This window comes from Mesorhizobium opportunistum WSM2075 (assembly GCF_000176035.2).
Lineage (GTDB): Bacteria > Pseudomonadota > Alphaproteobacteria > Rhizobiales > Rhizobiaceae > Mesorhizobium > Mesorhizobium opportunistum.
This window is the reverse complement of record NC_015675.1, coordinates 1,578,873-1,635,403: the sequence shown is the minus strand read 5'-3', so window position 1 is coordinate 1,635,403 and position 56,531 is coordinate 1,578,873. Positions and strand designations below refer to the sequence as shown.

Sequence of the window (56,531 nt, the reverse complement as noted above, 5' to 3'; positions counted from 1 at the left end):
GCGCGCGCAGCAGATGCTGATCGACCATTTCGGCATCGAGAAGCTATTCTGCGTGCTCGGCGGCTCGATGGGCGGCATGCAGGTGCTGGAATGGGCATCGAGCTATCCCGAGCGCGTCTTCTCGGCGCTGCCGATCGCCACTGGCGCGCGGCATTCCTCGCAGAACATCGCCTTCCATGAGGTCGGCCGGCAAGCCGTCATGGCCGACCCGGACTGGCATGGCGGCAAATATTTCGAGCACGGCAAGCGTCCGGAAAAGGGCCTGGCGGTGGCGCGCATGGCCGCCCACATCACCTATCTGTCGGAAGCCGCCCTGCACCGGAAATTCGGCCGCAACCTGCAGGATCGCGAAGCACTGACCTTCGGCTTCGACGCAGACTTCCAGATCGAGAGCTATCTGCGACACCAGGGCATGACCTTCGTCGACCGCTTCGACGCCAATTCCTATCTCTACATGACGCGGTCGATGGACTATTTCGACCTCGCCGCCGACCATGGCGGCCGGTTGGCGGACGCCTTTGCCGGCACCAAGACCCGGTTCTGCCTGGTGTCCTTCACCAGCGACTGGCTGTTTCCGACCGAGGAGAGCCGCTCGATCGTGCATGCGCTCAACGCGGCCGGCGCCTCGGTATCCTTCGTCGAGATCGAGACCGATCGCGGCCACGACGCCTTCCTGCTCGACGAACCGGAACTGTTCGCCGCCATCAACGGCTTCATCGGCTCGGCGGCAAGGGCGAGAGGGCTCAGCGCATGACCCCGAAAAGTTGCAGACTTTTCGGATCGGGATCATGCGCCAGGCAAGGGGCGACATCATGAGCGTCAACGGCAACCAGCGCGTCGACCTCGAGGTCGTCGCCAACCTGATCCCGCCGCAGTCGCGGGTGCTCGACGTCGGTTCGGGCGACGGTTCGCTGCTCGAATTGCTGCAGGACACCAAGCAGGTCGACGGCCGCGGTCTTGAGTTGTCGCAGCGTGGCGTCAACGAATGCGTGGCGCGCGGCCTCTCGGTCATCCAGGGCGATGCCGACAAGGATCTCGAATTCTATCCCGACAAGGGTTTTGACTTCGTCGTCCTGTCGCAGACCTTGCAGGCCACCCGCAACCCGAAGCTAGTGCTCGACGAATTGCTCCGGATCGGCAACCGGGCGATTGTGTCCTTCCCCAATTTCGGCCATTGGCGGGTGCGGCTGTCGCTGTTCGTCAAGGGCCGCATGCCGGTGACCTCGGACCTGCCCTATTCCTGGTACGACACGCCCAACATCCACTTCTGCACCATCCGCGACTTCGTCAATCTGTGCGAAGAGCTCGGCGCGACGGTGGAAAAGGCAACCGCGCTCGACGCCAACGGTCAGAAGATCGGCCTGTCGATGCCCTGGTGGTTCTGGAACTTCTTCGGCCAGCAGGCGGTGTTCCTGCTGAAACGATAAGGCACCACGCATCTAGTCCAGGACGTCGGTGGCCTTGTGCGGATGTTCGACACCGTCGACGAAGACGACGTCGGATTGCGAATTGTCGGTCCGCAGGGCGAGGATCGCCTGATAGGCCGGCGAGTTATACCAGCCGCGCACATGCTCCCTGTCGGGGAATTCGATGACGATGAGGTGACCCTGCCAGTCGTTCTCTATCACCTCGACATCGCTGCCATGGACCAGGAACCGGCCGCCGAAGGGCTCCAGCGTGGCATCGATCTTGTGCAGATATTCGACAATCTGCGGACCCATTGTAGCTTGGCGCATATGGGCAACGGCGTAGGCGGTCATGATCTTACTCCCTTCGGATCGAAGCCGATCAGCAGGCCTCGCTAGAGCATGATGCCGAAAGGTGTGAAGCGGCCTTCGGATCATGCTCCGTCTCTAGGACAATCTGCCCAAGCTCCGGCGGCGATGCGATTACGTCTGACGTAAAGGAATGCATGCAATTCCGCTCCGGGTTTGGCCATCTTCGCAAGATTGATTCCCGGGAGGACTGATTCGCGGAAGACTGATTCACGGGAAGACTGGAGGGCGACGGTGTTGCATTTGAACCGCGCGCCGCACCAATTCGTCGTCTCGCGCGCGATTGTACCGTTGCACGACGCGTGACAGGAGCGGCTGTTTTTTATAGCTTCCGCCAAACACGACCGAGGAGTCACGGAGGGGGGAGTCCGATCCATTCGACCATCCTGAAGATCGATAGACCGGACAGGAAGCGCACATTTGCGCGGGAAGCGGCTGACGCGCCATGACCGCGAAAACGGAGCGCTCTCCCCTCATCACGGTCATCACGCCGACCCACAATCGACGCGACAAAGTGTTGCGCGCCGTCGAAAGCGTGCTTTCCCAGAGCATGCCTAGGCTTGAGCATATCGTCGTCGACGACGGCTCCACCGATGGTACGGAGGCGGCGCTGGCCCGTATTCGCGATCCGCGGCTGATCTATGTCGGCGCGAAATGGCGGGGCGCCAACGCCGCCAGGAATGCTGGCATCGAGCGGGCGCGGGCGCCGGTGGTGACCTTCCTTGATTCGGACGACGTCTACTTGCCGCATCGGGTCGAACGGACCTTGAAATGGTTTGATGACAATCCGGCGCTTCAGGTGCTGCTCTCTTCATACGTTTCCCTGAAGGGAAACCGAGCCACCAACAGCGTCAACCGGACTGCTTTTCTGAGCCCATCAATGCTGGAGCGAGCGGTGGTGGCACAGACGGCCTTCGTCGCCGGCTCTGCGATAACGGCCCGTCGCGACGCCTTGCTGGCGATCGGCGGCTACGACAGCGACATCACCCGGATGCAGGATCGGGAATTGTTGCTGCGCCTGGCAAGACGCTTCGGCGCGCAATTGTCCAGGGATATCGACTGGACGAAGCACAGTTCGCAGAATTCGATTTCTGGCCGCAAGGCGGGTTACGTCGAAGCCTATGCGGACCTGATGGGCAAACATCCGCATATCGCACGCTGCTACCCTCACGTCCCGCCCTTCATGATCACGCGGCAGATCATCGCCGATCTTCTCAAAGGCCGGATACCCGAGGCCTTCGCAGGCTACATGGCTAACCGCTCGTCGGAAGCGCTTGGCTATTCATTGCCGGAACTGATCAATGGCTACGTCCATGGCCGGCGTTGGCGTCGCGATCTCTACGATGAAGTTCGCGACTAATTTGCTGCGGCGCCGGCGCGGCCGACGATCTACCGGTCGAGTTCCGGGAAATACGGATCAGACAGGAACCGCCTGTCCCGCTCGCCTTGCAGGCAGTCGATCGGTGCATCCGTCTCGATGGGGGTGACCTTGGCCTTGTCCTGAATGCCGCTCACTTCGAGGATCAGCTTGCGCCGGATCGCCGTCGAGAACTCCGCGGACGCATAAATCGGCAGCACGAAGGAACCAGGCCCGCCGGTCACGCACTGCGCATAATACTGGTCGAGATGGCTGAAGGTCGGCGACGGCTTGATCAGGATCGGCAGACCGTTGATGATTATGCCCTTGGCAATGGCCGCGTCGCGCGTGGCGGTGACCGGCGGCCCGATATTGTTGGGACCGTCGCCCGATATGTCGATGACGCTGCGTTCGCCGGCGAAATCCATCCTGTCGAACAGCCCGGCGCCGAAGGCGAGCGCGGTCGAAATCGAGGTGCCGCGAAAACTCCGGAACGGGCGCGCCGCGACCTTGTCGGCAAAGCGGTTGGCGCTCTCGGCGCTGTCGATGACCTGCCAGTTGATGACCGCGTCATCGCGCACCGTGCCGGCCCATTCGAAATAAGCAATCGCGATCCGGCCTGTATTGCCGGAACGGACAGCCTGGATGAAGTCGGGATGCCGCAGCGCTTCGACATAGCCGGCGCGTTGCAGGGCGAACTCCGTCTCGTCCATCGATAAGGAGATGTCGACCGCCAGCACCAGCTCGACGTCGACGGCCAATGCCTCCGGTGGCGAGCCGACGGGAGTTGCCTGGGTGCAGGCAAGGCAAGCAAGCAGGCGCAGCGCATCAAGCATGGCCAATGCCAGGTTGTTTCTGCAGGAAATCTTCCATTGCGATCACGGCAAAATAAGGTTTTGCCCCCGCAACCGGAGAAAACGCCTATTTTTTGCGATGAGCCGCTACCGGCGGCGGTTCGATCGCGCCGGCCCTGACATGGACAGGCTTCAGCGCCGGCGCGTCGGGATCCTTGACGATCGTCAAGCCGCGCGGAAAGAATTGGTTGTTGTGCTGGCCGCGCCCGATGTTGATGATCGCGGTTCCCTTCAGGTGCTTTTCCAGCATTGCCAGCACACGCCGCAGCGACGGGCCGTCGAATGCGTCCATCGCTTCGTCGATGATCACCCATTTCGGCTGCCGCAAGGCGAGCCTGGCCACGCCCAGCAAGCGCTGTTCGTCATCGCCCAGCTCATGGTCCCAGCGCCCGACACGGTCGAGCGACCCCGACAGCCGTTCAAGACCGACCTCGGCCAATACAGCCGAAATCTCGGCATCACTCGCCGGCGCATGCCCGTTTGCGTGGTTGAGCACCTCGCGCAACGTGCCGGCCGGCAAGTACGGGACACGCGGCACGAAGATGAGGGTTTCTCCAGCCGGCAGGCCGATCTTTCCGCTGCCCCAGGGCCAAAGCCCGGCAATGGCGCGGAAGAACAGCGTCTTGCCGGCACCTGGTTCGCCGGTGATCATGACGCGCTCGCCGGGGCGGATTTCGACATGCTGGTCGGAGAGTTTGGTGCAGCCTTCCGGCGAGGCCACTTGGAGCTTCTCGAACGTCAGGCTGCCATTGGCATTTTGATCGAAGGCGATACGCTTTTCGGTGTCGTGCAGCACATCGGTTTCATAGAGCGCGATGCGGAAGTCGGCGACGCGCATCAGCGTGGCGCGCCAGTCGGCGATGCTGCCGATGTTGTTGATGAACCATCGCAACGAAGAATGGACCTGGTTGAAGGCACCGACCGCCATCATCAGCCCGCCAAAGCTGATATCGCCCGAGAAATAGACCGGTGAGGCAACCAGGATCGGCGCCACCACCGTGATCCAGCCATAGGTGTCGGTCACCCAGGACAGGTTGATCTGGGCGGTATAGATGCGCCGCATGGCGCCCAGCACCGTGCCGAGGTCGAGTTCGAGCCGTCGCTTGGCATCGGCTTCGCCATGGTAAAGCGCGATGGCATCGACATTCTCGTTGACGCGCACCATCGAGGACCGCAGCTCCGCCTCTCGTGTGTAGCGGTCGCTGTTGAGGCGGATCAGCGGCCGTCCGACCAGCCAGCTCAGCCAGGAAGCCGTGCCGGCATAGAGGAAGGCCGCCCAGACCATGTAGCCCGGTATGGCCAGCGACCAGCCGTTGACGTGGAAGACGAAGCCCGACGACAATTGCCACAGCACACCGACGAAGGACACCAGCAGGATCAGCGACTGTAAGAGACCGACGCCGAGATCGGTCGACAGGTCCGAGAGATGCGCGGCATCCTGCTGCATGCGCTGGTCGGGATTGACGCCGATGGCGCCGGCATTGGCGAGCCTGAAGGCACGCGTCGGCCGCATCCACTGGTCGATCAGGTCCAGCGTCAGCGCCTCGCGCAGCTTCAGCCGGATCATCTGATTGAGCCAGGTCTGACCAATATTGAGCACCAGAAGCCCGCCGGCGATCATCGCAAAGACGACGAGCTGATGCACGAAGGCCGCCATGTCGCGGCGCGCGAGCGCGTCGTAGAAGGGTTGGTTCCAGCGATTGAGCAGGACCTGGCCGATCGATGTCGCGATGATGACGGCCATGATGCCGACAGACGTCCACAGCAACCATTTGCGAACCGGCGACCCCACCAGTGCCAGCCTGATCGTCGCCACCTGGTCGCGCAGGCTGCTGGCTTCGACGGCAACGAGCTGGACCGTGGCGTCCTTTTCCGGTTGATCAGCCATATCGGAGGTCCCTAACGTTCAGAAGCGGTGCTGAAACCGGATGAAGAGAACAAGCGGCATTCGCCATATCGATCTGGCTGCGAATTCACCACGACAGATAGGTTGGGAAATGCCGCACGGTGCAAATTTCCGCCATGATCACGAAGGTTTCACCTGGCGGGCCGACGCATTGCCCTCGGCCCGGCGGCCGAGCCGCGTCGCGCCATGCGGCGACAGCACCGGCACGAAGACGCGGCGAGACGCGCGCTGCGCCACCGGCACGCCTTGATAGAGCCGTTTCTGCGCCTCGACGACGATGACGCCGGAAAAGATCGGCCATAGCCGCCGGCCGGCGCGCTCCAGCACATTGTGGAAGCGCATCATGAAGCGCCGCCGTGACGGCGGGAAGAACAGCGCATCCGACCAGGCCGCCGGCGTGAAATTCGCCTCGCGCAATAGTTCCGTGAGCTGCCCGCGCGAGAAGGGTCGCCCATTGCCGAACGGCGTATGCTCGAAACGCGCCCAGACGCCGCGCCGGTTCGGCACGACGATGACGACGCGCCCGGCGGGCGACAGCACCCGCCAGATCTCGTTCAGCGTCTCGCGCGGATTCTCGACATGTTCGAGCGAATGGACGAGCAGCATGCGGTCGATGCAGGAATCGACCAGCGGCAGTTCCTCGTCGAAAACCAGGGCTGTCGCGGTCGGCCCCGTGGTCGGCCAGACGACGGCGCCCTGCGTCGCCGGCATGAAGGCAAAGACCCGCTCGGCGTCGGAGCCGAATCGCTCCAGCCAGGGTAATGTGTAGCCGAGGCCGACCAGCCGCTCATTCGGGACAGTGGCCCATATCGACGACAGCGCCATGGTGATCGAGTGCTCGGCGAACCGGCCGAGCGTTGTCGAATAGAAGGAGCGAAGATCGACGATGTCGGAATGCATGTCAGGGATGTAGCCGTGATATCGGCCGGATTCAACAAAGGCCCGAGGCGACCGACACATCCCCCGAGTGATACCCGTCATCTCCGGGAGTGACACTTGTCATCTCCGGGAGTGACACCCGTCATCTCCGGGAGCGACAGTTGTCATCCCCGGGATGACATCCGCGCGCCGGCGCCCTATGTCTGCGGCGACAGATGGAGAGATGCAATGCCGGTCGAAATCGAACAGTTCATGTGCCGCAGCGACAATTTCGGCGTGCTGGTGCATGACCCCGAAAGCGGCCAGACCGCGATCATCGATGCGCCCGAGGAAGCGCCGATCCTGGCCGCGGTCAAGCGCACCGGCTGGACGCCGACGATGATCCTGACCACGCACCACCACATGGATCACGTCGAGGCCAATCTGGCGTTGAAGGAACGCTTCAAGCTGCGCATCGTCGGCCCGGAAGCGGAAAAGGCCAAGATCCCCGGCATCGACGAAACCGTCGAAGAGAGCTCGGTCCTGCATCTCGGCGAGGAACGCATCGAGGTGATCGCGACCCCCGGCCACACCGCCGGCCATGTCTCCTATCACCTGCCGGCATCGAAAGTTGCGTTCACCGCCGACACCCTGTTCGCTCTGGGCTGCGGTCGGCTGTTCGAGTGCAAGCCGCCGGTGATGTATGGCTCGCTGAAGAAGCTTGCGGCACTTCCCGCCGCCACGGTCATCTACTGCGGCCACGAATACACCCTCGCCAACGCGCGTTTCGCGCTGACCGTCGACCCGACCAACTCGGCATTGAGGGAGCGCGCCGCCAGGATCGAGGCGCTGCGGGCCGACAACAAGCCGACGCTGCCGACGACGATCGGCGAGGAACTGTCGACCAATCCTTTCCTGCGCTGGCACGATCCGGCAATCCGCAAGCATCTCGGCATGGAAAAGGCCGGCGATGCCGAGGTGTTCGCCGAGATCCGCAAGCGCAAGGACAACTTCTGAGCGCCGCGCTAGCATGACCAGCTCCGCGGAAATCATCGCAACGCTCGGCCTGAAACCGCATCCGGAAGGCGGCTGGTACGCCGAGACCTTTCGCGACGACGCCGGCGGCGCGCGCGGCCATTCGACCGCCATCTATTTCCTGCTGGAACAGCACCAGGTCTCGGCTTGGCACCGGGTCAAGGACGCCGCCGAGGTCTGGCATTTCTACGCCGGCGCGCCGCTGGCATTGTCGATGTGGGAAGAAGGCAGTGCCGTTATCGAGCAGGTGCTCGGCATCGAACTCACGGCGGGCGAACGGCCGCAGGTCGTCGTGTCGGCGGGCTGCTGGCAATCGGCGCGCAGCCTGGGCGAATGGACGCTGGTCGGCTGCACCGTGGCGCCGGGGTTCGATTTCGCCGCCTTCGAACTGGCCGCGCCGGGCTGGCAGCCTACCCCAGCAGGAAGCCCAGCGTGATCGCGACCTGAGCTGCGTAGTACAGCACCCACACCGCCAAGCGCATCCAGGCGCGATGCGGCGAGATGGCAGCGACCAGGAATTTTTCCGTGGCGAGCAAAGCGTCCGACGCCATGAACAGCACGGCGCCGCCGATTACCCAGGCGCTGCTCGTCGTCAGCGCCGACAGGCCCATCGCCAGGATCGCCACGACATAGATAGCGATCGGAATGCGCAGGCCTGGGCCGACCCGGCGCCATAACGCCGCCAGCATGACGATCACGAATACCGCCATCGCCAGCGCGATCGCGCCGCGCCAGGATTCGGCGCCGAGAACACCCAATCCGCCGCCACTGCGCAGGAACAGCGCGACATAGACGATGTGGGCGATGAGAAAGCTCGTCAGCCCGCCCAGAAACGCCTTCTCTCCCTCGCGCGACAGGAAGGCGTCGCCGACCGCGCTGAGCGCAAGGGCGGCCACCAGTAGCGGCGGGCCGCCTTGCAGCGCCGAAAGCACGGCGAGCATCGCCACGGCGAGCGTCTTTGCCGCCGAACGGGCGAGCGATGGTGGCATGCCGAGCGTGAAGGCGTAGATGACCGCGGCCACCAGCGAAAAGATCAGCGTTGCATTGGCGTTAGCGTCGATGCCGCCGGCAAACGGCATCGTCATGCCCGGGCTCCGGTTTTGGATGCCCCGGCTCCGGTTTCGGATGCCCGGGCTCCGGTTTCGGATGCCCCGGCCTCGCTTTGGGCTGCTGCCGGCTTGCGCAGGAACAGCGATTTTGCCGCCAGTGCGGCCCCGCCGGTGATGAGCACGCAAGCGGCGAGGATGCGCAGCGACGGTTCGGCGACACCCGCCGCGATCAGCACCAGCGTCGACAGCAGCGGCGCCGCATAGCTCGCGGCGCCCAGCACCTGGATGTTGCCGCGCTTGACGCCGATGTCCCAGGCGTAGAAGGCGGCGCCCACCGGCATCAGGCCAAGCCCGAGCACGGCGAGCCACTGGCCGGCGCCGTCAGGCAGCACCGTTTGTTCCAACAGGAGATGGCAGGCAAGCGACAGCAACGCCGTAGCCGCGCAGAACCAGGTGACGATCGAGGTCGGCACCGACGGAAAACGCCGCGACAGAAGCGAATAGGACGACCACAAGACGGCGCAGACGGCGGCCATGGCATAGCCGAAGGCGTAGCGCGCGTCGAAGGCCAGCCCGCCGCCCTTGGTGACGATCAGCACCGTGCCGGCAAAGCCAAGCAGCGCGCCGACGACATGGTTCCACGCCAGTTTTTCGCCCGGCATCAGCGCCGAACCGAGCACGATCAGCAGCGGCCACAGATAGGCGATCAGGCTCGCCTCGACGGCAGGCGCGTTACGCAGCGCGGTGAAGTAGAAGAAATGGTAGCCGAACAGGCCGGCAATGCCGATCAGCCAGACCTGCGGCGGTATTTTCTGGCTTTTATCCGCGGCCGGCATGAAAAGGCGCGCGACAAGCCCGACTCCGGTGCCGATCGAGAAGGTGATCGCCGACAACAGGAACGGCGGCACCTTTCCGGACGCGTCGGTGAGCAACGCCAAAAGCGCCCACATGGCGACCGCCGAAAAGCCGATCAGTGTTGCGCGCGCCATTCCGTCTCCAGTGGCGCGCCCCATTCTGTCGCCAGTGGCGGGCCTGGTCTATTGCACTGCTTCGAAACGCCCGGCGCTGATGGTCAAGGTGCCGATCTGCGTGCCGACCGTGGCATGGATCGGCGCATATACTCCGGTTTGGCCGAGCGGCGCAAACGTCACCATCATGCGGCTTTTGTTCTTGAGATAGTTGAGCGCCTTGCGGCCCTTGCGATAGCCCGCCACGGGCTCGAAGCCCATCCGGCAAGTGACGGTGTCGCCCTTGTAGCCCGGCACCGAGATCGTGCCTTTCGAATCGTAGGTCAGCGTCAGATCGGCGCGCATCTCGCCATCGTAGAACTTGACCTTGCGGCCGCAGACTTGGTCGAGGCTGTCGGCATGGATGACGGTCGCCGCCATCGGATCGAGCACCCCTGCCAGGTCGCCGGCGCCGATCGGCACCCAGGCCTTCGGGTCGCGCTTGCCCGGCGCCGGGACGACCTGCGTCGAGGTCACCGTGCCATTGGCGAAGCGGATGTCGATCGCCGACGCCTTCTTGCCCGAGGTATAGTCGGCGCGGAACGCCTGCGGCACCATCTTTTGGCCTGAAATCGTGCCCTTGGACGAGATCGTGCCCCGCGTATCGTCGAACAGTTTGGCCAGGCCAGCGGCCGAAACGCTGCCTTCGATTGCGTAGGCGCCATTCTCGTAGTGGCTCGCGAAGGTCGATCTCGCGATCGAGAGACCAAGGAACGACACGGTGTATTCGCCCTTGAAGGACTGCGGCGAGGCCGCCGATGCGGCGGAGGGCACGGCGATGGCAAGCACGGCAACAAATGCGCGAGACGAACGAGGCATGGCGGGATCGGATCCTTGATTTTCGGCCGGAGGCGGGCAACTCCGGTCTGGCATGTCCCTATGAGACCGCTTATAGGGTGAATTCCGGCCTTAATATGAAATGCCGGGCGCTTCCGTGGGGAAGCCGGAGCTTGACGCCCCGGTGAAATGCAACTATGGAACGCCAACTTTTTCCATAAGGCCGCCTGACCAGAACCGCGCGCCACCCGGCGTGGGCACAAAGGTTTGGCAGGTCCCGAGAGAACTGAAGGTTAGAACCATGTCCCGCACCTGCGAACTCACTGCCAAGGCAGTCCAGACCGGCAACAATGTGAGCCACGCCAACAACAAGACCAAGCGTCGCTTCCTGCCGAACCTCGTCAATGTGACGCTGATCTCGGAAGCGCTGAACCAGAACGTGCGCCTGCGCATCTCGGCCAACGCGCTGCGTTCGGTCGAACATCGCGGTGGTCTCGATGCCTTCCTGGCCAAGGCCGACGTCAAGGAACTGTCGCAGCGCGCGCGCCTGCTGAAGAAGCAGATCGCCAAGAAGCTGGCCGAGCAGGTCGCTGCCTGACATCGTTTAAAGGCGGGGGACTACCGCCCTGGCCAACATCTTGTTGGTCTCTGGCCAACACCTTGTTGGCCTCTGGGGCATCGGATAGAAGCCGCAAGGTTTGACAATCCGATGCTCGAATACGAGCGAGCATAGTGCTCCGCTGGTTCCATTACCCAGGATAAAAAAATGACTTCATTTTCGCGGTATTTGCCCTTCGTGGCCGCCATGGCGCTTGTCGTCGTGGCATCGAACATTCTCGTGCAGTTCCCGATGCAGGGCCAGATCGGCAGCCTGTCGCTGGCCGACCTTTTGACCTGGGGCGCTTTCACCTACCCCTTCTCCTTCCTGGTAACCGACCTCGCCAACCGCCGCTATGGACCCGCCGTGGCGCGCCGGATCGTCTTTGTCGGCTTCATGACGGCGGTGGTCTGCTCGATTCTCGTTTCGCCCTTCCTGTTCCGTCATGGCCTGATCGAATTCGAGACCGCCGCCGACCGGCTGGTACGCATCGCGGCGGCTTCCGGGGCGGCATTCCTCTCCGCGCAATTGCTCGACGTCACCGTGTTCAATCGTTTGCGCCGGCAGAGCTGGTGGCGGGCGCCTATCGTCGGCACGCTGGTCGGATCGGTGTTCGACACGATGGTCTTCTTTACCGTGGCATTTTCGGCCGCTTTCGCCTTCGCCGGCCCCAATGACGGTTTTGCGCTCGAAACGGCGCCGCTGATGGGTGTTTTCCATGTCGACGCCATGCGCTGGGTTTCCTGGGCGCTCGGCGACCTCTCGGTGAAGCTGATCATCGCCATTGTCGCGCTCATCCCCTACCGGCTGCTCGCCGCCCGCTGGAGCCAGCCGGCGATCGCGGCTTAAACCATGATCCCGAAAAGTGGCCTCCGGTTTTCCGGAAAGATCGTGGTCAGACAAAGCCCATGATCCCCTGGGTCCAGCTCGATTCGGCAAAGACCGGGGATGGCGCGCAGGAGCTTCGCCTCAAGCGGCGCGGTTCCGAATTCTCGATCATGCTCGGCACCAATGAGCTGATGAACAGCCGCCTCAGCGGCTCCGAGGAAGCGCTGGCCAGGCTCTCCTGCCGGAAGATTGCCAGCCATCGCCAACCGAGGGTCCTCATTGGCGGGCTTGGCATGGGTTTTACCCTGCGCGCCGCTCTCGCCGAATTGGGCGGTGACGCCGGCATCGTCGTCGCGGAACTGGTGCCGGCGGTGGTCGCCTGGGCACGTGGCCCGATGACGGAAGTGTTTGGCGGCTGTCTCGACGATTCCCGGGTCGAGGTCCGGGAGACCGATGTCGGAGATCTGATACGGTCGCAGCCGTCCCGCTGGGACGCCATCCTGCTCGATGTCGACAATGGCCCCGAAGGCATCGTCCACAAGGGCAACGATGCGCTCTACAGCCTGACAGGCCTCAAGGCCGCACGCACGGCGCTGAAGCCTGGCGGCGTGCTGGCGGTGTGGTCGCAAGGGCCGGACAGCGGCTTCACGCGGCGGCTGAAGCAGGCTGGCTTCGTCGTCGAAGAGGTCGCCACGCGCGCCAACGGCAAGCGCGGCGCGCGCCACGTCATCTGGATCGCCACCAACGACTCGCGATGAACAGTCGACCCCCACTCCGTCGCTGCTTCGCAGCGCCACCTCTCCCCCGATCGACGGGGTAGAGGAAGGGCGCGAGCTTATGCCGGGAGGCTCCCTTCCTCTCCCTCCGGAGGGGGGAGAGGTGGCGCTGCGAAGCAGCGACGGAGTGGGGGAAGGCATCCAACTCAAACGAACCCCCATTGAAAACTCTCAACGTCAGGTTCGCAGCTGGAGCAGATGCTCAATCCTGGTGGAGAATAAATTCCAGATAGAGGTTGCGCTGCAGGATCGAGTGGTTGTCGTCGGAGACCAGCGACACCATCAGCGCGCCGTCATCGCGGGGCCAGACGTCGAGTCCTTCCATATTGTCGATCTGGTAGCCCATGTCGGCTTCCAGCAGAACCGGCCCGTCGGCGACGGCGCCCTTCTCGACACTCTCGCCATAGATACGCCGCAGCCGCATCTTGAGGCCGCCTGCCATCGAGAAGCTGCGCTCCAGGAGCAGCAGGTCGCCATCCGGCAGGAACGCACCGTCGGTGATGTCGAAATCACCGTTGCGCTTGACGGTGAACACGCCCTTGTGCGGCCCTTCGATGATGGCGGCATAGATGTTGCCTGATTTGTCGAGGCTCTTCTCCGACACCACCACCAGGCCGCCCTCATGCTGGCCATTGGCATTGGCATGGGTGACGGTCTCGAAACCGCGATTCTGGCGCAACTCCCAGGCTGGAATGAGGAAATCCAGCTGCTTGAACGGCGCCTTCATGTCACTCGGGTCGATCTTGAACTGGGCGACGCGATGGTTGCGTTCGAAGCCGACGGTGGCGATGCCGTCCTTGACGTCGAGCCCTTCGGCGTCGACCATCCATTTCTCGTCGATCGGCTGGCCGTTTTCATCGACCATCTGCTGCATGCGGAAATTCTGGATACCGGCCGGCCGCTTATCGGCGTCACGAACCACCGTCCCGAAGAACCAGAAGCCGGTGTCGGCCACCCCGATGAAATCGCCGCCCGCCTTCACGAAACGGAAGGCCGACAACGCACCGAAATCGCGCGTCGGCGAGGTCATCTCCAGGCCGCCGACGAATTCGAGCGGCCCGAACTGCTTGTCGGCGCGACCGATATGAAACTGGGTGATCGGGCGGGCCGAGATCTCGACCGGCTCGACAGAGCTGGACCGGACCGGACCGGCCGGCGCCGAAGCCACGCCGGCGAACAAGGCGATGGCAGCGAAAAGCGTCCGTCGAAAACCGCCCCGCGAAAGGATCATCCGGCGCGCCGCATGCCGCCACGCCGCGTGTCGCGCGCGCTTTCCTCGGCAAACAGCGAGGCCAATTGCTCGGTCATGGCGCCGGCCAGTTCCTCGGCATCGACGATGGTGACGGCGCGCCGATAATAGCGCGTGACGTCATGGCCGATACCGATGGCCAAGAGTTCGACCGGCGAGCGCGTCTCGATCAGTTCGATGACGGCGCGCAGATGGCGTTCCAGATAGTTGCCCGGATTGACCGACAGCGTCGAATCGTCGACCGGCGCGCCGTCCGAGATCATCATCAGGATCTTGCGCTGCTCTGGCCGGGCGATCAGGCGGTTGTGTGCCCACAGCAGCGCCTCGCCATCGATGTTTTCCTTGAGCAGGCCTTCGCGCATCATCAGGCCGAGATTGCGCCGTGCCCGCCGCCACGGATGGTCGGCGGATTTGTAGATGATGTGGCGCAAATCGTTGAGGCGGCCGGGATTCGGCGGCTTGCCGTCCTTCAGCCACTTCTCACGCGCCTGCCCGCCCTTCCACGCCCGCGTGGTGAAGCCGAGGATCTCGACCGAGACGCCGCAGCGCTCCAGCGTGCGCGCCAGGATGTCGGCGCAGGTGGCGGCGACAGTGATCGGCCGGCCGCGCATCGAGCCGGAATTATCGAGCACCAGCGTCACCACCGTGTCGCGGAATTTGGTGTCACGCTCCTGCTTGAAGGACAGCGGCTGCATCGGGTCGATGACGACGCGCACCAGGCGCGCCGGGTCAAGGTAACCCTCTTCCAGGTCGAAATCCCAGGACCGGTTCTGCTGCGCCATCAGGCGGCGCTGCAGCCGGTTAGCGAGCCGCCCGACGACGCCGGACAGATTGGCAAGCTGCTTGTCGAGGAAGGCGCGCAGCCGGTCGAGCTCTTCTTCTTCGCAAAGCTCCTCGGCCCCGACCGTCTCGTCGAAAGCGGTGGTGAAGACCTTGTAGTCGATTTCCTTCGGCAGGTTGGTGAAGGGATTGTCGTTGCGGCGCGCCTCGCCGGGCGTCTCAGCATCGGCATCGTCATCGTCGGACAGATCGTCGGCGGTGGCGTCGGACGCTTCCGTCTCGGACGACTGCTCATCGTCGGCCGAAGCTTCGGCGTCCTCTGACTGCGACTGCTCGGAGCCGGAATCCTCTTCGCCGCCCTCCTCGCTCTGCTCCTCGCCTTGCGGCTGGTTGTCGTCATTGTCCTCGGAGTCTTCCGTCTCCTGGTCGTCGCCGAGTTCCTCGGCCATTTCCATGGAGGCGAGCATCTCGCGCACGACGCGGGCGAAGGCCTGCTGGTCCTCGAGCTTGGCCGACAAGCCTTCGAGATCGGCCTTGGCCTTTTCCTCGACCCAGGGGCGCCAGAGCTCGACCAGCCGCTCGCCGCTCTTCGGGATCGACCTTCCGGTCAGCTTCTCGCGCACCATCAGCGCCAGCGCTTCCTCGATCGGTGCGTCGGCCTTGTCCTTGACGTCGATGAGGTTGGCCTTGGCGTATTTGTCCTCCAGCATCGAGCCGATATTGTCGGCGACGCCTTGCATGGCGCGGCTGCCGATCGCCTCGACACGGGCCTGCTCGACCGCGTCATAGATGGCGCGGGCCGCCTTGCCTTCCGGCGCCAGCTTGGTGTGGATGCGCTGATCGTGGCAGGCGCGCTTCAGCGCCATGGAATCGCCGAGGCCGCGGGTAATCGCAATGTCGGTCTTCGATGCCTTCTTCGGCAGTTCGGGCAAGCGCGCGCGGCTGCCGGCGAGCGCCGGCCTATCCTTGGCGAAGCCGACTTCCATTTCCTTGTCGCCGGCAATGGCGCGCATGCAGACGGTAACGGCGCGCTTGAAGCTATCGGCTTCAGACCCCGTCTTCGACTTGTTGCGCGTGTTGTCGCCCGGACCCGCCATCGAGACTCTGCTTAGCCCAGCACCACGTTGGCCGCGCTCTCCGGCAGATCCTCGCCGAAGGCACGCTGGTAGAACTCGGCCACTACCGAGCGTTCCAGTTCGTCGCACTTGTTCAGGAAGGTCAGCCGGAACGCCATGCCTATATTGCCGAAGATCTCGGCATTCTCGGCCCAGGTGATGACGGTACGCGGGCTCATCACCGTCGACAGATCGCCGTTGATGAAGGCTGAGCGCGTCATGTCGGCGACGCGCACCATCTTGTTGACGATGTCCTTGCCCTTGCCGTCGCGATAGTGCTTGGCCTTGGCCAGCACGATGTTCACTTCATTGTCGTGCGGCAGATAGTTCAGCGTGGTGACGATCGACCAGCGGTCCATCTGCGCCTGGTTGATCTGCTGCGTGCCGTGATAGAGGCCGGTGGTGTCGCCGAGACCCACCGTGTTGGCGGTCGAGAACAGCCGGAACGCCGGATGCGGACGTATGACCCGGCTCTGGTCGAGCAGCGTCAGCCGGCCCGAGGATTCCAGGACGCGTTGGATGACGAACATCACGTCCGGACGCCCGGCGTCATACTCGTCGAAGCACAGCGCGACATTGTGCTGATAGGCCCAAGGCAGGATGCCGTCGCGGAATTCGGTGATCTGCAGCCCGTCCTTGACGACGATGGCGTCCTTGCCGACGAGATCGATACGGCTGACATGGCTGTCGAGGTTGACGCGCACGCAGGGCCAGTTGAGGCGGGCGGCGACCTGTTCGATATGGGTCGACTTGCCGGTGCCGTGATAGCCCGAGACCATGACGCGGCGGTTGTAGGCGAAGCCGGCAAGGATCGCCAAGGTGGTCGCCTTGTCGAACAGATAGTCCGGATCGATGTCCGGCACATGTTCGCTGGTTACCGAATAGGCCGGCACCACCATCTTGGAGTCGAAGCCGAATTTGTCCTTCACCGAGACCGTTGTGTCGGGCAGGTTGGCGATGTCGCGATCGACCTTGTTCATATCTCTCAACGTCTCCACGGGCGAAACGTCCCGTTTCGCCGGCAATCGATTTTGTTCGGGGGCGGTCTTAAAGCCTTTTCCACCCTTATGAAAGTTGGAAAACGACACAAACCATAGGGTCGCTCAGCACAGGCCCGCCTGTTTGAGCACGCGATAGGCCTGCAGCACATCGCGGAACCGGTCTTCCGAACCTCTGTCGCCACCATTCGCATCCGGATGGTGGCGCTTCACCAGTTCCTTATAGCGCGCCTTGATATCCTTGCCAGTCGCCTTTGTATCAAGGCCAAGCGTTTCCAGCGCCTTGGCCTCAAGCGGCTTGGCCTTGCGCTCGCGCGCCTCACGCGGATCCTTCGGCCCCTTGAACAGATCGAACGGGTCGCGCATGCGGTTGTAGTAGCCGGCGCGGCCGGAGCGCATCTGCGCCATATCGGGCGACGAACGTGTCGAGGCGCCGTTGACGCCCATCTTCCAGGTCGGCCGGTGGCCGGTCATCGCTTCCTTCTGGAAGCGTGCGACCTCGGTGTCCGGCACGCCGGAGAAGTAGTTGAAGCCCTTGTTGTACTCGCGCACATGGTCGAAGCAGAAGCGGAAATACTCGCCCTCCTTCATCCGCCCGACCGGCGCGCGATGGGTGCCCGCCTCCTTGCAGCCGTCCCACTGGCAAATCGGCGAATGCGACTTCAGCTCCGCGTCCTTGTCGGGGCGGACGCGAATCTTCTCGAAATATTTGGGGTACGGCTTCATCTGACCCATTTATGGGGCGTTCGCAGATGCGAAACAAGAATTGACATTTTCGCGATCATCGCCCTAACCGCTGAATCGCGGCATAAAGCAGGCGAATGGCGGATTTTGTTGCGCGGTAGCGGCCCCCGTATGAACCGGTTTTCGGTTTTCACGCTGGCGCGCCGGCCATATGTGGTGAACGGAGACGACTATGTCCATACAGGCGACCATGGAAGACAAGATCAACAAGGCATTTTCGCCGGAGCGGCTGGTGATCATCAACGAAAGCCATCTTCATGCCGGCCACCATCATCACGGCTCCGACCATCACGGCGTCTATGACGGCACCGGCGAGACGCATTTTCGCGTCCGTGTCGTCGCGTCCGCCTTTGCCGGCATGAACCGCATCGACCGCCACCGCGCCGTCAACGAACTGCTCGCCGACGAATTGAAGGCCGGCGTGCACGCGCTGGCGATCGAACCGGCGGCTCCCGGCGAAAAGACCCGCTGGTAGGCCAGCCAGCCCTGTCACGGGCGCTCAGAGCACCGCTTCGATCAGGAACGGCCCCCGCCGCGACAAGGCACTGTCCAGAAGCGCATCGAACCGTTCGCAGGTCTCGGCGCGCGCGGCCTCCACGCCCATGCCTTTTGCCAGCGAGACCCAGTCCAGCGGCGGATGGTCGAGGTCGAGCATGCGCCTGGCGTTCTCGCCGATCGCCCCGACGCCGACATTCTTCATCTCGCCATGCAGGATGGCGTAGGTGCGGTTGGAAAAGACGATCGTCACCACATCGAGATTTTCCCGGGCCTGGGTCCACAGCCCCTGCACCGTGTACATGCCGCTGCCGTCGGCCTCCAGATTGATCACCTTGCGGTCGGGACAGGCGACTGCCGCCCCGGTCGCCATCGGGATGCCGCCGCCGATCGATCCGCCCGTACCCATCATGTAGTCGTGCGGCGCCGCATATGCCGACAGCGCGAAAAAGCGCCGCGCCGAGGTGACCGCTTCGTCGCAGATGATCGCATTGTCCGGCAGCTTGCGCGCCACCGACAGCGCGATGGCATCTTCGGTCAACTTGCCATTCGGCGTTGCCTCGTCCGGGAAAGCGGCCGCGAACGCCGTCTGCTGCGATGGCTTGATGCCCAGTTCCTCGCGAAGCGCTTCCAGCGCCGCATGGAGATCGTCGCCATGGGCGGCGAGCGTCAGCACCTGACAGTCTTCGCGGACCAGCCGTCCGGGTTTTCCCGGATAGGCGAAGAAGGCGACCGGCTCCTTGCCGCCGACCAGCACCAGGACGTCGATGTCCCTGAGCAGCGCCGTCGCGGCATCGACCGGATAGGGAATACGGGTCGGCGCCACGCGCCCGCGTCCGCGCTGCATCCGCGCGGTCAGGACCTCGCTGAACAGACGGACACCGCCTGCGGTGGAAATCTGGCCGGCAATGTCGAGCGCATCGGCGCGCGCGGCGCGCCCGCGCACGATCATGCCGACCCGCCCCGGAGCGGCACGGATCGCCGCGGCGATCTTGCGTACGGCGTCCATGTCGGCGGCTCGCGTCGGCGCCAGCTTCACCTTGCCGACCGGGACCGCGCCGACTTCACCCCAGGCGGCATCCGCCGGCAGGATCAGCGTCGCGACGCCCGGCGGCGTCAGCGAGGCGCGAAAGGCGGCTTCGGCTGCCGGCGCGACATCCTCAGGACCTTTGACGCGGCCGACCCAGTTCGACATCGGCGCCGCGAGGCCCTCGATATCGCTGGTGAGTGGTGCGTCGAGCGGCAAATGATAGGAGGCATGGTCGCCGACGATGTTGATCATCGGGCTCAAGGCGCGCCGGGCGTTGTGCATGTTGGCCAGGCCATTGGCCAGACCAGGCCCCGTATGCAGCAAAGTCGCGGCGGGACGGTCGGTCATGCGCGCATAGCCGTCGGCGGCACCGGTCACCACGCCCTCGAAAAGGCCGAGCACGCAACGCATCCGCGGTTTGCGGTCAAGCGCGGCGACGAAATGCATTTCGGATGTGCCGGGATTGGCGAAACAGACCGTCACGTCATTGGCCAAAAGCACATCGCACAGGACATCGGCGCCATTCATGCAATTTTTCTCCCCATCACGAAGCCAATAGCACTCGCCGATGGCCGCACGGCAATATCCCGCCGCCGCTTTTGGTCTGATCCAGTGCCGCTGACGCCTGCGCTCCCCTTCAGCCGACCGTCGACTTCAGGAAAGCCAGCGCGGCCGCCGTCAGCGCGTCGCCGTCTTCGCCGAAATCGCGATTGATCGACATGTGCGTATAGGCGCTGCCGTCGAACAGCGTGACCTTGGTACCGGTGGCGCGCAAGCGCTCGGCAAAGGCTTTCGACTCCTCGCCGCGACCCTCGGCGCGGGAATAGGCGATGAAGGTCGGCGGATGCTTGCTGCCGTCGACATGGCTCGCCGGCGACAATGCCGCCCATTGCGATGGATCGGAAAACACCCGGGCATAGGCTCGCACCATACCGCCATTTTTCTCAAGCCTGGCGAGATCATAGGCCCTGGTATCGTCGAGAAGCAGCCCGGCGACGCCTGGCAGCCCGCCGCGCATTCCCGTCAGCGCGATCAGATGGCAGCCGGCCGAATGCCCCATGCCGACGATGCGCCTGGGATCACCGCCATGCCCGGCAATATTGGCCCTGACATAGGCATAGGCCTTTTCGACATCGCTGGCCTGGGTGGCGACATCCACCTGCGGCAGCATGCGATAGTCGATGGAAACGAAGCAGAACCCATTGGCGAGCAGGAAAGCCGGCTTTGCACCCACCTGGCTGCGTTTGCCGAACTGCCAGGCCCCGCCATGGACGAAAAACACCACCGGCAGGTTTTTCGCGCCATCGGGAGCATAGATGTCGAGTTTGGCCGGCCCATAGTCGAAGGTCGTTGGCGCGGGCTGGCGCAGGCGCCATGCCGCCGATGCTCCCAATGGCAACAGCGCCGTCACCGCGGCCAGAATCAGGCTTCGTCGATCGATCATCATGGTCTCCCGACCGTATCGGCCAAAGAGTGCCCGCAGGCGCCACGAGCGTCCAGTCAAGGATTGGTAATACCAGAGGTACGGCTTGGCGATCGACCATCGATCCAAACTACGAGAATGACATTCGATATCTTGGGACTCACCGCTGTCGACGAGGCCGGATCGACCGCCCTTCGTCGAACTCGCATCGGGCCGTAACTCTCGCCGTATCAGCCCGCTTCAAATGCACGGCTCCTTTTTGTTCAGTTCACGAAATCATATCTGCCCCTTGACGATCTCATCGCGCCATCACCACCTTCAGTATTGGATAAGCATTCCGGCCACACGGGGTGGCGTCCCAGGCTTCACTGCCAAATGCACATTCTCTCCTTCATGTGAAGGGAACCACAATGCGCTCCGGCAGTTGAATATGATGAGCTAGCTGACAGCCAGAACGGCTCTGAGGGCAAAGCATCATGCGTGAGAATCAGTCCGACGTCTTCGATCTGTTTTCGGAGATTTATGCGAACGCGGCCCAGGAAGAAATCAGCCTCCAGCAGTATCTCCTTGCTTGCCGAGAGGACAAGTCGATGTATGCCTCGGCGCCTGAACGGATGGTCGAGGCAATCGGCGAACCGAACCTGGTCGACACCAGCAAGGATGAACGGCTCGGCCGCATTTTTTCGAACCGCACCGTCAAGGTCTATCCATCCTTCTCCGAGTTCTACGGGATGGAGGACACGATCGAGCGCATCGCCGGATATTTCCGCTATGCCTCTCAGGGACTGGAGGAGCGCAAGCAGATCCTCTACCTCCTCGGCCCCGTCGGCGGCGGCAAATCCTCCCTTGCCGAACGGCTGAAGAAACTGATGGAGGAACGGCCGATCTACACGCTGAAGGCCGGCAGCCAGATCAGTCCGATTTTCGAATCGCCGCTTGGCCTTTTCCATCCCGACCGCATGGGAGACCTGCTGGAGGATAAATACGGGATAGCCCGGCGCCGTCTCAACGGACTTATCTCGCCCTGGGCGGCCAAGCGGCTCGACGAACTGTCGGGCGATATTTCCAAGTTCAGTGTCGTCAAGCTGATGCCGTCGCGGCTGCGCCAGATCGGCATTGCCAAGACAGAGCCCGGCGACGAGAACAACCAGGACGTCTCGGCCTTGGTCGGCAAGGTCGACATCAGGCAATTGGAAAATTTCAGCCAGTCCGATCCGGACGCCTATTCCTACAGCGGCGGCCTGAACCGGACCACGCAAGGCCTGCTCGAATTCGTCGAGATGTTCAAGGCGCCCATCAAGGTCCTGCACCCGCTGCTCACGGCGACCCAGGAAGGCAGCTACAATGGCACTGAGAATTTCGGCGCCTTCCCCTATCAGGGCATCATCATTGCCCATTCCAACGAATCGGAATGGCAGCAGTTCAAGAACAACAAAAACAACGAGGCCTTTCTGGACCGCATCCTCGTGGTCAAGGTGCCATATTGCCTGCGGATCACCGAAGAGAGGCATATTTACGAGAAATTGCTGCGCGAGAGCGAACTGGCCGGCAGCCCGTGCGCACCTGAAGTGCTGGACATTCTCAGCCGGTTCACCGTCTCGACTCGCCTTGCCGAGCACGACAATTCGCCGCTCTATACCAAGATGCGCGCCTATGACGGTGAAAACCTCAAGGAGGTCGATCCCAGGGCCAAGTCCGTTCAGGAGTATCGCGACGCAGCCGGCGTCGACGAGGGCATGACCGGCGTAAGCACGCGCTTCGCCTTCAAAATCCTGTCGCAGACGTTCAACTACGACACCAACGAGGTCGCGGCGGACCCGGTGCACCTGATGTACATCCTGGAAGAGGCGATCAAGCGCGAGCAGTTCCCGAAGGAAACGGAAGCCGCCTATCTCGAATTCATCAAGTCGGAGCTCGCGACCCGCTATGCCGAGTTCATCGGCCACGAAATCCAGAAGGCCTATCTGGAGTCATATAGCGAATATGGCCAGAACCTTTTCGACCGCTACATCGCCTATGCCGATGCCTGGATCGAGGATCAGGACTACAAGGACCCCGATACCGGCCAGATCCTCGACCGCGAGATCCTGGACAAGGAACTGTCGCAGGTCGAAAAGCCGGCCGGCATCGCCAATCCCAAGGATTTTCGCAACGAAGTGGTCAAATTCACATTGCGCGCCCGGGCGCGCAACCATGGCCGCAATCCGTCATGGACCAGCTATGAAAAGCTGCGTGAAGTGATCGAGAAGCGGATGTTCGGACAGGTTGAAGACCTTCTGCCCGTGATCAGTTTCGGCTCCAAACAGGACAGCGTGACGGAAAAACGCCACAATGAATTCGTGCAGCGCATGGTGCAACGTGGTTACACCGAGCGGCAGGTGCGCCGGCTTGTCGACTGGTACATGCGTGTGAACAAGGCGGGTTGAGGCAGGCCCGGATGCTTCCATGCCGATCTTTATCGACAGACGCCTGAATCCGAAGGACAAAAGCCTGGGCAACCGCCAGCGGTTTCTGAAGCGCGCGCGGGAGGAACTCAAGCGAAACATCCGCGACCAGGTCCGCGCCGGCCGCATCGCCGAGGTTGACCGGGAGCATGCCGTGCCCATGCCCCGGAAAGGCACCAGCGAGCCGGTCTTCAGCGATGCCAGGGACAGCGGCCGGCGCCAGCATATCTTGCCTGGCAACAGAACTTACATTTCAGGAGATCTGATCCCAAAGCCAGGTCTGGGAGGCGTGGGCTCTTCGTCTCCGGGAAATAGCGAATCCGAAGACGATTTTCGTTTCATGTTGTCACGCGAGGAGGTTCTCGATCTTTTCTTCGAGGATCTTGAACTGCCCGATCTGGTCAAGCTCAATCTCAAGCAGATATTGACGTTCAAGCCGAAGCGGGCGGGCTTCAGCGCCAGCGGCTCGCCGACCAACATCAATGTCGGCCGCACGATGCGCAACAGCCATGGTCGCCGCATTGCGCTCCGGCGTCCCAAACAGGCGCAATTGGATGAGATCGCCCGCCAGCTTGCACTGCTCGAAGCGCAACCCCCGAACGCGGCAAGGCGCGAACGCATCGCTGCCCTGCGCGAAGAACTCGATTTGATGGAGCGTCGTCGCCGGCGAATTTCCTATGTCGACCCGGTCGACATCCGCTTCAACCGCTTCGACCCCCAGCCGCAGCCCAATGCCAGCGCCGTCATGTTCTGCCTTATGGACGTTTCGGGATCGATGGGGGAGCGCGAAAAGGATCTGGCCAAACGCTTCTTCGTGCTGCTCCACCTATTCCTGACGCGGCGTTATGAGCGGACGGACATCGTTTTCATTCGTCACACCCACGAGGCCCAGGAGGTCGACGAGCAGACGTTCTTCTACCATACCCAGAGCGGCGGCACGGTCGTTTCCACGGCGCTCGAGGAAATGCACCGCACCATTGAACAGCGCTATCCGCCGACGGAATGGAACATCTATGCCGCCCAGGCCTCCGACGGCGACAATTTCGCCACCGATTCCGAACGCTGCATCGAGCTGCTCGGCGGCAAACTGATGCGGTTGTGCCAGTATTTCGCCTATGTGGAGATCATCGACGAGCGCGAAAGCCATATTTTTGGGTCGACCGAAAATGGCACCTCGCTTTGGCGCGCCTACAGCGCCATCGAGCAGAAATGGCCGAATTTCCAGATGCGGCGCATCGCATCCCCAGCGGATATCTACCCCGTCTTTCGCGAGCTCTTCGCCAGGCAGCCGGCAATGCGTGCGAGCGCGTGAGGTATGTCGGATGGCTAGCCAAGCCGGTAAATCCAGGTTGCTTTTCTCAGGGTCCGACTGGGACTTCAAGACACTGTCGCGAGCCTATGACGAGATCGAGGCAATCGCGATTGATCAGCTTCACCTCGACACCTACCCGGTGCAGATGGAGGTTATTTCCTCGCAGCAGATGCTCGACGCCTACTCCTCGGTCGGCATGCCGCTGATGTACCGGCATTGGTCGTTCGGTAAGCATTTCCTCTACAACGAGCTTCTCTACCGCAAAGGTGGGCGCGGGCTGGCTTATGAGCTGGTCATCAATTCCGATCCCTGCATCGTCTACCTGATGGAAGAAAACACCATGGCCCTGCAGGCCCTGGTGACGGCCCATGCGGCACTCGGACATAACCATTTCTTCAAGAACAATCACCTTTTCCGCCAGTGGACGGACGCAGGCGGGATTCTGAGCTATCTGGACTTCGCGAAAGGTTACATCGCCCGGTGCGAGGAGCGTTACGGTCTCGCCGCCGTGGAAGCGGTTCTCGATTCGGCTCACGCGCTGATGGAGCAAGGCGTGTTCCGATACCACCGGCCGCCGAAACTCTCGTCGGAACAGCAACGCGAAGGCCTTCGCGAACGTCTCGAATACGAGGAGCGCTCCTACAATGATCTGTGGCGGACTCTGCCTCCGGTGCAGGACGCCGACAAGGCCGAAGCCGGGGAAGAAGTCTTGGCTGAACGGAAAAAATCGCTGAGCCTGCCCGAGGAGAACCTGCTCTATTTCCTGGAAAAGAACAGCCTCGTCCTGGAACCTTGGCAACGCGAGATCCTCCGCATTGTCCGGGTCATCGCACAGTATTTTTACCCGCAGCGGCAAACCCAGGTCATGAATGAGGGGTGCGCCACTTTCGTCCATTATACCTTGATGAACATGTTGTTCGACCGTGGCCGGATCAATGAAGGCACCATGCTCGAAATCCTGCGCAACCACTCGAACGTGATCTTCCAGCCTTCCTTCGACGACCCGCGGTTTTCCGGCATCAACCCCTATGCCCTCGGCCTTGACATGATGCAGGACATCCAGCGCATCTCGACCGAGCCGACGGCGGAAGACCGCGACTGGTTTCCCGACATTGCCGGCCGCGGCGACTGGCTCGAAACCTTGCTCGACGCCTGGGCCAATCACCGGGACGAATCCTTCATTCGCCAATATCTCAGTCCGACCCTGATCCGGAAATGGCGGCTCTTCGTGCTGGCCGACGGCTCCGACCGACCGCACTACGAAGTCGCATCGATCCACGACGAGCGGGGCTACAGCAAGATACGGGCCGCGCTGGCCCAAAACTATGATTGGGGCGCAAACCGGCCCGATATCCAGATCGTGGACGTGGACTTGCTCGGCGACCGGCATTTGCGACTTCAGCACAAGGTGAAGGACGGCGTCCTGCTCGACAATGAGAGCCGCGACGCAACACTTCGCCACATCCGAAGCCTTTGGGGCTATGAGGTCAGCCTGGCGTCGGTCGATGCGGAAACAGACGCAACGCTCAGCGAACGCTGGACCAAGGATTGCTGAGCGCCGGACGGGATCCGTCTCAGCGCGAGGCGCTTAAGTGTCCACGGCCGGCCTGATCCTCAACCGGGCAATCCGGTTCTTGTCGCGTTTCATCACGGTGAAGCGCTTGCCGTGGAAGGTGAAAGCCTGTTTTTCCTCGGGGATCGACTGCGTCTCGTGAATGACGAGGCCGGCAATGGTGGTCGCCTCCTCGTCGGGCAGGTTCCAGTCGAGCGCCCGGTTCAGGTCGCGGATCGGCACCGTGCCCTCGACGACGACGGAACCGTCGGCCTCCTGCTTGACGCCATGGATGTCGACATCATGCTCGTCGGCGATCTCGCCGACGATCTCCTCGATGATATCCTCCAGCGTCACCAGCCCTTCGACCTCGCCATATTCGTCAACGACGACGGCAAAATGCGCCTTACGGCGCAGAAAGGCGTTGAGCTGTTCCTGCAACGTCGTGGTGTCCGGCACGAACCAGGGTTTCGAGGCGATCTTCATCACGTCGATCTTGGAAAAGTCGTTGCCGACTTCGTTCAACGCGCGCAGCAGGTCCTTGGCGTGCAGCACGCCGACAATGTTGTCGAGCGAGCCCTTCCACAACGGCATGCGCGTGTGCGGGCTCTGCAGGATCTCGCGCACCACCGCTTCCGGCGCATTGTCGGCATTGACCGAGCGCATGTTGGTGCGGTGCACCATGACATCGGAGACTTCGAGCTCCTCGAGATCGAACAGGCCGCCAATGCGATCACGATCCTCGCGCACCACCTGACCGTCGCGGCGGAAATCGTCGACCGCACCGCGCAACTCGTCCTGGCTCGAGCGCTGCGGCTCGATGCGCGACAGCTCGTAGCCGAACATGGCAAGCAGGCGCGTGCGCACGGCAACGATCAGCAGGATGAGGATTGCAAGGACGGCGACGACGACCCAGCCCGTCTGGTTGCTCATCTCAGCCGGCTTTCCCGTTGGCCGGGTGGTTCTCCCGGAGGAACGACAGCACTTCCGAAGCCGGCACGTCCTTGGCGATGAAGGCCTGGCCGACACCGCGCGTCAGGATGAAGGTCAGCGCGCCGCGCGACACTTTCTTGTCCTGGGTGATGAAGGCCAGCAGTGCCTCGGCGTCAGGCAGATCGCCAGGAATGTCGGCCATGCGCCACGGCAGCCCAACGGCGCGCAGATGGGTCTCGACGCGCGCCGCGTCGTCGGGGCTGGCCAGATTGAGGCGCGAGGAGAACCGGTGCGCCAGTGCCATGCCGATGGCGACCCCCTCGCCATGGACGAGGCGGGCGCCGTCATACTGCGTGGCGGCTTCCAGCGCGTGGCCGAACGTGTGGCCGAGATTGAGCAGCGCCCGGTCGCCGGTCTCGAACTCGTCGCGGGCGACGACGTCGGCCTTGGCGCGACAGGCCTCGGCAATCGCCTGCGCCCTCTCCGGGCCGCCGGCGAACACCTGCCTCCAGTTTTCTTCCAGCCAGGCGAAGAATTGCGGCCGGTCGATCAGCCCGTATTTGGCGAGCTCGGCATAGCCGGCGCGGAATTCGCGGATCGGCAGCGTGTCGAGCACTTCGGTGTCGGCCAGCACCAGCTTCGGCTGATGGAAAACACCGACGAGGTTCTTGCCGCGTGGACTGTTGATGCCGGTCTTGCCGCCGACGGAGGAATCGACCTGGGCCAGCAGCGAGGTCGGGATCTGCACGAAATTCATGCCGCGCCGCACGATGCCGGCGGCAAAGCCGGCAAGGTCGCCGATGACGCCGCCGCCCAAGGCGATGACGATGTCGCCGCGCTCCAGCCTGGCGGCCAGCACACCGTCGACCACCTCTTCGAGATGGACAAAACTCTTGGTCTTCTCGCCGGGCGGCAATGTGATGACGGCGGGCTGGATGCCGCCCTTTTCGAGCCCGGTCTTCAGCGCCTCGAGATGCACCGCCGCGACATTGGCGTCGGTGATGACGGCCGCGCGCGTGCCCGGCAGCCGGCGCGAGATCTCCTCACCCGCGCAAGACAGCAACCCTGAGCCGATGAGTATGTCGTAGGCCCGGTCGCCAAGCCCGACTTCGACGGTGACAGGCTGATCCACGCTCACGATTCGACCTCGCCTGTCGCGGCATTTTCCTCGATGCCGAAATGCCGGCAGAGCGCCTCCAGCACCTCGGCGGCGATGATTTCCTTGCGGTCGTCGCGGGTCGGCACGGTGACATCAGCGGTTGCGTAGACTGGATAGCGTTCGCCCATCAGCCGCTCCAGCACGGCACGGGGATCGGCGCTCTTCAACAGCGGCCGGTTCTGCTTCTTGGAGACGCGTTCCATCAAGAGGTCGAGCTCGGCCTTCAGCCACACCGACACGCCATGCGTGGCGATGGCCTCGCGCGTCTGTGCGTTCATGAAGGCGCCGCCGCCCGTGGAGAGCACCTGGGGGCCATTTTCCAGCACGCGCAGGATGACACGCTGTTCCAGCGCCCTGAACTCGGTTTCGCCATAGCGCTCGAACAGCTCCGGCACGGTCATGCGCGAGACGCTTTCGATCTCCTGGTCGCTGTCGATGAAGGGCAGCGAAAGCATCGTCGCCACCTTGCGGCCGATCGCCGTCTTGCCGGCGCCCATCAGCCCGACAAAGACGATGGACCGGCTGCCCAGCCGGTTAACCAGCGCGGCGCTGGTCTCGCCTGGAGGATTTGCGTGTAGCGCGTTCATGACACCATGACGGTTCTGGGGCCCTCTTTGCCGGCGTATCGACATGAAAAGCCCGTTTGCGTCAAGCATGCCGAGTAGAGGCAAGCCTATATCGGCCAAGGAATGCCTGCATCAGAAGTTGCTAACAAGCCTCCGCTTCGTCCTTGAATTGGCCGGATTGGCGTCCCATAAGGGCACAGGGCTGGGAACGCAGAACAAGAAGACGGGCGAAGATTGATGCCGACACTGTTTCGCTTTGTCGTGACCCTCGCGATTCTGGCCGGCATTGCCTATGGTACGATGTTCGCGCTGGTGATGTTCGTCGAACCGAAAAAAGCGGAGATGAGCGTGCGCATCCCGTTGGAAAAGCTGAATCCCAAAAAGAACTGAATCCCAAGAAGAACTGATCCTCAAGGATGAACAGCGCCGCCCGCATCGAGGCCTTCCTGGAAATGATGAGCGCCGAGCGTGGTGCTGCCGAGAACACGCTTTCCTCCTATCGCCGCGATCTCGAAGACGCTTCGAACGAGATCGATGGCGGGCTTGCCGGTGCGGCGGCCGCCGACATCCGCGCCTATCTCGACGACATCGCCGCCCGCGGCTTCGCGCCGACGTCACAGGCGCGCAAATTGTCGGCGATCCGCCAGTTCTTCAAGTTTCTCTACGCCGAGGGCCTGCGCGGCGACGACCCGACCGGCACGCTGGACAGCCCGAAAAAGGGACGGCCGCTGCCCAAGACGATGTCCGAGGCCGACACCGGCAGGCTGATCGACCGCGCCGCCACCGAAGCCGGCGACGCAGGGCTCGGCCATGCCGACAGGCTGGCGGCCCTGCGCCTGCATGCGCTGGTCGAGGTGCTCTACGCCACGGGCCTGCGCGTTTCCGAACTGGTCGGCCTGCCGGTGACGGTGGCGCAGCGCGACGACCGCTTCTTCATGGTGCGCGGCAAGGGCGACAAGGAACGCATGGTGCCGCTGTCGGCCAAGGCGCGCGCGGCGATGCGAACCTGGCTTGCCGCCCGGGCCGGAGTGCCCGCCTTCGCAGAAAGCCCGTTCCTGTTTCCGGCCGCCTCCGACAGCGGCTATCTTTCCCGCCAAGTCTTTGCCCGCGATCTGAAAGGGCTGGCGGCGCGGGCCGGCATCGCCTCGGCCAAGGTTTCACCACACGTGCTGCGCCATGCCTTTGCCAGCCATCTCCTGCAGAACGGCGCCGATCTCAGGGCCGTGCAGCAGTTGCTTGGCCATGCCGACATATCGACGACACAGATTTACACCCATGTGCTGGAGGAGCGGCTGGTGCGGCTGGTCAACGATCATCATCCGCTTGCCGACTAGGCCTCATATCGCTATGTGAGGACGACATTTCACCGCCCGGGGCCTTGGATTAAACGGTTCCGCAGTCATTGCCTTCCGACGTATCGGTCCGCTCACGCATGTACAATTACCTCGATTTCGAAAAGCCGGTGCAGGATCTTGAGCTCAAGATCCTCGAGCTGAAGAAGCTTGCCGAGAATGGCGAGGCGGTCGATGTCGCCGACGAGATCACCAGGCTGGAGAAGCGGTCGCGCGACGCGCTGCGCGATCTCTACAAGGCGCTGACGCCCTGGCAGAAAGTGCAGGTGGCACGCCACTCCGACAGGCCGCACTGCGTCGACTACATCAAGGGCCTGTTCAGCGATTTCACGCCGCTCGCCGGCGACCGCAATTTCGGTGAGGACCAGGCGATCGTCGGCGGTTTCGCCCGCTTCCGCGGCGAGCCCATCGCGATCATCGGCCAGGAGAAGGGTTCGGATACGACCAGCCGGCTGAAGCACAATTTCGGTTCGGTGCGCCCTGAAGGCTATCGCAAGGCGGTGCGGCTGATGGAGCTTGCCGATCGCTTCAAGATCCCGCTCCTGACCCTGGTCGACACGGCGGGTGCCTATCCCGGCGTCGGCGCCGAGGAGCGGGGCCAGGCGGAAGCCATCGCCCGCTCGACCTCGGCCTGCCTTGCGCTCAAGGTGCCGTCGATTTCGGTGGTCATCGGCGAAGGCGGCTCTGGCGGCGCCATCGCGATCGCCACCGCCAACCGTGTCTACATGCTCGAACACGCCATCTATTCGGTGATTTCGCCGGAGGGCGCGGCCTCGATCTTGTGGCGCGACACCACCCGCTCCAAGGACGCGGCGACCAACATGAAGATCACCGCGCAGGATCTTTTGGAATTGAAGATCATCGACGCCATCATCCCCGAGCCGATGGGCGGCGCCCAGCGCGCGCCCGAGACGGTGATTGCCGCGACCGGCGACCTCATTGCCAAGACGATGAAGGACTTTGCCGGCGCCAACACCGATTTCCGCGAGCAGCGCCGCGAGAAATACCTGGCGATGGGGCGCAGCCTCTGACCCGCTGACGCCGGAACGAGGTCATCGGAAGCGGCTTGCCCACCGCAATGTGGCGTCAATGAGCAATTTCGCCACAAAAATGCCGCCGCATTCGGGTCAATGAAGTTGCAACGAAGGGTTGGGAAGTTGCCACGAAGGCTCGGGAAATTGCCGCGAAGGGGTTGACCGACGCTTGCGGTAAGGAATTTTCAAGGTTAACGGGCTTACGGTCCGTCGGTGTTCAGCATGTGGGCTCGGCCGTTTCGAAGCCATTGGCCCGAGGGAAAAGACATAGCCGTATCCATGTTTGCCAAGCTCGCCCGTACCGGAGTCCTCGTCGCCTCGATCGCTATCGCCGGCTGCAATGATTCGTCGATGAAGGACTTTGCCCCGGAGGCCAACAAGCCGCTGCCGGACAAGATCCTGGCCGACATGAAGGCCAAGGGCATGGTGCGCACCTCCTCGGTGATGGCGCGTATCTTCAAGGAAGAAGGCAAGCTCGAAATCTGGAAGGCCAAGACCAACGGCCGTTACGACATGGTCGCCAGCTACGACATCTGCAAATGGTCGGGCAAGCTCGGTCCGAAATACACCGAGGGCGATCGCCAGGCGCCGGAAGGCTTCTACACGGTTCGCCCGTCCCAGATGAACCCGCGCTCGAACTACCATCTATCCTTCAACATCGGCTTTCCCAACGCCTATGACCGTGCCAACGGCCGCACCGGCCAGAACCTGATGGTGCACGGCGCCTGCTCGTCCTCGGGCTGCTATTCGATGACCGACGCGCAGATCGAGCAGATCTATGCCTTCGGCCGCGACGCCTTCCAGGGCGGGCAGACCGAGTTTCAGGTCGAGGCCTTTCCGTTCCGCATGACCGCCGCCAACATGGCGCGCTATCGCAACGACCCGAACTACGAGTTCTGGAAGATGCTGAAGGTCGGCTACGACAATTTCGAGATCACCAAGGTGCCGCCGAAGGTCGACGTCTGCGAAAAGCGCTACGTCTTCAACCAGGTCGCCCCCGACGGCCAGACATTCGATCCGACCGGACCGTGCCCGGCGACCACGCAGCCGGATTCGCTGAAGAGCGCCTACAACGCCTATCAGAGCACCTATGACGCGGCGTTCACCGGCGCGCTCAAGGCCAGCGTGCCGCCGCCCAGGCCGACCATCGCAGGCATCAAGGAAGCCAGCATCGTCTCCGACTGGTCGAAGCGCCGGGCGCGCGGCGAGCGCGTGCCGATCGACCCGCCTTCGCTCAATTCCAATGGCACGGTGACCGAGACGACGCGCATGGGCCGCATCGATTCACCGACCGGCCGCAAGATGGCTGCACTCGACGCCGAGAAAGCCGCCAAGCAGAAGGCCGAGGAGCAGAGGCTGGCTGCGATAGAGGCTGCCAAGCAGGCCAAGGAAGCCGCCAAGGCACAGGCGCTCGCCGAGAAGGAAGCGGCCAAGGCCGCCAAGGAGGCGCCTGCCGCCACCGCCACCATAGCCGCCCCGACCGAGGCCGCGCCGGAAGCTGAAACGCAGGCCGCCAATGCCGATGAGAGCCGGGTGACCAAACTCAAGAACAAGCTGCTCGGCATGTTCGGCGGCTGAGGTTCTATCCTTGGCCGAACGCACCGCGATCTATGATCTCAAGGGGCTGAACTGTCCCCTACCCGTGCTTAAAGCGAAAAAACGTCTTGCCGGCATGCTGCCGGGCAGCAGGCTTTGGCTCGAGACCACCGATCCTCTGGCTGTCATCGACATCCCTGCCTTTTGCTCGGATGCAGGCCATCAGTTGATCGAAACGGCGGCTGTCGTGGGTGGCCACCGTTTTCTGGTCGAACGCGGCGCGCAGGGAACGTAGCGTTTACCGCCCGGCAATCGCCAGCGGATTGTTTTCCAGCGCCGCGCGGTCGGGCGTGTCGATCGAGGGCCGGTTGGTGAAGGCGGCGAACAGCCGGCGCACATAGTCTTCCGGCATGTCGAGCGTGATCAGCACCAGCCGCGTGCCACGTTGGCTGTCCGGCCAGGAGGGCAACTGCACCGGCGGATGCAGGATCTTCTGCACGCCATGCACGACCAGCGGCCGCGACGGATCTTCCTGCAATTCGATGACGCCCTTCATGCGCAAGAGGTGTTCGCCATGCGTCGAGCGCAGAAGGTCGAGAAACATCTCGATGGCCGAAAACGGCACCGGACCATCATGCACCAGTGAATAGGAGCGCACGCGCTGGTCGTGCCGGTGACCATGATCGTGCCCGTCATGGTGATCGTACCCTTCATGGTGATCGTGCCCGTCATGGTGATGGTCATGATGGTGGTGATCGTGCGCCGCTTCCTCGCCGAGCCAGCGCCGCACGTCCGCGGATTTGGTGGCTGGATTGTAGAGGCCGCAGTCGAACAGCGCCGCCACGCCCGTCCCCGTATCGCCGGCATCGAGCAGTTCGGCACCCGGATTGATCTGCCGCAGGCGCGCCCGCAGCATTTCGAGTTCTACGGGGCCGGCAACCAGGTCGGCCTTGCTCAGCACGATGCGGTCGGCGACCGCGACCTGCTTGACCGCCTCGACATGGGCATCGAGCGTGGCGTCGCCATTGACCGCATCGACCAGCGTGATGACGCCGTCGAGCCGGAAAGCCTGGACCAGCGCCGGATGCGCCATGATCGATTGCAGCACGGGCGCCGGATCGGCGAGCCCAGTGGTCTCGACGATGACGCGGGCAAGGCGTGCGATGCGCCCGGTCTGCAGCCGGTCGACCAGGTCGGCCAGCGTATCGACCAGTTCGCCGCGCACCGTGCAGCACAGGCAGCCGTCGGAAAGCTGGATGATGCCGTCGGAGGCCTGCTCGACAAGCAGATGGTCGATCGCCACCTCGCCGAACTCGTTGATGATGACCGCCGTGTCGGCCAGCGCCGGATCCTTCAGCAGCCGGTTGAGCAGCGTCGTCTTGCCGGCGCCGAGGAAGCCGGTCAGTACCGAGACGGGTATCGGGAAACTCGCCATTGCGGTCAGTTCGCGGTCTTGGCGGGCCGGTCACCTTGCGCGTCGGCGCCTGCTACCTTGGGACCGGTGCCCGCGGGCTGGGGTTTGTCCGGCCGCCAGGTCGGGATCGGCACGTCGGCATATTCCTGGCCGCCCTGGTCGAGTATCGCCTTCGGCGCCGGGCCGGTGGCGCCGCCAAGACCGACGGCAACCAGCGTCGGCACATGGTCGAGCTTTACCTGGTAGGGCGATTTCGGCACGTCCTTGGCCAAGGCGGGCGGCGCTTCGGATTGCTCCTCCGGCGTCTTCTTCTTGCAGACCTCGTCATGCATGTCGTTGGGCGAGACCGTATCGCCGTAGGGCGCCAGCGTGGCGACGGTGGCCGAGCCGGCGGCGGGCGCGCCAAAACCCTGGTCGAGCAGTCTGGCCGCGGCCTCGGCACGGCTGACCGCCGACTTCTCGCCAAGCACCACCGCCACCAGCGTGCGCCCGTTGCGCGTCGCCGAACCGATCATGTTGAAGCCGGAAGGGCAGACAAAGCCGGTCTTCATGCCGTCGGCGCCGGGATAGCGGCCGATCAAGAGATTGTAGTTCGGGATCGCCTTCTTGCCGACCGCGAGCCCCTCGATCGAGAACCATGGCGCATATTGCGGAAATTCCCGGCGTATCGCCATCACCAGCACGGCAAGGTCGCGCGCCGTGGTGTACTGGTCCGGCGAATAAAGGCCGTTCGGATTGACGAAATGGGTGCCGTTCATGCCGAGCCGGACTGCTTCGGCGTTCATTCGTTCGGCAAAGGCCGCTTGCGAGCCGCCGATATTCTCACCGACCGCCATGGCGATGTCGTTGGCCGATTTGACCAGCATCATCTTCAGCGCATTGTCGAGCCGCATCACCGAACCCGGCTTGAAGCCCATCTTGCTTGGCGGCTCCGCGGCCGAGTGTTTCGTCACCTTGATCGGCGAATCGAGCTGGACTTCGCCGGCCGCGATCGCCCGGAAGGTCACGTAGGCGGTCATCAGCTTGCTCAGCGAGGCCGGGTACCAGCGCTTGAAGGCATCCTGATGCTGCAGGATCTGCCCGCTCTTGAGGTCGAAGACAACCACCGGATTGGCCAGCGTCGGCCCAGCCAGGACCGACAGCATGATTGCGCCAGCCGAGAATAGTTTGAGGAAATGCCTGTGCCGCATGATCAAATCCGAAATCGCCTCTTGCCGTAGTCGCCCCTGGCTCCGTAAGATTTCGTTACGTGACCGGCAGCATAACGAGTCCGCCCCTCAAAAACGGACCGCATCGTTGCGGTGCTATTTACCCTATGTGACGCCAACATGGCAAAAGTGCCTGACGATCACAATTGAAAGGCAGCGGGCCAGCCCGCCTGCTCCAACAGCGAGATGGAACCACCATGCCAATCCTGAACCGAGCCGCCGAGATGCAGGACGAAGTCGCCGGCTGGCGCCAACACCTGCACCAGACGCCAGAACTGAACTTCGACGTCTTCAAGACCGCCGCCTTCGTGACCGAGAAGCTGAAGGAGTTCGGCTGCGACGACGTGGTGACCGGCCTCGGCAAGACCGGCGTCGTTGGCATCATTCGTGGCCGCCAGGGCGACGGCGCCACCATCGGCCTGCGCGCCGACATGGATGCGCTGCCGCTCAACGAGATCACCGGCAAGCCTTACGCTTCGACCGTTCCCGGCAAGATGCACGCCTGCGGTCATGACGGCCACACGGCGATGCTTCTGGGCGCGGCGAAATATCTCGCCGAAACACGCAATTTCGCGGGCTCCGTGGCGGTGATCTTCCAGCCGGCCGAGGAAGGCGGCGGCGGCGGCAACGAGATGGTCAAGGACGGCATGATGGAGCGCTTCGACATCTCCAAGGTGTTCGGCATGCACAACATGCCGGGCCTGCCTGTCGGCCAGTTCGCGATCCGGCCGGGCCCGATCATGGCGGCGACGGCCGAATTCACCATCACCGTGAAGGGCCGCGGCGGCCACGCGGCCATGCCGCACGGCACGATCGACCCGATCGTCATCACCAGCCAGCTGGTCGGCGCGCTGCAGACCATCGCTTCGCGCAGCACCGATCCGGTCGAGGCGGTGGTGGTGTCGGTGACCAAGTTCCATGCCGGCGATGCCTACAACATCATTCCGGAATCGGCCGAGATCGCCGGCACGGTGCGCACCTTGCGCAAGGAAATCGCCAAGAAGTCCGAAGAGCGCATCCGCACCATCTGCGAAGGGCTGGCGATCGCCTTCGGCGCCAAGATCGAGGTCGACTACCAGGCCAATTACCCAGTGACCTTCAACCACGCGGAAGAGACGGTGTTCGCCAGCGACATCGCGGCCAACGTCGCCGGCGACGCCCATGTCCACCGCGGCATCCAGCCGGTGATGGGCGGCGAGGACTTCTCCTACATGCTGGAAGCCCGCCCCGGAGCCTTCATCTTCATCGGCAATGGCGACACCGCCGGCCTCCACAACCCGGCCTATGATTTCAACGACGAGGCCATCCCGCACGGCATGAGCTACTGGGTGAAACTGGCCGAAACCGCGCTGGCCGCCTGAGGCGCGCGGTGACGAACGATGACAAGAGGCCGCCGAATTGTCTTCGGCCGGCCTCTTGAATTGCCTTCGGCCAGCCTCTTGGCGAAACGATCCGAAGCGGCTATGTGTCGGGCCGCGTGGTCCCGTAGCTCAGTAGGATAGAGCGGCAGATTCCTAATCTGTAGGTCACAGGTTCGATTCCTGTCGGGATCACCACGAAAAACCATGTTAAATCAATTGATTAGGCGGTCAGACCCGAAAGGGTCCGATCGCCATTCTACGTGAATAGCCGTGAATTTCGCCACTTTCCATCACCAAGAATCCGTAGAATGAAGCCATTCTACGGATTTGCGTAGAACTGCTTGACGGGGTTTGACAGCTTCAGTTGCATGTCTCGACCGGTCATTGACGATGTCTCGCTGACAAGGCATATCGCCCGAGACGCAACGAACCGGCACCACAGCTTCCTTCCCCCGCTCCAGTGTCTTAAAGGAAGAGGCCACCCATTCAATTTGGAAACGAAGGAATCGCCGCGTACTGCTTCGTAGATTACGTCGGCCAAACGCGAGTCTCAGGAGGGCCCTTTCGTCACCATTAGCCCGGCCAGTTGCGAAGACTCTTTGCCAGTCGCTAGTGGTCAAACTCTGACGCTTGGTTCAGGAGCCGTAGGCCCGCTCACCGTGGGAAGCAGACCAGCAAGTTTCGGGCCGTTAGGCCGGGAAAGCTGCCGTTCATCTCTTCAACGAATTGCGCCGGGTAGGAACAGGCGGCGGACAGCCAACACTGGCTGATCCTTGATAGCAGCTAAGATCGAGGTCTCGCGCTATTCAATGTTGCTCATGCCCCGTTCCTGAAGATGATGTCGCTGACCATTTCCGCCCCGAGGAAATCAATCAGCATGTTCGAACTTGCGAGATCCTCGTTCGTTAGCGCTCCGATGGCCTGACCAACCACGACCTCCCAAGGCTTCTTGCACTCGAGCACGGCACAGACGAGCTGGCGGACCTTCTTGATTTTCTTGTGCCGCAGCCGATCATTGGACTCGGCAAGCTCGTTAATGAGCGTTCTATCTGCGTGTCCCTGATTTTCAGCCTCCCATTTCAATGCCGCAGCGACAAAACCCTCCCAGGTCGTGCCCATCACGGCAAGGCAGGGGTCAGTCAAAAGGGCGTTTTCAATTGCATAGCATTGCAGGCGGTAGCGCTTGATAGGTGGGCGATGTTCGAGCGGTTGATCAACCACGCCGTCGCCGTCGCGAAGGGAAAAGGCGACCGGGTTGTCATAGAGCGTATCGAGCAGATTGACACAGAAGGTCTCTAGTTCGCCCTGCTGGTCTACGCTGCCGGCCAGCACCGGAAAGACCTTGATCCGGCCCTGCGACGTTCGCGCAGCCTGCTGCCAAACGCGTTCGTCGTCCTCGCCTTCGAGGATCAACGCCGCGTCTTCGCTTAGCGAAAGTGAAAGGGGGTGGCCGAAGAATGGGGCAACCTTGCGAAGCTCGGCGCTGGTCGGTTTGAGTTCAACCGTATCGACCGCGAAGCTCTTGGTGCCGATCGAAACATATTGCGAATCCGCGAGAGAACAGACCAACGGGCTGCTATGCGTGGCGAGGCATACAGCAATGCTTTCCGCGTAGCTCTTGAACTCGTCCAGCATGGCGATGATCAGCTTACCGAGCCGTGCTTGGAGATCGGGGTGAAGGTGCACGTCCGGCTCATCAAGGAGCAGTATATTCGTCTTCGCAGGGTCTATCGTATCAAAGAAATAGAGAATCTCGGAAGCCAGAGCTACGGCTTCCGATTCGCCGCTGCTGATTTGGTCTGGGATTACTAGCTGGCCATCGGTCAGCGAACGAAACTCGAAATCGGCGTTACCCATCTCAAGCGAGATATTGGTGAGCAGCTGATTTACCTTACTCAGCCGATCTGTCTGGAAGTTGCGCGTGGGGTCCATTCGGATTTCTGGCGTGCTGGCTAGGCGACGTAGATAAAGCGTCTCGGCTTCGCGGAACAGCATCGCCGATGCGGCTTTGAAGTTGTTGGCCTGATTAACTGCCCGTACTTGCCGCAGCCAAGTGGGGTCATTACTCATATTTGTGAGGACGGAACCATCGCGCTTGAATGAGCCAGCCCGTTCAGGGCTGACATAGCGAAAATAAAAGAGTTGCTTATTCTGGCTGGTCACTTCCTCGATGTCACGAAGGAAGCGGCTCTTTCCCGCGCCGTTGCGACCCATAATTACGTTGATGTTGTTCAGGTTAGTGAGATGGGCAGAGCGCCCTTTTAGTTCGTTTATTTTCAACGTTGCCCCCGTTATTTCATCGCCTATATGGCATCGGAAAACGGGATGGGATAGGGAGAGTCTGTAGATAGCGGCTTGGACTTTTACCATACGTTCGTTTTCCGCATCCCCGCCAGCGGCGGCTGACTGACCAATGGCAAGTTGTAGTAGGCGAAGGAAGGATCCCGAACGACCGTAAGGAGGTCGGCAGCGGTATTCCGTTTCGGGTATCAAGCGTCCAAGTTTTGACCACTAGCTCGTTTCCCGACGGATCAATTGGTCAACATGACGGCCGTTGCGAAGAAAGATCGCCTTCTGACCTCGCCAAGCCCTCACTGGCTGAGTGGCGCACGACCGGCCTCGCCGTGAAGTCTTGGCTCGTCATTATCGTTCATCTCGTCTGGGATGACGGTGAGGGTTTAGCCGGCGCTCCCGCGTCGACCTTCGTCTACCTCGCAGCGGCTCGCTGCGCTTCATGGTCTTATCCCTGAGCCCCGTTCATTGAGCGCGATAGGCGATTGACGTCCAGATAATCTGGACAACGCTGGTTAGTACAACGCTACAATTCTGTAGAATCCCGTAGAATGGAAATGACGCCCATCAAGATATTGATTTTATTGTGTTTTTTGGCGGAAATCATATTCCTAATCTGTAGGTCACAGGTTCGATTCCTGTCGGGATCACCATGCATTTCAAGGATTTAGCGAGAAATCTGCCGCAGTTTTCTAAGAAACTTTGAGAGACTTAGTAAGGCAAATTTCGCTGACTTTTATGATTTGGATGGACGCCGTCTTTTTCAAGAGAACAATCCGTCAGCCTGTGGGTCGTGTTTGGGGCCTGCAGATGGTCGGCTTTTTGGCAAGGTAGCTTGGAAAGCAGCTGTTCCGGGGACCAGGGATAAGGGCGCTCATTGTGCCATAGCCCCCACGTTCCTTGACATCGGGTATTTATCCGAAATTATGGAGGAAACAAGGATCGCAAGCATGACGGGAATCGCGCTGTCGGGCGTATCAAAGCACTTTGGCGCAGTCGAAGTGATCCGCGGCGTCAGCCTGGACATTGAACCAGGAGAGCTGGTCGTGTTTCTCGGTCCGTCCGGTTCTGGCAAGACGACGCTGTTACGGATGATCGCCGGCCTCGAAAGCATTGACGAGGGCACGCTGACGATCGACGGGGTGCGCTCGGAGAACCTGGCGCCGGGCAGGCGCAACGTTGCGATGGTCTTCCAGAACTATGCGCTTTATCCACATATGACAGTCGCGGAGAACATGGCCTTTGGGCTGAGGAACATTCGTGTCGCGCCGGATGTCATACGCCAGCGGATCGCTGAGGCTGCGCGCATCCTGGAGATCGAAGCGCTGCTCAATCGGCGGCCGTCGCAGCTCTCCGGCGGGCAGCGCCAGCGCGTGGCCATCGGGCGGGCAATCGTCAAGGAGCCCAAGGCATTCCTGTTCGACGAGCCGCTCTCCAATCTGGACGCGGCGCTTCGGGCCCGTACGCGCGTCGAGCTTGCCGAGCTGCATCAACGTTTGAAGTCGACGATGATCTACGTCACCCACGACCAGGTGGAAGCGATGACCCTCGCCGACCGTATTGTGATCCTCAACGACTGCCGGATAGAGCAGATGGGAAGACCCGACGAGGTCTATGCACGTCCGGCATCGCGCTTCGTCGCGACCTTCGTCGGATCTCCGGCGATGAACATTCTGCCCGTTACGGTTTCGGGCTCAGGCGACAGGCTCAATGCGCGCTTGACGGATGGATCGATCGTCGAACTTCCTGGCGCGCCGTCCAACATGGATTGGCGCGAACTGGGAGTGCGGCCGGAATCGCTGACTGTCGTCTCCGACGGCGAAGATGCATCCGCCACGGCCACCGTTGTCGAGCGCCTTGGCGAGCGAACGCTCGTCTATGCGCGGCTCGCCGATGGGACGCAGGTTACGGCACAAGATCGCGGGCTCTCGAGCGTCAAGCCGGGCGATACCGTTCGGCTGAAGTTCGACATCTCCGCCCTGCATCTCTTCGCCGCGGACGGATCGACCTGGCACGCACGCTGACCCGGCCTGAATCCGCCGAGCAGGGTCATGCCCTCTGGCATTGCGGTTCGCTTGCGGGCCGAGGCTATCCCTTGATACCTGCCGAGAGCGTTATCGCTTCGGTTACCCGGCGCTGGAAGAAGAGGTAGGCCAGTGCCACCGGTAGGCCGGCCAGCACAGCTGCCGACAGCTGGCGCGCGTAGTAGACGCCGAAGGCGTCATTGACCTGCGTGATGCCGACGGTGATCGTCATCATCTCGGTGCGGGTCACAGAGAGGAACGGCCACAAAAACGCGTTCCACGTCCAGATGAAACAGACGATCGACAGCGCCGTCGTTACCCCCCAGTTCATGGGCACGTAGATTTTGAACAGGATCCCGAATTCAGACGCATTGTCCATGACCGCGGCCTCGCGGAAGTCCTTCGGGACCTGATCGAAGAACTGCTTGTACACGATGATGATGACGGGGTGGATAAGCTGCGGCAACATGATTCCGGCCCAGGTGTTGAGCAGGCCAAGGTTGGCGACCAGCACGAAATGATTGATGATCAGCGCCGAAATTGGCACCATGAAGGAGGCGAGTATCAACCACCATAGCGCGATCCGCCCCGGGAACCGCAACTGCGAGATCGCGTAGCCGCACAGCATCGAGATGAAGATGGTGATGGCCGTTACGCCGACCGCGACCGCCACCGAATTGACGTACCAGGTGCCGATCTGCGTGGTGGTCAGGGCGTCAATATAGTTCTCCAGCGTCGGCGTCTCGGGCCAGAGTTCGATGTAAGGCCGGACGACTTCGTCGTCCGGTTTGAGCGATGAGATCACGCCCCAATAGAGCGGGAATGCCCATAGGATGGCCCAGACGAGCGTCGTTGCCGTGATTACCCCGCCCCAAAAATTCCAGCGCCGCGCAGCCATGGCGTTCATCGGCGCCGCCTTTCGGCGAACCGGAGCAGCTGGAATTGCAGGACCGAGACGACGACCACAAGCACGAAGAGGGTGACGGCGACAGCCGCCGCCCTGCCTCCCTGGTTCTGCTGGAAAGCCTTCTGGAAGACGTAGTAGACGAGCACCATATTGTCGTTCGGCCGGCCGCCGATCGAGAACAGATAGACCTGATCGAAGATCTTGAGCTGCAGGATGAGCTGGATGGTCAATACCAGCGAGGTGATCGGCCAAAGCAGTGGCCAGGTGATACGCCGAAACGTGGTCCATCGCGTCGAGTTGTCGAGCGCGGCGGCTTCGTAGATCTCCGCTGGTATGGACCGCAGTCCGGCGAGGAAGAGGAGGATCGAGAAGCCCGCGGTCCACCAGATCGTCACCCCGGCCACCGCCGGCAAGAACCAGGCGCGCGACTTAAAGACCGGTACTCGCGCGATTCCCAGCCAGTCCAGCACATGCATCGCGATCCCGAACTGGAAATTCAATGTCCAGTCCCAGATCAGATAGACCACGGATACCGGTAGGATGTAGGGCAGGAAAAACAACGCCAGCACACCCGCCTGGAACCGGCCCTTGAGGCGTGACACGCCAAGCGCGATCAAAAGGGCGACGAGTGTTCCCGGGACGACCGTCATCAGCACGAAGTAAGCAGTGTTCCAGACCGCGCGCCGGAACATCGGGTCATTGTCGAGCCGCAGGTAGTTGTCGAGACCAACCCACTGACCCGCACCGATCAGCGGCGCATCGGTGAAGGAGATGCGGAACATCTGAACCGTCGGATAGACGAACGCCAGCAAGTAGATCGCCAAGAAGGGAGCGACCAGCACCAGCGCGACAAGACGTTCAGTGCGGGAGTTGCGAAGCATGGCTCTTCCTCAAACATGGCTGGGACCATCCTGGCCAGGGCGGTCCCAGCCTTTGAGACCCTACATGCTGTTCAGCTCTTCCTTGATGGATTTCACCGCCTCGCCCGGGTCCATCTCTCCGTTGAGGGTTGGCACGAAATAATTGGACATGATGTCGAAGATCGGCCCGGCGACGCCAGCTTTGGTCGACTTCGGATCGAAGATCATATTGGCCGTCAGCGTCGAGTAGGTCGCATTTGGCTCCATTGCCTTGTATTCCGCCGTCTCGGTGACTGGCTTGTACGCCGGGATGTGGCCTGCCGTGGCCCAGAACAGCGAGTGCTTGTCCATCCATGAGATCACCTCGAGAACGGCGGCACGCTTTTCCGGGCTGATCTCCTTGCCCTTGTTCTTCGGGATCGCGAACGAGTGGCTGTCCGCATAGGTGCATGGCTTGTCGAAGATCACCGGGATCTCGACGGCGCCCCAGTCGAACAGCTTGCCTTGCTTGGCGAGGTCGGTCATCGTGGGAACTTCCCAGACGCCGTTGATCATCATGGCGGCCTTGCCCGAGGTGAACAGGGCAACGGTTGCCGGATAGTCCGTATAGGTCGACTGCAGCCCAGCCTTCGTCCACCCTTGCAGAACCGCTAACGCTTTCGCCAGCTTTTCAGCATTGTCGCCAGCGAGGAACTCCTTGCCCGTCAGAAGCTCGCCGCCTTGCTGGCACACCAGCGAATAAATGGTGCGGTACATGAAGTTGCCATCGGCGGTGACGCTGCCCAACGGGAACTCGACGCCGGCATCCTTCAACTTCTGTAATGTCGCGGTGAATTCCTCTTTGTTGCTCATGCCCACCGGACGGCCGTCGTCGCCGAGCACGCCTGCCTTCTTCAAGAGGACGCGATTGTAGTACAGGACAATTGGATGGGTATCGAGCGGCACTGCGTATTGCTTGCCATCGACCGTCACGGCGTCCATCGTCGTCTGGGCGAAGTCCGAGGCCGAGAGGCCCATCTTGCTCATGTCCTCGGCGGTGATTTCTTCGAGAATCTCCTGGCTCACCGCCAAGGGGATGCGGCTGGCGTGATAGGTCATGACGTCTGGCGCCTCACCGACCGCGGCCGAGGTCTGCACCTTCGCGTAGAAGGGCGTGCCCCACTCCAGCGTCGTGGCGTCGATCTTGACCTTGCCGGCGTGGGCGGTGTTGAAGTCGGTGATCATCTGCTTCATGCGCACACCGTCACCCCCGCCGAGGAAATCCCACCATATGACGGTTTCTTCGGCCTGGGCCGCGACGGCCCAAAATCCTCCGGCCGCAACCACCGCTATGGCCATCATCCTGCGAAAGTTCATCTCAGCTTCCTCCCGAGTACGGCGGTTAGATCCGCCTTGAACATTTCAATGCTACACCAAACCAAACCGCCTGCAACGGATTTTGCGGTATATATCCGGTAGTCGGATATCTTCTCAGAGTGTCAGACGCACCATCGAGTAGGAGTGCGGCGGCAACTTCAGCATCATTCCCTTGCTGCTGAGCGCTGCCCCGTTACCTTTGGCCGGTGCTACATTGTCCGGCTCGTCCTTCGTGTTGCAGGCCTCGAGATCGTCATGACGGATGATCGTATGCTCGATGGACTTGGCGGCGAACCGCTCGAGGGCGACGTCGGCCTCTATCGCCTCGGACCCATGCCGGTTGATTGCGAAGAAGGTCAGCGTGCCGGCGTTCGAATCGTGCACGCCTGCAATGTCGAGCCATGGCACCTTGTCAGCCGCGGCCGCGTCATAGGTGGGCACCTCGACCGCAAGCTGCAGCGCGGTGCCGCGGCCGTGCTTGGAGGCCAGCATGAAAGGCCAGTAGATCGTCTGCCGCCAGGCGCCGCCGCCGGGCTCGGTCATGATCGGCGCGATAACGTTCACCAGCTGCGCAATGCAGGCGATACGAACAATATCCGATCGGCGGATGAAGGTATTGATGATGCAGCCGACCTGGAGCACGTCCTCGAAATTGTAGATGTCTTCCAAAAGCCTGGGCGCTTCCGGCCAGTCCCAGGCGCGCATACGCTCGGCGTCTCGCTTGCGCTGATGGTACCAGACGTTCCACTCGTCGAAGGAGATCTTCACGTCCCGCTTCGAGCGGGTCTTGGCCTTCACGTAGCCGATGATGCCCGCGACCGTGCCAATGTAGCGGTCGAGCTTGGCTGGGAGAGCGAGATATTCGGCCGTATTCTTCTCGTAATTCTCGAAATACATGTGGAGAGAGATGTAGTCGACCTGCTCGTAAGTCGCCTCCAACACGGTTGCTTCCCATTGGGGATAAGTCGGCATATTGGAATGCGACGAGCCGCAGACGACCAGTTCAACCGTGGGGTCGAGGCCGCGCAGCGCCTTGGCGGTCTCGTTTGCGAGATGGCCGTATTCGCTCGCCGACTTGTGGCCGACCTGCCAGGGACCGTCCATTTCGTTGCCAAGGCACCAGAGGCGGCAGTTCCAGGGCTGCGTGCGTCCGTTCTTGGCCCTGAGGTCGGACCAGTAGCTGCCGCCCGGGTGGTTGACGTATTCAACGAAGGCCCGCGCCTCGTCGAGGCCGCGGGAACCGAGATTGACCGCAAGCATCATCTCAGTGCCGGCTTTTTCGGCCCAGTCGGCGAATTCGTGGATTCCAACTAGGTTCGGCTCCGTGGTGCGCCACGCAAGATCGAGCCGCCGCGGGCGGTTCTCCTTGGGGCCTATGCCGTCTTCCCAATTGTAGGCGGACACGAAGTTGCCACCCGGGTAACGGCAGATCGGAGTGTCGAGCGCACGCACCAACTCGATCACGTCCTTGCGCATCCCCTCTGCGTCCGCTTGCGGATGTCCGGGCTCGTAGATGCCCGTATAGACCGCCCGGCCAAGATGCTCGAGAAACGAGCCGTAAAGACGTTTGTCGATATCCGCGACGGCGTAGGCCGCGTTCGCCGTGACTCTGGCCTTCATGATCCCTCCCACTGCGGATTATCAATCCGATTTTCCGGTTTATATCCGGGGCGTGGGTCAGTTAAGGGCGGAGTTCGTCCGCCCGTCAAGGGTCTATGCTCTCAGGCCTTTAGCAGGCGCAGAACGATGTCGTTGCTGTAATTGCCGAAGCCGCTGCCGAAGATGTTTATGCCGCCGGGGTGACGTGCATCTTCTTTCACGCCGATTCGTATCCGGATCGAGCGGTGTCGCTCGAGTTCCAGATCAGCCAGCGAGCATCTGGAAACCTTGTCATTACCGCGATAGGTGCCGTTGTTCTTGACGCGCCAGTGGACGAGGTCGCCATACTGCGATCCGGCTAGTTTCCACCAGCCGGGAGTATGCTTGCCGCGCTTGTCGCCATAGTCGGCCGGCGCCGTCCAGGTATCGATCTCGTGTCCGTTGATCGCGACCGTGATGTCCGATGGCCAATCCTTCGATGTGCCCGGCACCTCGGACGAAAGCTCCATCGCCAGTTCCAACCCGCCGACTTTGGCATTGGCAAGCGTCGCGTTGTTGGGAAACTGGTATTCGACGAAGCCGCGCGTGAACCACAGCAGCCCGGCCCGCATACGGTCAGGATCGAGGAAGGTATTGGGCACATCGAGCAGCCCGATGACGCCGTCCCTTGAACACAGGCCGCAGGGAGCGGAGACTTCGCATCTCGTATAGAGTCCAAGCGGCATCGCCACTTCTATGACGCTGAGATCCTGCGCCGGAGTGCGGTCCTTGAAGACGACAACCAGTTCGGAGAAGGTCGAATAGCATACCTTCTGGCTTCCCTTGCGCGCCTTTTGTGATTTCGTCTCGATCAAACCGACATCGACAAGTACCTGGATGTTTGCCGAAATTGTCGATTGTGGAAGACCCAGTTCTTCGGCCACCTGATTGACGTTTTTCGGCCCCTTGCGGTGCAGCAGATCGAGAATTCGAACCCGGACCTCGCTCGCAAGGCTCTTCAACAAGTCGAGCCGCTCAAGCGGATCGACAACCATGATTTCATTCGACATATGGCCCGCGCTCGTCACACGGGTTACGTATCAGCAGATCAGATACAAATAAAGCCGGTGGCGGTTATAAATTGAACCGCCTGGAAGCTCTCGATCGAGATTTTCCAGCGTCAGCCGGTCTGGGCCTCGACATCTCCATTAACAGCGGAAGATGACGAACGGGAACTGGCGGCTCAGCAAGCTACGCTATTGCCGCCGGATACCTCTCACTCCACTCGATTGTTCAAACAGCATATGATGGTTGACCGTGGTGCGCTGTGACCTAGTTTATTGTTCATGATGGACAGTCCAGAGCCGGGAAATGGCGATTGTCCGCACCGGCGAACCCTCGCAAGGCTGATCATGCAGAGGTGCAAATCGGCATTTCAGGGCCCTGCATGCGTCCTTGGTCGACGATCTATCAGCATGCGACCGGCGCCCCGCCATCCGCAACAATTAGCATAGCGCCGGGAGGAGCCCAAGAAAGCGACACTTCGAGAGCGGTAAGGTCTTGGTCAAGGCGAATGACCAGACATCGCTTTGCGAACTTGACAATACACCCCAGACCGCACGGGACACCCCAGACCGCACGGGACACCCCAGACCGCACGGGACACCCCAGACCGCACGGGCACGGCAATGCCAAATTATCTTGCCGAAATTCACGCGAACGACGTAAATCTGGCCATTCTGGGCGCAGTAGTGGCGCTCGTGTCGGTGGGCGTCTTTTTTGTGCTCTGGCGTATCTTTGCCGCGGTGCGACGGCGCCGCCTTGCACCGCCTGACGAAGGCAGATCCGGTCCCCCCGACGAAGCTTCTTGGGAATGGGAAAGCCCGGCCGGCCTTGTCGCCGAGCCTGTTCCTTCCAAGGTCGCCAACTCCTTGGATACCGTCGACCTGGATGTTCGGGCACAAAATGCCAACTACTCTCGGTTCGGAGTGCGAATCGAGCATTTCGACATGACGTCCGAGCTTCGCGGGAGCTCGTCGGTGGTCGAGACCGGTGCTCCTGCACCGAACAAAGTTCGGCCTGGCCGGCTTGCAGCGTCCATCAGCGCGATCAAGGAACGTGGGAAGCGGATTTGCGGGTCGGCATGGGATCAATTGCGCCATAAGGCTTCACCGCGAAAAATTGCTCCATTGGCCTATGCCGCGGATCCCGGTTTGAATTTCACGGCTCAGATGGGAGAACCCGACGGGGCCATGGCGCCTGCCTCAGCCCCTGTGGTTCGCAGGCCGATCGGTCTTGTACTCCGCTTGGGCCTCGCCGTCATTTGTCTGGCCGCGCCGATTGGTTATGCGACGACGAGACAAACCTCGGTCGAAAGCGCCCCCGCCATTTCGCAAGCCCAAAGCCAGACCAATCGAGATCTTTCGCACCCCTTGGAGCTTCCGGCGAATGTCGAATTGCTCGGCCCGGATCTCACGGCTAAACAGGCGCAAGCCGGGACAGATCGTGGTCAGGCAGCCGCTGCGAGACAATTGGCCGACCAGGAACACCGGGCGGCGGAAGGCGAGCGTGCCAGGAGCGCCGCCCTGCAGGGAGCACTCCTCGCGTCGAGCAAGCAGATCGACACGCTGAGGGCAAGCATGGCTGCCACCAATGCACGCGAGGAGCGATTGCGCAACGAACTAGCGGCAGCCCGCACGCTTGACGCGTTGCGGCGCATTGCGGGAGATGCCCGCACGCTGGTGGGCGAGGCCACCAGCTATGTCTTCAAGGAGATGCCCGCTGCTCATCTCCAGCAGCAGCAAGCGCAGAGGCAGGCGCGCGATCTATCGCAAGCGCGGGCGCAAATTGAACAGCTTGAGACCGGGGCCGCCAAGGATCGCGCCGCGGCCAGGGCTTCACTGGCGCAGGCGGGCGGCATGCTCGACGACGAGCGCCGGAAGTCGGAACAGCTTCGTGGCGATCTCGCCGAAGCGAACCTGTCCAATGCCGCACTCTCGAAGCGTGCGGATGCGGCTGAGCAGAAGCTGACCGGCGCGGTCAAGGCGAGACAACAAGTGGAGCGGACCGCAGCTGACGCGGAGCGGGCGCTGGCACGGGAACGCGCTGCAGCAGCATCGGCCGGTGAGGAGCTGAAACAGGCTCGCATCGAGCGCGAGGCGGCTGAACAGGAGCGCACCAGAGCAGTCTCAGCGAAAGAGCGTGCCGAGCAGACCACGACCGAGACGGCACAGGCTCTGGCACGGGAACGTGCTACAGCCGTCTTGAATCGTCAAGATCTCGACAAGGCTCGCATCGAACGCGCGGCCACCCAAGCTCTTTTGCTGCGTGTCGCCAAGCTGCAGGAGGCTCTGGACGAGCAACGCGAAGCCACTGTTTCTCTTGCCCGCGACTTGACCGCCGCGCGCGCGGACAATGATAGGCTCAGGACTGAGCGTCGCAGCGCGCAGGTCGAACCGCCTGCGAAGCCACGTTCTGCCCGCCCGGCAGCCGCCGGCCAGGTGAAGGCCGTCAGCCAGAAGACTGGCAAGGTTCGCAACCCTTCGCGGGTGACCCGGGTGCGCTCGATCACACTTCCCTATTCGCTCTTGCCGACATCCGCGACATCGCAGTGATTTCCGGCTGATCCCTTGTGTGGAAGGCCACGGGTCTTTGAATGCCACGCACCCCTCGCAGCACGCCCGAGGCCTGCCGCCATTTCGGGCAAAGGATGAATACCCTCGAATTCACGCCCTATCGGCGAGGAATTCTGCGCGATGCGCTATGTCAGCCCGATCACGCTGCCTGTCGCATTCAATTCGCATTTGACCGGCGCCTGCCGCGTTTCCACGCTGCCCTGCCGTAGATAGTCGATGCTGACCTCAACGGGAGCCGAGATCGTATCCTGACTCAACTGACGTACGGGACCCGCGCTGCTGACGCGCACGCTGGTCGCGCCAAACGGCGCGGCTGCCGACTCGATGGCATCATGGCAGGCCCGAACGACTTCATCCGGAACGCCCGGCAGCGCCTCGATTCGGCTGACCGTTGATAGAGTGTTGCTGTCGCTGGGAGGCTGGAGAGCAGCCGGGAGGTCGAGCGACTGTCCGCCTCTCGCGGACGCGACAGCGGTGGCAGTGGCCGCCCCAGGGGCCGTCGTCGTGCCGGTTGTGCTGGTCTCATCGTCCGCTGGCGAACCGGAGCCGCCGGGATTGTTGCTAGTCCCTTTCTGTGAGCTGCCGTTTTGGCCGCCAGCGCCGTGCCCTCCGCCGCCACTATGGCCACCAGAACCGTGGCCGCCGCCGTTCCCTCCGCCGTGCGGACCACCGGTTGCAGCTCCTGCGCAAACCACCGCGATCGAGCAAGCTAAGACGAAATACGCACAGGTGAATCCACGCGATTGACGCACGACGACCTCCATCGATGCGCAACCGTCCTTCCGCGGCGTGCAGTCAGAACGGCGCGAACCGCCGCTGCCCGAGCAACCTCGCGATTGCCGCGCCCCCGAAAGAACTAGGGGATGAATCCGGTGTATCAAGGATACTTAGCTGGTAGGGATCGATGAGATCGCTTGGCTGGCGAGTGCCACATCGCTGATGTCAAGGCCGCCTGGATAACGCCGCAGACGCCTTCATGACTCAATGGCTGAGTGGCTTGGCCGATGCCCCGGCGAAGGAAGATGCACAGATCAGCGAACACGCTTACCGCGGCTCAGGGCCAGCGCACCTCCTCCGAGCCATCGGCGACACCCACACGATGTCGGTAGACCATTTCCCAGCCTTTCCAACCTGTAAACAGGGGGATGAGAACCACGATCAACGACAGGATCAGCCCGGTGGGCACCACCGCCGCCTCGCCGTGGGCGTATCGCGAGTACCAGTTGTAGAGTTCGACCAGGACGACGACCACATTACCGCCCGCGTGGAGCCATGCATCACGCAGATTGCGGATCTGAACATCGCCCAAGACATCTGTCAGGCCGGCAAGCGCGGCCAAGGCGGCCATTATCAGGCCCGCCCCAAGCAGCCAAAGGCTGGCGGTGACCCATCCCGGATTGCCTGTTCGCCAGAAGATCAGGTCGCAAACGAAGGTGGCGACAAAAAAGGCGATCGGGAACGGAATAAGCATCGGGTGGATGGGATGGCCGGCAACACGTGCCGTGCTTTGTGGGTTGCGGCTCATGGTAGTGCCTCCAAAGGCAGCGCCCACCCCTTCGCGGCCTGCAGTGCATTCCTGAAAGACAGCGTACAAGCAAACGCTGGCACCAGATGAATGTTCCACAAGCCGGACGGCAGAGCCCCGCAGAGGCACGAAAGGCGTTCGCTTGAGCATTCGCCCGCCATGGCGAACCATGGCGGGACTTTCATGCGGCCAGACGGGATCACCCCGCCTCAGGCAACCCTTACCACAAAATGCTTGGTCACCGGCTCGATGATCTTCCAGGTGCCCTTGAAATCGGCTTCCACCACGAAGGCGTCGCCGGGACCCACTTCGACCGGCGTGCCGCCGTCGGGGGTGATGATGATGCGGCCGGCGATCATGTGCACGAACTCATAGTCGGTATAAGTCGCGTGATAGGTGCCGGGCGTCGCCCGCCACGTGCCCGACATCACCTTGCCGTCCTCGGTCGTGTGCTGGACGGCGGTCTGCATGGTCGGCCTGCCCTCGACCACGATCCAACCGGCGAGATCGCTGGCCTCCGCGTGTTCGACCGGGCCGAATTTGAAGATCGTCTGGTCTGTCATGTCAGGGCTCCGTCTGGTCAATTGTGCTGGCGTGATCTGCCTGGACGGTGGGATATCCGATGCACCCGCAACGGGCAATGCCGCCGCAAGCGGCTGACATCCCGGACAGTCGCCTCGACGAACGAAACTATGGCTTGTGCCTGGCCGAGACGAGTTCCGCCTTGCGCCGCGCCGTCTCCAGTCCGAGGCCGATGAAGGCGCGCGCATGCTTGGCGAGCGCCATGTTGTCCGTCCACAGATTGCGCCAGATGGCGGTCTTCTTCGACAGGTTCTCGTCGACGATCTCCGAGGAGAAGGATTCGAAGCTGAGATCGTCGCCATAGCCGATGGCCGTCAGCGCATCGAAGATCGCCGCGAAGTCGATGTTGCCGGTGCCGAGGAAGCCGCGATGGCTTTCGCCGATATGGACATAGCCGATCTTGGCCGCCGCGTGGCGGATGGCGAGCCCGACATCGGCCTCCTCGATGTTCATGTGGAACGTGTCGAGATGCAGGAAGATGTTGTCCGAGCCGGTGTCCTCGATGAAGGCGAGCCCCTGCGCCGCGGTGTTGAGCAGGTTGCTTTCGAAGCGGTTGACGATTTCGAGATTGAGCGTGACCCCGGCGGCCTTGGCCGTCTCGGCAACCTTGGCCAGCGCCGCCGCGCTGCGGTTCCATTGATCGCGTGTCGGCGCCTCGACCTGCAAGCCGTGGCTGGTCGACAGGATGCCGGCGACCTTGCGGCCGCCAAGGTCGCGCGTCAGCGCGATGGTCTGATTGAGGATTTCGACGCCGCGCGCCGCGACCGCCTTGTCGGCGCTCGATATGTCGCCATTGGTGGGCAGTCCGATGCTGATCGCCACCCCGAGCCCGAGATCGGCGATGCGCTTGGCAAGCCCGCCAATGTCGACATCGGCCGGGTCGAGATAGGAAAATTCGATCAGATCGAAGCCGGCCTCCCTGGTGTTGGCCAGCGTGCGTTCGAGCTCGCCTTGCGCCGAGCTTGCCGACCAGACGAAAGAATGGATTCCGATGCGCGACATGATCGTCTCCGGATTGCGGCGAAAAGGATGGGCGCGGCCGGGATCAACCGGCCGCGCTTGTTGAAATGATCAGCGGGCCGCGGTCCAGCCCTTGTAGTCCTTGAGGTTCTCGGCGGTGATCAGCTTGGGATCGAGCAGCACGGTGGCTTCCGCCGGCTTCTTGCCGGCCAGCAGCTCGGCCGCCATGGTCAGCGACTGGCCGGCCATCACATAGGGATCCTGCGAGGCAGAGGCCTTGATCATCGACTTGCCGGAAGCGAGCTCCTTTTCGATATCGGGCGCGCCGTCGACCGCGGTGATGATGAATTCCGAACGGTTGAGCTGCTTGGCGGCAAGCTGCGCGCCGATCGCCGTCGGATCGTTGATGGCGAACACCGCGTCGATCTTGTCGAAGCGGGTGAGCAGCGACTGGAATACCTTCAGGCCGCCGTCGCGCGAGCCTTCGGCATTCTGGTCGTCGGAGAGGATCTTGATGTCGGGATGCTGCGAAAGCACGTTCTTGCAGCCCTTCACCCGCTCCAGGATCGACGAAGACGCCGGGCCGTTGAGGATGACGTAGTCGCCCTTGCCGCCGGTGTTGTCGACCAGGTACTGGCAAGCCTCCTCGCCGGCCTTGACGTTGTTGGTCATCACGGTGACGTCGGCGCCCGGCGCCGAAACGTCGAACGCGGCAACGATGATGCCGGCGGCCTGCGCCTTCTTCACCGCCGGCGCGATCGCCTTGGCGTCGACCGCGTTGAGCATGATCACGTCGACACCGGCGGCGATGAAGGAATCGACCTGCGAAACCTGCTTGTTGAGGTCGTAGTCGGCCGATACCGACGTCACCTCGACCTTCGGGTTGATCTTCTTGGCAGCGTCCTCGATGCCCTTGATGGTGGCGACGAAGAAGGGGTTGCCGAGCAGGCCGACCGAGATGCCGACCTTGTTGAGGTCCTTGGCCGATGCCGGCGCGATGGCGACGGCCGCGAATGCGGCGCCGCAGAGCAGTTTGGCGATGGTCTTCATTACGCTTACTTCCTCCGATTGCCCGCGCCTCTCACGGTGCGTTACACAAGCCGGCATTTGCGCCGGCGACCAGGTCACTCACGTTCTTGCCCCTGCCTGGAGCCTGTAGCGGTCGAGGGCGACCGCCACGATGATGACCAATCCCTTGATGATGTACTGCCAGATGTCCGAGACCCCGGCCAAGATGAGCCCGTTGGAGAGCACCGCGATGATCAGGCCGCCGATCAGCGTGCCCCAGATCGAGCCGACGCCACCGACAAAACTGGTGCCGCCCAAAATCACGGCGGCGATGGCATCGAGCTCGTAGGACTGCCCGAGCTGCAAACCGTTGGCGGCGTAGAGCCGTGCCGCCGACATGGCGCCGCCGAGGCCGGCGAGCAGGCCCGAAACGCCATAGACGAAGAGCAGCACCAGCGGCACCTTGATGCCGGTCAGCCGCGCCGCCTCGGCATTGCCACCGACGGCGTAGATCCAGGTGCCGAGCACCGTGCGCTTGAGCACCAGCCAGGACAGCACCACCACCGCCAGCGCGATGACGACTAGCCAGGGAATGCCGAACAGCGACCCATTGCCGATGAAGTCGAATGGCAGGTCGGAGTTGAACACCGTCGTGTCCTGCCCGAGCAGGCGGGCAACGCCGCGCACCGCCGTCAGCGAGCCGAGCGTGACGATGAAGGGCGGCAGCTTGATGTAGGCGACGAGCAGCCCGTTGATGAGGCCGAAGCCGAGGCCGACGAGAATGGCTGCCGGTACGCCGAGCAGGCCCCAGTCCGGCACCAGCGACACCAGCACCGCCACCATCGCCGAGGCGGCGAGGATGGAGCCGACCGACAGGTCGATGCCGCCGGTCAGGATGACGAAGGTCATGCCGGCGGCGAGCACGATGTTGATCGACGATTGCTGCGTGACGATCAACAAGTTGGTCTGGGTGAGGAAGCGGGGATTGATGAACTGGAAGCCGGCCGCCAGCAGCACCAGCACCGGCAGCATGCCCAGCGCGGCGAAAACTGTGCGCAGCCGCCGGCTCCTGACCGCCGCCTGGTCCACTGCCGCCGTCCCGGTCGTCTTGTCGGTCGTTCTGTCGATCATTCCTGGGCCGCTCCCGTCGCAAGTTCCATGATCGCTTCCTGACGAAGCGGCTCGCCCCCGGATGCCGTCACCTCGCCCGATATGACGCCGTCGCGCATCACCAGTACGCGGTCGGCGACGCCGATCACCTCGGGCAATTCGCTGGAGATCATCAGGATGGCGATGCCCTGGTTGGCGAGATTGTCGATCAGCCGGTAGATCTCCGACTTGGCGCCGACATCGACGCCACGGGTCGGCTCGTCGAGGATGACGACCTTCGGCTCGGTCTCCAGCAGCCGGGCGAGCAGCACCTTCTGCTGGTTGCCGCCCGACAGCGAGCCGGCATTAGCCTGCGCCGAGCGGGTTCGGATCGAGAGATCCGCAATGGCCTTTGCCGCGCGACGATCGGCTGCGGTGAAGTCGCGGAATCCGCCCGCCCGTGCGTCCTTGGCCAGCACGCCCATGCTGATATTGTCGGAGATCGACATGTCGAGGAACAGGCCGAGTTCCTTGCGGTCCTCGGTGAGGTAGGCGATGCCGGCCTCGAGCGCCTCGCGCGGCGAGCCGATGGAGATCGGTTTGCCGTCGAGTTCAACCGTACCGGCGCTGCGCTTGTCGGCGCCGAAGATCAGCCGGGCGAGTTCGGTGCGGCCGGAGCCGACGAGACCGGCCAGGGCCAGCACCTCGCCCTTGTGGAGGTCGAACGAACAGTTCTTCAGCAGCCGGCCGTCGGACATGCCGCGCACCGAGAGCGCGACCGCACGCTTCTCGTCAGGTGGGCGATGGTCCTTCTTGTAGAAAGCCGAGAGGTCGCGGCCGACCATCATCGACACCAGCCGCGAGGCGTTGAGGTCGGCGCGCTCCAGCGTGCCGACATAGCCGCTGTCGCGCAGCACGCTGACGCGATCGGCGAGCTGGTAGACCTCTTCCATGCGGTGGCTGATGTAGATGATGGCGATGCCTTGCGCCTTCAGCGTCGCGATCACCTCGAACAGGCGGTCGGTCTCGCGCGAGGTCAGCGACGTCGTCGGCTCGTCCATGACGATGATGCGCGCATTGGTCGACAAAGCGCGGGCGATCTCGACCAGCTGGCGCTCGCCGAGCGACAGGCTGGAGACCAGGACGCGCGCCGAGAAGGAGACGCCGAGCCGGCCGACGATCTCGCTGGCGCGCCGGTTGCACTGCTCACGGTCGACGATGCCGAAACGCCGCGGCTCGTTGCCGAGGAAGATGTTCTGCGCCACTGTCAGGTTGGGCGCCAGCGACAGCTCCTGATAGATCACCGCGATGCCGGCAGCGCGCGCCTTGATCGGATCGCCGGTCGCGGCGGGCACGCCATCGATCAGGATCTCGCCGCCCGGATCCGGCCGATAGGCGCCCGACAGCACCTTCATCAGCGTCGACTTGCCAGCGCCGTTCTCGCCCATCAGCGCGTGCAACTCGCCGGCATGGACGCTGAGCGAGACATCGTGCAAGGCGCGGATCGCACCGAAGGTCTTGGAGATGTGGCGCATCTCCAGCACAGGCTGACGTGTCGTTTCGGGCTTGGCTGTCGCGGTCATCGCGCGCCTCCTACCGCTTTGCCCGCCGTGCCGCGGCCGGCGACGAGATCGCGCCAGTCGTCGCGGTAGCCGGCAAGGCCGGTGAAGCGCGCCGCTGTCACCGGTCCCGGTACCTCGGCGGCGAATTCACGCCCGACACTCTCGAAGGCGAGCGCTGCCGCACCCGTGGCGCTGCCCTCCAGCGAGGCGCCCTGCATGAAGGCTTGGCCGGGACGCAGTTGCGCCAGCAGTCCGGCAAGCAGTCCGCCAACGTTCAGCCCGCCATCGACGATGACAGTGTTTTGCGAATGGATCAGGTCGAGGCAGAGATCGACCATCAGTGCGACATAGAGCAGTGCCACGGCCGCGCGCTCCCCGGCATCGGGCATGCGCCCAAGCAGCCGGCCGGGACGATCCGGCATCGGCCCGCCCGGCGCGAAGCTCGGCAGCGCCATGATGCCTGCGCCGATTGCCTGCTGGATCGAGCCATTCGGGATCGCGCCTTGCCAGCCATCGCTGATGGCGGCGAATTCGCGCCCGCCCATGAAGCGGATGGTCGGCACCGGGCCGCCGTCGACATCGACATTGACCAGCATGTCGCGATCCTGGTCGAGTGCGTCGAGCGGGC

Annotated in this window: 51 protein-coding genes and 2 tRNA genes (2 of these 53 cut by a window edge); 22 read left to right on the top strand and 31 right to left on the bottom strand. The window is 62.6% G+C overall.

Going from position 1 to position 56,531, the window contains the following annotated elements; all coding sequences use genetic code 11:
- Both metX and metW read left to right on the top strand, forming a co-directional pair.
- On the top strand, positions 1-754 hold the 3' portion of the coding sequence (gene metX / locus MESOP_RS07805; RefSeq protein ID WP_013892794.1) for a homoserine O-acetyltransferase MetX. It extends 416 nt beyond the left edge of the window; only the last 754 of its 1,170 coding nucleotides appear in the window; its start codon lies off the left edge, out of view; it ends in the stop codon at positions 752-754.
- A gap of 58 nt (positions 755-812) precedes the next feature.
- Positions 813-1,427 (top strand): methionine biosynthesis protein MetW, encoded by a 615-nt coding sequence (metW, locus tag MESOP_RS07800; RefSeq protein WP_041164566.1) that lies wholly within the window; start codon positions 813-815, stop codon positions 1,425-1,427.
- A gap of 12 nt (positions 1,428-1,439) precedes the next feature.
- Here metW and MESOP_RS07795 read toward each other — a convergent pair whose 3' ends face one another.
- Positions 1,440-1,760 (bottom strand): DUF1330 domain-containing protein, encoded by a 321-nt coding sequence (locus tag MESOP_RS07795; RefSeq protein ID WP_013892792.1) that lies wholly within the window; start codon positions 1,758-1,760, stop codon positions 1,440-1,442.
- Positions 1,761-2,220: 460 nt separating this feature from the next.
- Here MESOP_RS07795 and MESOP_RS07790 point away from each other — a divergent pair, with 460 nt between their 5' ends.
- Positions 2,221-3,135, top strand: coding sequence for a glycosyltransferase family 2 protein (locus tag MESOP_RS07790; RefSeq protein ID WP_013892791.1), 915 nt, complete (start codon positions 2,221-2,223; stop codon positions 3,133-3,135).
- A 29-nt stretch (positions 3,136-3,164) separates the two neighbouring features.
- Here MESOP_RS07790 and MESOP_RS07785 read toward each other — a convergent pair whose 3' ends face one another.
- From MESOP_RS07785 to MESOP_RS07775, 3 genes are all read right to left on the bottom strand, one after another.
- On the bottom strand, positions 3,165-3,968 hold the full coding sequence (locus MESOP_RS07785) for a DUF1194 domain-containing protein (protein WP_013892790.1): 804 nt from the start codon (positions 3,966-3,968) through the stop codon (positions 3,165-3,167).
- Positions 3,969-4,053: 85 nt separating this feature from the next.
- A complete protein-coding gene (locus tag MESOP_RS07780; RefSeq protein ID WP_013892789.1) occupies positions 4,054-5,874 on the bottom strand; it encodes an ABC transporter ATP-binding protein/permease in 1,821 nt (606 codons plus the stop codon).
- 138 nt (positions 5,875-6,012) lie between these two features.
- Positions 6,013-6,792, bottom strand: coding sequence for a class I SAM-dependent methyltransferase (locus tag MESOP_RS07775; RefSeq protein WP_041164028.1), 780 nt, complete (start codon positions 6,790-6,792; stop codon positions 6,013-6,015).
- A 207-nt stretch (positions 6,793-6,999) separates the two neighbouring features.
- Between MESOP_RS07775 and gloB the strand changes: the two genes are divergently transcribed.
- Both gloB and MESOP_RS07765 read left to right on the top strand, forming a co-directional pair.
- Entirely contained in the window at positions 7,000-7,767 is a 768-nt protein-coding gene (gene gloB, locus MESOP_RS07770) for a hydroxyacylglutathione hydrolase (RefSeq protein ID WP_013892787.1), read from the top strand.
- A gap of 13 nt (positions 7,768-7,780) precedes the next feature.
- Entirely contained in the window at positions 7,781-8,221 is a 441-nt protein-coding gene (locus MESOP_RS07765) for a cupin domain-containing protein (RefSeq protein WP_013892786.1), read from the top strand.
- Here MESOP_RS07765 and MESOP_RS07760 read toward each other — a convergent pair.
- Genes MESOP_RS07760 through MESOP_RS07750 form a run of 3 tightly spaced genes read right to left on the bottom strand, consistent with a single transcriptional unit; the run spans position 8,196 to position 10,660 of the window.
- On the bottom strand, positions 8,196-8,870 hold the full coding sequence (locus MESOP_RS07760; protein ID WP_013892785.1) for a lysoplasmalogenase family protein: 675 nt from the start codon (positions 8,868-8,870) through the stop codon (positions 8,196-8,198). The two genes, MESOP_RS07765 and MESOP_RS07760, sit on opposite strands and share 26 nt — an antisense overlap.
- A complete protein-coding gene (yddG, locus tag MESOP_RS07755; RefSeq protein WP_013892784.1) occupies positions 8,867-9,823 on the bottom strand; it encodes an aromatic amino acid exporter YddG in 957 nt (318 codons plus the stop codon). The genes MESOP_RS07760 and yddG overlap by 4 nt, the downstream gene beginning before the upstream one ends.
- Positions 9,824-9,871: 48 nt before the next feature.
- Entirely contained in the window at positions 9,872-10,660 is a 789-nt protein-coding gene (locus tag MESOP_RS07750) for a DUF3108 domain-containing protein (protein ID WP_013892783.1), read from the bottom strand.
- A gap of 259 nt (positions 10,661-10,919) precedes the next feature.
- On the opposite strand from MESOP_RS07750, the gene rpmB reads away from it, so the two are divergent.
- The 3 genes from rpmB (at position 10,920) to MESOP_RS07735 (ending at position 12,802) form a co-directional block, all read left to right on the top strand.
- A complete protein-coding gene (gene rpmB, locus MESOP_RS07745) occupies positions 10,920-11,216 on the top strand; it encodes a 50S ribosomal protein L28 (protein ID WP_010911765.1) in 297 nt (98 codons plus the stop codon).
- Positions 11,217-11,384: 168 nt separating this feature from the next.
- Positions 11,385-12,065, top strand: coding sequence for a queuosine precursor transporter (locus MESOP_RS07740; protein WP_013892782.1), 681 nt, complete (start codon positions 11,385-11,387; stop codon positions 12,063-12,065).
- Positions 12,066-12,124: 59 nt separating this feature from the next.
- On the top strand, positions 12,125-12,802 hold the full coding sequence (locus MESOP_RS07735) for a spermidine synthase (RefSeq protein WP_013892781.1): 678 nt from the start codon (positions 12,125-12,127) through the stop codon (positions 12,800-12,802).
- A 220-nt stretch (positions 12,803-13,022) separates the two neighbouring features.
- Here MESOP_RS07735 and MESOP_RS07730 read toward each other — a convergent pair whose 3' ends face one another.
- The 4 genes from MESOP_RS07730 to MESOP_RS07715 all read right to left on the bottom strand — a co-directional run bounded on the left by MESOP_RS07730 (position 13,023) and on the right by MESOP_RS07715 (position 17,697).
- Entirely contained in the window at positions 13,023-14,051 is a 1,029-nt protein-coding gene (locus MESOP_RS07730) for an esterase-like activity of phytase family protein (protein WP_013892780.1), read from the bottom strand.
- A complete protein-coding gene (gene cobT / locus MESOP_RS07725) occupies positions 14,048-15,946 on the bottom strand; it encodes a cobaltochelatase subunit CobT (protein WP_013892779.1) in 1,899 nt (632 codons plus the stop codon). Before cobT ends, MESOP_RS07730 begins: the two co-directional genes overlap by 4 nt.
- An 11-nt stretch (positions 15,947-15,957) precedes the next feature.
- Positions 15,958-16,944: a cobaltochelatase subunit CobS gene (gene cobS / locus MESOP_RS07720; RefSeq protein ID WP_023763848.1), complete on the bottom strand. Its 987-nt coding sequence runs from the start codon at positions 16,942-16,944 to the stop codon at positions 15,958-15,960.
- Between the two features lie 123 nt (positions 16,945-17,067).
- Positions 17,068-17,697 carry a J domain-containing protein gene (locus MESOP_RS07715; RefSeq protein WP_013892777.1) on the bottom strand — a complete coding sequence of 210 codons (630 nt, stop codon included), beginning with the start codon at positions 17,695-17,697 and terminating at the stop codon, positions 17,068-17,070.
- 181 nt (positions 17,698-17,878) lie between these two features.
- On the opposite strand from MESOP_RS07715, the gene MESOP_RS07710 reads away from it, so the two are divergent.
- Positions 17,879-18,181, top strand: a complete 303-nt coding sequence (locus MESOP_RS07710) for a BolA family protein (RefSeq protein ID WP_013892776.1) — start codon at positions 17,879-17,881, stop codon at positions 18,179-18,181.
- A 24-nt stretch (positions 18,182-18,205) separates the two neighbouring features.
- Here the strand turns inward: MESOP_RS07710 and MESOP_RS07705 are convergent, their stop codons facing one another.
- Positions 18,206-19,759: an acetolactate synthase large subunit gene (locus MESOP_RS07705; protein WP_013892775.1), complete on the bottom strand. Its 1,554-nt coding sequence runs from the start codon at positions 19,757-19,759 to the stop codon at positions 18,206-18,208.
- A 109-nt stretch (positions 19,760-19,868) separates the two neighbouring features.
- On the bottom strand, positions 19,869-20,675 hold the full coding sequence (locus MESOP_RS07700) for an alpha/beta hydrolase (RefSeq protein ID WP_013892774.1): 807 nt from the start codon (positions 20,673-20,675) through the stop codon (positions 19,869-19,871).
- 455 nt (positions 20,676-21,130) lie between these two features.
- Here MESOP_RS07700 and MESOP_RS07695 point away from each other — a divergent pair, with 455 nt between their 5' ends.
- Genes MESOP_RS07695 through MESOP_RS07685 form a run of 3 tightly spaced genes read left to right on the top strand, consistent with a single transcriptional unit; the run spans position 21,131 to position 25,965 of the window.
- The gene (locus tag MESOP_RS07695) at positions 21,131-23,080 is read left to right on the top strand and encodes a PrkA family serine protein kinase (protein ID WP_013892773.1); all 1,950 of its coding nucleotides are present in this window, start codon (positions 21,131-21,133) and stop codon (positions 23,078-23,080) included.
- A 19-nt stretch (positions 23,081-23,099) separates the two neighbouring features.
- The gene (locus MESOP_RS07690) at positions 23,100-24,410 is read left to right on the top strand and encodes a YeaH/YhbH family protein (RefSeq protein WP_013892772.1); all 1,311 of its coding nucleotides are present in this window, start codon (positions 23,100-23,102) and stop codon (positions 24,408-24,410) included.
- A gap of 10 nt (positions 24,411-24,420) precedes the next feature.
- Positions 24,421-25,965 carry a SpoVR family protein gene (locus MESOP_RS07685; protein ID WP_013892771.1) on the top strand — a complete coding sequence of 515 codons (1,545 nt, stop codon included), beginning with the start codon at positions 24,421-24,423 and terminating at the stop codon, positions 25,963-25,965.
- A gap of 33 nt (positions 25,966-25,998) precedes the next feature.
- On the opposite strand, the gene MESOP_RS07680 is transcribed toward MESOP_RS07685, so the two are convergent.
- From MESOP_RS07680 to MESOP_RS07670, 3 genes are read right to left on the bottom strand one after another with little or no spacing between them, the layout of a single operon-like run.
- Positions 25,999-26,895, bottom strand: coding sequence for an HlyC/CorC family transporter (locus MESOP_RS07680; RefSeq protein ID WP_013892770.1), 897 nt, complete (start codon positions 26,893-26,895; stop codon positions 25,999-26,001).
- A gap of 1 nt (position 26,896) precedes the next feature.
- Positions 26,897-28,033: a 3-dehydroquinate synthase gene (gene aroB, locus MESOP_RS07675; protein WP_013892769.1), complete on the bottom strand. Its 1,137-nt coding sequence runs from the start codon at positions 28,031-28,033 to the stop codon at positions 26,897-26,899.
- On the bottom strand, positions 28,030-28,641 hold the full coding sequence (locus MESOP_RS07670) for a shikimate kinase (RefSeq protein ID WP_013892768.1): 612 nt from the start codon (positions 28,639-28,641) through the stop codon (positions 28,030-28,032). Before MESOP_RS07670 ends, aroB begins: the two co-directional genes overlap by 4 nt.
- Positions 28,642-28,857: 216 nt before the next feature.
- Between MESOP_RS07670 and MESOP_RS07665 the strand changes: the two genes are divergently transcribed.
- From MESOP_RS07665 to MESOP_RS07645, 5 genes are all read left to right on the top strand, one after another.
- A complete protein-coding gene (locus tag MESOP_RS07665) occupies positions 28,858-29,010 on the top strand; it encodes a hypothetical protein (protein ID WP_013892767.1) in 153 nt (50 codons plus the stop codon).
- A 26-nt stretch (positions 29,011-29,036) separates the two neighbouring features.
- A complete protein-coding gene (locus MESOP_RS07660) occupies positions 29,037-29,954 on the top strand; it encodes a site-specific tyrosine recombinase XerD (RefSeq protein WP_013892766.1) in 918 nt (305 codons plus the stop codon).
- A gap of 98 nt (positions 29,955-30,052) precedes the next feature.
- Positions 30,053-31,003 carry an acetyl-CoA carboxylase carboxyltransferase subunit alpha gene (locus MESOP_RS07655; protein ID WP_013892765.1) on the top strand — a complete coding sequence of 317 codons (951 nt, stop codon included), beginning with the start codon at positions 30,053-30,055 and terminating at the stop codon, positions 31,001-31,003.
- Between the two features lie 282 nt (positions 31,004-31,285).
- Positions 31,286-32,584 (top strand): L,D-transpeptidase family protein, encoded by a 1,299-nt coding sequence (locus MESOP_RS07650; protein WP_013892764.1) that lies wholly within the window; start codon positions 31,286-31,288, stop codon positions 32,582-32,584.
- A 10-nt stretch (positions 32,585-32,594) separates the two neighbouring features.
- Positions 32,595-32,837: a sulfurtransferase TusA family protein gene (locus tag MESOP_RS07645; protein ID WP_013892763.1), complete on the top strand. Its 243-nt coding sequence runs from the start codon at positions 32,595-32,597 to the stop codon at positions 32,835-32,837.
- 3 nt (positions 32,838-32,840) lie between these two features.
- On the opposite strand, the gene MESOP_RS07640 is transcribed toward MESOP_RS07645, so the two are convergent.
- Positions 32,841-33,977: a CobW family GTP-binding protein gene (locus MESOP_RS07640; RefSeq protein ID WP_013892762.1), complete on the bottom strand. Its 1,137-nt coding sequence runs from the start codon at positions 33,975-33,977 to the stop codon at positions 32,841-32,843.
- Between the two features lie 5 nt (positions 33,978-33,982).
- Positions 33,983-35,146: a D-alanyl-D-alanine carboxypeptidase family protein gene (locus MESOP_RS07635; protein WP_013892761.1), complete on the bottom strand. Its 1,164-nt coding sequence runs from the start codon at positions 35,144-35,146 to the stop codon at positions 33,983-33,985.
- A gap of 215 nt (positions 35,147-35,361) precedes the next feature.
- Here MESOP_RS07635 and MESOP_RS07630 point away from each other — a divergent pair, with 215 nt between their 5' ends.
- Complete coding sequence (locus MESOP_RS07630) at positions 35,362-36,525, top strand: M20 aminoacylase family protein (RefSeq protein ID WP_013892760.1); 1,164 nt, start codon at positions 35,362-35,364, stop codon at positions 36,523-36,525.
- Between the two features lie 118 nt (positions 36,526-36,643).
- Positions 36,644-36,720 (top strand) — tRNA-Arg (locus MESOP_RS07625).
- Between the two features lie 621 nt (positions 36,721-37,341).
- Here the strand turns inward: MESOP_RS07625 and MESOP_RS07620 are convergent.
- Positions 37,342-38,805, bottom strand: a complete 1,464-nt coding sequence (locus tag MESOP_RS07620; RefSeq protein WP_041164565.1) for an AAA family ATPase — start codon at positions 38,803-38,805, stop codon at positions 37,342-37,344.
- 551 nt (positions 38,806-39,356) lie between these two features.
- On the opposite strand from MESOP_RS07620, the gene MESOP_RS34920 reads away from it, so the two are divergent.
- A tRNA-OTHER gene (locus MESOP_RS34920) sits at positions 39,357-39,470 on the top strand.
- A 297-nt stretch (positions 39,471-39,767) separates the two neighbouring features.
- Entirely contained in the window at positions 39,768-40,841 is a 1,074-nt protein-coding gene (locus MESOP_RS07615) for an ABC transporter ATP-binding protein (protein WP_013892758.1), read from the top strand.
- Positions 40,842-40,905: 64 nt separating this feature from the next.
- On the opposite strand, the gene MESOP_RS07610 is transcribed toward MESOP_RS07615, so the two are convergent.
- The 5 genes from MESOP_RS07610 to MESOP_RS07590 all read right to left on the bottom strand — a co-directional run bounded on the left by MESOP_RS07610 (position 40,906) and on the right by MESOP_RS07590 (position 46,612).
- Complete coding sequence (locus MESOP_RS07610) at positions 40,906-41,748, bottom strand: carbohydrate ABC transporter permease (protein WP_013892757.1); 843 nt, start codon at positions 41,746-41,748, stop codon at positions 40,906-40,908.
- Positions 41,745-42,629 (bottom strand): carbohydrate ABC transporter permease, encoded by an 885-nt coding sequence (locus MESOP_RS07605; protein ID WP_013892756.1) that lies wholly within the window; start codon positions 42,627-42,629, stop codon positions 41,745-41,747. The genes MESOP_RS07610 and MESOP_RS07605 overlap by 4 nt, the downstream gene beginning before the upstream one ends.
- 60 nt (positions 42,630-42,689) lie before the next feature.
- On the bottom strand, positions 42,690-43,964 hold the full coding sequence (locus tag MESOP_RS07600; RefSeq protein ID WP_013892755.1) for an extracellular solute-binding protein: 1,275 nt from the start codon (positions 43,962-43,964) through the stop codon (positions 42,690-42,692).
- 114 nt (positions 43,965-44,078) lie between these two features.
- Positions 44,079-45,584: an arabinosylfuranosidase ArfA gene (arfA, locus tag MESOP_RS07595; RefSeq protein WP_013892754.1), complete on the bottom strand. Its 1,506-nt coding sequence runs from the start codon at positions 45,582-45,584 to the stop codon at positions 44,079-44,081.
- Between the two features lie 101 nt (positions 45,585-45,685).
- A complete protein-coding gene (locus tag MESOP_RS07590; RefSeq protein WP_013892753.1) occupies positions 45,686-46,612 on the bottom strand; it encodes an ArsR/SmtB family transcription factor in 927 nt (308 codons plus the stop codon).
- Positions 46,613-47,230: 618 nt separating this feature from the next.
- On the opposite strand from MESOP_RS07590, the gene MESOP_RS36100 reads away from it, so the two are divergent.
- Entirely contained in the window at positions 47,231-49,156 is a 1,926-nt protein-coding gene (locus MESOP_RS36100) for a coiled-coil domain-containing protein (RefSeq protein WP_245265060.1), read from the top strand.
- Between the two features lie 1,075 nt (positions 49,157-50,231).
- Here the strand turns inward: MESOP_RS36100 and MESOP_RS07580 are convergent.
- The 7 genes from MESOP_RS07580 to MESOP_RS07550 form a co-directional block, all read right to left on the bottom strand.
- Positions 50,232-50,702 (bottom strand): DUF2231 domain-containing protein, encoded by a 471-nt coding sequence (locus MESOP_RS07580; RefSeq protein ID WP_013892749.1) that lies wholly within the window; start codon positions 50,700-50,702, stop codon positions 50,232-50,234.
- Positions 50,703-50,911: 209 nt separating this feature from the next.
- Positions 50,912-51,265 carry a cupin domain-containing protein gene (locus MESOP_RS07575; RefSeq protein ID WP_013892748.1) on the bottom strand — a complete coding sequence of 118 codons (354 nt, stop codon included), beginning with the start codon at positions 51,263-51,265 and terminating at the stop codon, positions 50,912-50,914.
- A 127-nt stretch (positions 51,266-51,392) separates the two neighbouring features.
- Complete coding sequence (locus MESOP_RS07570) at positions 51,393-52,286, bottom strand: sugar phosphate isomerase/epimerase family protein (protein ID WP_013892747.1); 894 nt, start codon at positions 52,284-52,286, stop codon at positions 51,393-51,395.
- Between the two features lie 69 nt (positions 52,287-52,355).
- On the bottom strand, positions 52,356-53,294 hold the full coding sequence (locus MESOP_RS07565; protein ID WP_013892746.1) for an ABC transporter substrate-binding protein: 939 nt from the start codon (positions 53,292-53,294) through the stop codon (positions 52,356-52,358).
- A gap of 78 nt (positions 53,295-53,372) precedes the next feature.
- Positions 53,373-54,383: an ABC transporter permease subunit gene (locus MESOP_RS07560; RefSeq protein WP_013892745.1), complete on the bottom strand. Its 1,011-nt coding sequence runs from the start codon at positions 54,381-54,383 to the stop codon at positions 53,373-53,375.
- Complete coding sequence (locus tag MESOP_RS07555; protein WP_013892744.1) at positions 54,380-55,924, bottom strand: sugar ABC transporter ATP-binding protein; 1,545 nt, start codon at positions 55,922-55,924, stop codon at positions 54,380-54,382. Before MESOP_RS07555 ends, MESOP_RS07560 begins: the two co-directional genes overlap by 4 nt.
- Positions 55,921-56,531, bottom strand: partial view of an FGGY-family carbohydrate kinase gene (locus tag MESOP_RS07550; RefSeq protein WP_013892743.1) — the 3' end only. Its footprint extends 769 nt past the window's final position; the window shows 611 of its 1,380 coding nt (coding positions 770-1,380); the start codon falls outside the window, past its right edge — the gene reads right to left on this strand; it ends in the stop codon at positions 55,921-55,923. Before MESOP_RS07550 ends, MESOP_RS07555 begins: the two co-directional genes overlap by 4 nt.

Excerpts from the sequence above, each read along its gene's own strand:
- MESOP_RS07670 (WP_013892768.1), bottom strand. The coding sequence starts at position 28,641 with ATGAACGCGCTACACGCAAATCCTCCAGGCGAGACCAGCGCCGCGCTG.
- metW (WP_041164566.1), top strand. The coding sequence starts at position 813 with ATGAGCGTCAACGGCAACCAGCGCGTCGACCTCGAGGTCGTCGCCAAC.
- MESOP_RS07690 (WP_013892772.1), top strand. The coding sequence starts at position 23,100 with ATGCCGATCTTTATCGACAGACGCCTGAATCCGAAGGACAAAAGCCTG.
- MESOP_RS07735 (WP_013892781.1), top strand. The coding sequence starts at position 12,125 with ATGATCCCCTGGGTCCAGCTCGATTCGGCAAAGACCGGGGATGGCGCG.
- MESOP_RS07680 (WP_013892770.1), bottom strand. The coding sequence starts at position 26,895 with ATGAGCAACCAGACGGGCTGGGTCGTCGTCGCCGTCCTTGCAATCCTC.
- MESOP_RS36100 (WP_245265060.1), top strand. The coding sequence starts at position 47,231 with ATGCCAAATTATCTTGCCGAAATTCACGCGAACGACGTAAATCTGGCC.
- MESOP_RS07750 (WP_013892783.1), bottom strand. The coding sequence starts at position 10,660 with ATGCCTCGTTCGTCTCGCGCATTTGTTGCCGTGCTTGCCATCGCCGTG.
- MESOP_RS07660 (WP_013892766.1), top strand. The coding sequence starts at position 29,037 with ATGAACAGCGCCGCCCGCATCGAGGCCTTCCTGGAAATGATGAGCGCC.
- MESOP_RS07615 (WP_013892758.1), top strand. The coding sequence starts at position 39,768 with ATGACGGGAATCGCGCTGTCGGGCGTATCAAAGCACTTTGGCGCAGTC.
- rpmB (WP_010911765.1), top strand. The coding sequence starts at position 10,920 with ATGTCCCGCACCTGCGAACTCACTGCCAAGGCAGTCCAGACCGGCAAC.
- MESOP_RS07715 (WP_013892777.1), bottom strand. The coding sequence starts at position 17,697 with ATGGGTCAGATGAAGCCGTACCCCAAATATTTCGAGAAGATTCGCGTC.
- gloB (WP_013892787.1), top strand. The coding sequence starts at position 7,000 with ATGCCGGTCGAAATCGAACAGTTCATGTGCCGCAGCGACAATTTCGGC.
- MESOP_RS07785 (WP_013892790.1), bottom strand. The coding sequence starts at position 3,968 with ATGCTTGATGCGCTGCGCCTGCTTGCTTGCCTTGCCTGCACCCAGGCA.
- MESOP_RS07580 (WP_013892749.1), bottom strand. The coding sequence starts at position 50,702 with ATGAGCCGCAACCCACAAAGCACGGCACGTGTTGCCGGCCATCCCATC.
- MESOP_RS07775 (WP_041164028.1), bottom strand. The coding sequence starts at position 6,792 with ATGCATTCCGACATCGTCGATCTTCGCTCCTTCTATTCGACAACGCTC.
- MESOP_RS07655 (WP_013892765.1), top strand. The coding sequence starts at position 30,053 with ATGTACAATTACCTCGATTTCGAAAAGCCGGTGCAGGATCTTGAGCTC.
- yddG (WP_013892784.1), bottom strand. The coding sequence starts at position 9,823 with ATGGCGCGCGCAACACTGATCGGCTTTTCGGCGGTCGCCATGTGGGCG.
- MESOP_RS07605 (WP_013892756.1), bottom strand. The coding sequence starts at position 42,629 with ATGCTTCGCAACTCCCGCACTGAACGTCTTGTCGCGCTGGTGCTGGTC.
- MESOP_RS07575 (WP_013892748.1), bottom strand. The coding sequence starts at position 51,265 with ATGACAGACCAGACGATCTTCAAATTCGGCCCGGTCGAACACGCGGAG.
- MESOP_RS07590 (WP_013892753.1), bottom strand. The coding sequence starts at position 46,612 with ATGTCGAATGAAATCATGGTTGTCGATCCGCTTGAGCGGCTCGACTTG.
- MESOP_RS07555 (WP_013892744.1), bottom strand. The coding sequence starts at position 55,924 with ATGACCGCGACAGCCAAGCCCGAAACGACACGTCAGCCTGTGCTGGAG.
- MESOP_RS07780 (WP_013892789.1), bottom strand. The coding sequence starts at position 5,874 with ATGGCTGATCAACCGGAAAAGGACGCCACGGTCCAGCTCGTTGCCGTC.
- MESOP_RS07700 (WP_013892774.1), bottom strand. The coding sequence starts at position 20,675 with ATGATCGATCGACGAAGCCTGATTCTGGCCGCGGTGACGGCGCTGTTG.
- MESOP_RS07640 (WP_013892762.1), bottom strand. The coding sequence starts at position 33,977 with ATGGCGAGTTTCCCGATACCCGTCTCGGTACTGACCGGCTTCCTCGGC.
- MESOP_RS07705 (WP_013892775.1), bottom strand. The coding sequence starts at position 19,759 with ATGAATGGCGCCGATGTCCTGTGCGATGTGCTTTTGGCCAATGACGTG.
- MESOP_RS07610 (WP_013892757.1), bottom strand. The coding sequence starts at position 41,748 with ATGAACGCCATGGCTGCGCGGCGCTGGAATTTTTGGGGCGGGGTAATC.
- cobT (WP_013892779.1), bottom strand. The coding sequence starts at position 15,946 with ATGGCGGGTCCGGGCGACAACACGCGCAACAAGTCGAAGACGGGGTCT.
- cobS (WP_023763848.1), bottom strand. The coding sequence starts at position 16,944 with ATGAACAAGGTCGATCGCGACATCGCCAACCTGCCCGACACAACGGTC.
- MESOP_RS07630 (WP_013892760.1), top strand. The coding sequence starts at position 35,362 with ATGCCAATCCTGAACCGAGCCGCCGAGATGCAGGACGAAGTCGCCGGC.
- MESOP_RS07635 (WP_013892761.1), bottom strand. The coding sequence starts at position 35,146 with ATGCGGCACAGGCATTTCCTCAAACTATTCTCGGCTGGCGCAATCATG.
- MESOP_RS07795 (WP_013892792.1), bottom strand. The coding sequence starts at position 1,760 with ATGACCGCCTACGCCGTTGCCCATATGCGCCAAGCTACAATGGGTCCG.
- MESOP_RS07740 (WP_013892782.1), top strand. The coding sequence starts at position 11,385 with ATGACTTCATTTTCGCGGTATTTGCCCTTCGTGGCCGCCATGGCGCTT.
- MESOP_RS07560 (WP_013892745.1), bottom strand. The coding sequence starts at position 54,383 with ATGATCGACAGAACGACCGACAAGACGACCGGGACGGCGGCAGTGGAC.
- MESOP_RS07650 (WP_013892764.1), top strand. The coding sequence starts at position 31,286 with ATGTTTGCCAAGCTCGCCCGTACCGGAGTCCTCGTCGCCTCGATCGCT.
- MESOP_RS07695 (WP_013892773.1), top strand. The coding sequence starts at position 21,131 with ATGCGTGAGAATCAGTCCGACGTCTTCGATCTGTTTTCGGAGATTTAT.
- MESOP_RS07790 (WP_013892791.1), top strand. The coding sequence starts at position 2,221 with ATGACCGCGAAAACGGAGCGCTCTCCCCTCATCACGGTCATCACGCCG.
- MESOP_RS07685 (WP_013892771.1), top strand. The coding sequence starts at position 24,421 with ATGGCTAGCCAAGCCGGTAAATCCAGGTTGCTTTTCTCAGGGTCCGAC.
- MESOP_RS07730 (WP_013892780.1), bottom strand. The coding sequence starts at position 14,051 with ATGATCCTTTCGCGGGGCGGTTTTCGACGGACGCTTTTCGCTGCCATC.
- MESOP_RS07565 (WP_013892746.1), bottom strand. The coding sequence starts at position 53,294 with ATGAAGACCATCGCCAAACTGCTCTGCGGCGCCGCATTCGCGGCCGTC.
- MESOP_RS07600 (WP_013892755.1), bottom strand. The coding sequence starts at position 43,964 with ATGAACTTTCGCAGGATGATGGCCATAGCGGTGGTTGCGGCCGGAGGA.
- MESOP_RS07760 (WP_013892785.1), bottom strand. The coding sequence starts at position 8,870 with ATGACGATGCCGTTTGCCGGCGGCATCGACGCTAACGCCAATGCAACG.
- MESOP_RS07710 (WP_013892776.1), top strand. The coding sequence starts at position 17,879 with ATGTCCATACAGGCGACCATGGAAGACAAGATCAACAAGGCATTTTCG.
- MESOP_RS07570 (WP_013892747.1), bottom strand. The coding sequence starts at position 52,286 with ATGTCGCGCATCGGAATCCATTCTTTCGTCTGGTCGGCAAGCTCGGCG.
- MESOP_RS07665 (WP_013892767.1), top strand. The coding sequence starts at position 28,858 with ATGCCGACACTGTTTCGCTTTGTCGTGACCCTCGCGATTCTGGCCGGC.
- arfA (WP_013892754.1), bottom strand. The coding sequence starts at position 45,584 with ATGAAGGCCAGAGTCACGGCGAACGCGGCCTACGCCGTCGCGGATATC.
- MESOP_RS07765 (WP_013892786.1), top strand. The coding sequence starts at position 7,781 with ATGACCAGCTCCGCGGAAATCATCGCAACGCTCGGCCTGAAACCGCAT.